The sequence below is a fragment of the Pseudomonas sp. 2FE genome (assembly GCF_005503735.1).
Taxonomy (GTDB): Bacteria; Pseudomonadota; Gammaproteobacteria; order Pseudomonadales; family Pseudomonadaceae; genus Aquipseudomonas.
The window spans coordinates 1-56,226 of sequence record NZ_SCMO01000015.1 but is presented as its reverse complement, the minus strand read 5'-3'; the positions used below and the strand labels follow the sequence as shown (position 1 = coordinate 56,226).

At 61.8% G+C, this 56,226-nt stretch carries 53 protein-coding genes, 1 tRNA gene and 1 pseudogene (1 of these 55 only partly in view); 24 read left to right on the top strand and 31 right to left on the bottom strand.

All coding sequences use genetic code 11. The annotated features are described in order from the left end of the window. The 9 genes and pseudogenes from FFS12_RS18365 to rpsU form a co-directional block, all read right to left on the bottom strand. Positions 1 to 582: the 5' end (the start) of a M10 family metallopeptidase gene (locus tag FFS12_RS18365; RefSeq protein ID WP_137888973.1), read on the bottom strand. The gene continues 1,878 nt to the left of window position 1, outside the view; 582 of the gene's 2,460 nt are visible here — the first part of the coding sequence; the start codon lies at positions 580 to 582; the stop codon falls past the left edge of the window. 824 nt (positions 583 to 1,406) lie between these two features. Beyond that, on the bottom strand, positions 1,407 to 1,571 hold the full coding sequence (locus tag FFS12_RS20325; protein ID WP_256657468.1) for a hypothetical protein: 165 nt from the start codon (positions 1,569 to 1,571) through the stop codon (positions 1,407 to 1,409). 33 nt (positions 1,572 to 1,604) lie between these two features. Then, positions 1,605 to 2,060 (bottom strand): hypothetical protein, encoded by a 456-nt coding sequence (locus FFS12_RS20320; protein WP_256657466.1) that lies wholly within the window; start codon positions 2,058 to 2,060, stop codon positions 1,605 to 1,607. A 306-nt stretch (positions 2,061 to 2,366) separates the two neighbouring features. Then, a tRNA-Ile gene (locus FFS12_RS18355) sits at positions 2,367 to 2,443 on the bottom strand. A 16-nt stretch (positions 2,444 to 2,459) separates the two neighbouring features. After that, a pseudogene (locus FFS12_RS18350) lies at positions 2,460 to 2,732 on the bottom strand (EAL domain-containing protein); the annotation flags it as partial. A gap of 74 nt (positions 2,733 to 2,806) precedes the next feature. Next, complete coding sequence (gene rpoD, locus FFS12_RS18345; RefSeq protein ID WP_137888969.1) at positions 2,807 to 4,654, bottom strand: RNA polymerase sigma factor RpoD; 1,848 nt, start codon at positions 4,652 to 4,654, stop codon at positions 2,807 to 2,809. 67 nt (positions 4,655 to 4,721) lie between these two features. Then, a complete protein-coding gene (gene dnaG / locus FFS12_RS18340) occupies positions 4,722 to 6,671 on the bottom strand; it encodes a DNA primase (RefSeq protein ID WP_137888967.1) in 1,950 nt (649 codons plus the stop codon). A gap of 45 nt (positions 6,672 to 6,716) precedes the next feature. Continuing rightward, positions 6,717 to 6,896 (bottom strand): GatB/YqeY domain-containing protein, encoded by a 180-nt coding sequence (locus FFS12_RS20315; protein WP_256657464.1) that lies wholly within the window; start codon positions 6,894 to 6,896, stop codon positions 6,717 to 6,719. Between the two features lie 332 nt (positions 6,897 to 7,228). Beyond that, on the bottom strand, positions 7,229 to 7,444 hold the full coding sequence (rpsU, locus tag FFS12_RS18330; RefSeq protein ID WP_002551877.1) for a 30S ribosomal protein S21: 216 nt from the start codon (positions 7,442 to 7,444) through the stop codon (positions 7,229 to 7,231). A gap of 199 nt (positions 7,445 to 7,643) precedes the next feature. Between rpsU and tsaD the strand changes: the two genes are divergently transcribed. Continuing rightward, complete coding sequence (gene tsaD, locus FFS12_RS18325) at positions 7,644 to 8,669, top strand: tRNA (adenosine(37)-N6)-threonylcarbamoyltransferase complex transferase subunit TsaD (RefSeq protein WP_137888965.1); 1,026 nt, start codon at positions 7,644 to 7,646, stop codon at positions 8,667 to 8,669. 51 nt (positions 8,670 to 8,720) lie between these two features. Here the strand turns inward: tsaD and plsY are convergent, their stop codons facing one another. After that, on the bottom strand, positions 8,721 to 9,290 hold the full coding sequence (gene plsY / locus FFS12_RS18320) for a glycerol-3-phosphate 1-O-acyltransferase PlsY (RefSeq protein ID WP_137888963.1): 570 nt from the start codon (positions 9,288 to 9,290) through the stop codon (positions 8,721 to 8,723). A gap of 75 nt (positions 9,291 to 9,365) precedes the next feature. Here plsY and folB point away from each other — a divergent pair, with 75 nt between their 5' ends. Both folB and folK read left to right on the top strand, forming a co-directional pair. Then, the gene (folB, locus tag FFS12_RS18315) at positions 9,366 to 9,722 is read left to right on the top strand and encodes a dihydroneopterin aldolase (RefSeq protein ID WP_137888961.1); all 357 of its coding nucleotides are present in this window, start codon (positions 9,366 to 9,368) and stop codon (positions 9,720 to 9,722) included. After that, entirely contained in the window at positions 9,713 to 10,255 is a 543-nt protein-coding gene (gene folK / locus FFS12_RS18310) for a 2-amino-4-hydroxy-6-hydroxymethyldihydropteridine diphosphokinase (RefSeq protein WP_137888959.1), read from the top strand. The genes folB and folK overlap by 10 nt, the downstream gene beginning before the upstream one ends. 68 nt (positions 10,256 to 10,323) lie before the next feature. On the opposite strand, the gene FFS12_RS18305 is transcribed toward folK, so the two are convergent. The 12 genes from FFS12_RS18305 to FFS12_RS18250 all read right to left on the bottom strand — a co-directional run bounded on the left by FFS12_RS18305 (position 10,324) and on the right by FFS12_RS18250 (position 24,800). Next, positions 10,324 to 11,553 carry a multifunctional CCA addition/repair protein gene (locus tag FFS12_RS18305; protein WP_137888957.1) on the bottom strand — a complete coding sequence of 410 codons (1,230 nt, stop codon included), beginning with the start codon at positions 11,551 to 11,553 and terminating at the stop codon, positions 10,324 to 10,326. 56 nt (positions 11,554 to 11,609) lie between these two features. Next, a complete protein-coding gene (locus tag FFS12_RS18300) occupies positions 11,610 to 12,119 on the bottom strand; it encodes a DUF4136 domain-containing protein (protein ID WP_137888955.1) in 510 nt (169 codons plus the stop codon). Positions 12,120 to 12,181: 62 nt separating this feature from the next. Beyond that, positions 12,182 to 13,747, bottom strand: a complete 1,566-nt coding sequence (locus FFS12_RS18295) for a SpoVR family protein (protein WP_137888954.1) — start codon at positions 13,745 to 13,747, stop codon at positions 12,182 to 12,184. 11 nt (positions 13,748 to 13,758) lie between these two features. Next, positions 13,759 to 15,030, bottom strand: a complete 1,272-nt coding sequence (locus FFS12_RS18290; protein ID WP_137888952.1) for a YeaH/YhbH family protein — start codon at positions 15,028 to 15,030, stop codon at positions 13,759 to 13,761. A 76-nt stretch (positions 15,031 to 15,106) separates the two neighbouring features. Continuing rightward, on the bottom strand, positions 15,107 to 17,029 hold the full coding sequence (locus FFS12_RS18285; protein ID WP_137888950.1) for a PrkA family serine protein kinase: 1,923 nt from the start codon (positions 17,027 to 17,029) through the stop codon (positions 15,107 to 15,109). A gap of 281 nt (positions 17,030 to 17,310) precedes the next feature. Continuing rightward, on the bottom strand, positions 17,311 to 17,640 hold the full coding sequence (gene glpE, locus FFS12_RS18280) for a thiosulfate sulfurtransferase GlpE (RefSeq protein WP_137888948.1): 330 nt from the start codon (positions 17,638 to 17,640) through the stop codon (positions 17,311 to 17,313). After that, positions 17,637 to 18,461, bottom strand: coding sequence for a symmetrical bis(5'-nucleosyl)-tetraphosphatase (locus FFS12_RS18275; protein ID WP_137888946.1), 825 nt, complete (start codon positions 18,459 to 18,461; stop codon positions 17,637 to 17,639). Before FFS12_RS18275 ends, glpE begins: the two co-directional genes overlap by 4 nt. Continuing rightward, positions 18,461 to 18,841, bottom strand: coding sequence for a Co2+/Mg2+ efflux protein ApaG (apaG, locus tag FFS12_RS18270; RefSeq protein ID WP_137888944.1), 381 nt, complete (start codon positions 18,839 to 18,841; stop codon positions 18,461 to 18,463). Before apaG ends, FFS12_RS18275 begins: the two co-directional genes overlap by 1 nt. Before the next feature lie 118 nt (positions 18,842 to 18,959). Continuing rightward, entirely contained in the window at positions 18,960 to 19,766 is an 807-nt protein-coding gene (rsmA, locus tag FFS12_RS18265; protein WP_137888942.1) for a 16S rRNA (adenine(1518)-N(6)/adenine(1519)-N(6))-dimethyltransferase RsmA, read from the bottom strand. A 63-nt stretch (positions 19,767 to 19,829) separates the two neighbouring features. Then, positions 19,830 to 20,816, bottom strand: coding sequence for a 4-hydroxythreonine-4-phosphate dehydrogenase PdxA (gene pdxA, locus FFS12_RS18260; RefSeq protein ID WP_137888941.1), 987 nt, complete (start codon positions 20,814 to 20,816; stop codon positions 19,830 to 19,832). Next, a complete protein-coding gene (locus FFS12_RS18255) occupies positions 20,813 to 22,105 on the bottom strand; it encodes a peptidylprolyl isomerase (protein WP_171011917.1) in 1,293 nt (430 codons plus the stop codon). The genes pdxA and FFS12_RS18255 overlap by 4 nt, the downstream gene beginning before the upstream one ends. Further along, on the bottom strand, positions 22,086 to 24,800 hold the full coding sequence (locus FFS12_RS18250; RefSeq protein ID WP_137888937.1) for an LPS-assembly protein LptD: 2,715 nt from the start codon (positions 24,798 to 24,800) through the stop codon (positions 22,086 to 22,088). Before FFS12_RS18250 ends, FFS12_RS18255 begins: the two co-directional genes overlap by 20 nt. Positions 24,801 to 24,926: 126 nt before the next feature. On the opposite strand from FFS12_RS18250, the gene FFS12_RS18245 reads away from it, so the two are divergent. From FFS12_RS18245 to trpC, 15 genes are all read left to right on the top strand, one after another. Beyond that, on the top strand, positions 24,927 to 25,952 hold the full coding sequence (locus tag FFS12_RS18245; protein WP_137888935.1) for an aminoglycoside phosphotransferase family protein: 1,026 nt from the start codon (positions 24,927 to 24,929) through the stop codon (positions 25,950 to 25,952). Continuing rightward, positions 25,949 to 26,620, top strand: coding sequence for an N-acetylmuramate alpha-1-phosphate uridylyltransferase MurU (gene murU / locus FFS12_RS18240; RefSeq protein WP_137888934.1), 672 nt, complete (start codon positions 25,949 to 25,951; stop codon positions 26,618 to 26,620). The genes FFS12_RS18245 and murU overlap by 4 nt, the downstream gene beginning before the upstream one ends. 1 nt (position 26,621) lies before the next feature. Further along, positions 26,622 to 27,389: a TerB family tellurite resistance protein gene (locus FFS12_RS18235; protein WP_137888932.1), complete on the top strand. Its 768-nt coding sequence runs from the start codon at positions 26,622 to 26,624 to the stop codon at positions 27,387 to 27,389. A 167-nt stretch (positions 27,390 to 27,556) separates the two neighbouring features. After that, entirely contained in the window at positions 27,557 to 29,947 is a 2,391-nt protein-coding gene (locus tag FFS12_RS18230; protein ID WP_137888930.1) for a PAS domain S-box protein, read from the top strand. 27 nt (positions 29,948 to 29,974) lie between these two features. Further along, positions 29,975 to 30,604 (top strand): response regulator transcription factor, encoded by a 630-nt coding sequence (locus FFS12_RS18225; RefSeq protein WP_137888928.1) that lies wholly within the window; start codon positions 29,975 to 29,977, stop codon positions 30,602 to 30,604. 333 nt (positions 30,605 to 30,937) lie between these two features. Further along, complete coding sequence (locus FFS12_RS18220) at positions 30,938 to 32,050, top strand: ABC transporter ATP-binding protein (protein ID WP_137888926.1); 1,113 nt, start codon at positions 30,938 to 30,940, stop codon at positions 32,048 to 32,050. A 61-nt stretch (positions 32,051 to 32,111) separates the two neighbouring features. Further along, a complete protein-coding gene (locus FFS12_RS18215) occupies positions 32,112 to 33,143 on the top strand; it encodes an ABC transporter substrate-binding protein (protein ID WP_137888924.1) in 1,032 nt (343 codons plus the stop codon). A 164-nt stretch (positions 33,144 to 33,307) separates the two neighbouring features. Beyond that, entirely contained in the window at positions 33,308 to 34,555 is a 1,248-nt protein-coding gene (locus tag FFS12_RS18210; protein ID WP_137888922.1) for an ABC transporter permease, read from the top strand. A gap of 25 nt (positions 34,556 to 34,580) precedes the next feature. After that, positions 34,581 to 35,408, top strand: coding sequence for an ABC transporter permease (locus tag FFS12_RS18205; RefSeq protein ID WP_137888920.1), 828 nt, complete (start codon positions 34,581 to 34,583; stop codon positions 35,406 to 35,408). A gap of 151 nt (positions 35,409 to 35,559) precedes the next feature. Next, the gene (gene rpe, locus FFS12_RS18200) at positions 35,560 to 36,234 is read left to right on the top strand and encodes a ribulose-phosphate 3-epimerase (RefSeq protein ID WP_137888918.1); all 675 of its coding nucleotides are present in this window, start codon (positions 35,560 to 35,562) and stop codon (positions 36,232 to 36,234) included. Then, positions 36,231 to 37,082: a phosphoglycolate phosphatase gene (locus FFS12_RS18195; protein WP_137888916.1), complete on the top strand. Its 852-nt coding sequence runs from the start codon at positions 36,231 to 36,233 to the stop codon at positions 37,080 to 37,082. The genes rpe and FFS12_RS18195 overlap by 4 nt, the downstream gene beginning before the upstream one ends. Before the next feature lie 153 nt (positions 37,083 to 37,235). Further along, positions 37,236 to 38,723, top strand: coding sequence for an anthranilate synthase component I (gene trpE / locus FFS12_RS18190; RefSeq protein ID WP_137888914.1), 1,488 nt, complete (start codon positions 37,236 to 37,238; stop codon positions 38,721 to 38,723). A gap of 11 nt (positions 38,724 to 38,734) precedes the next feature. After that, positions 38,735 to 39,331, top strand: coding sequence for an aminodeoxychorismate/anthranilate synthase component II (locus tag FFS12_RS18185; protein ID WP_137888912.1), 597 nt, complete (start codon positions 38,735 to 38,737; stop codon positions 39,329 to 39,331). Further along, complete coding sequence (trpD, locus tag FFS12_RS18180; RefSeq protein WP_137888910.1) at positions 39,328 to 40,374, top strand: anthranilate phosphoribosyltransferase; 1,047 nt, start codon at positions 39,328 to 39,330, stop codon at positions 40,372 to 40,374. The genes FFS12_RS18185 and trpD overlap by 4 nt, the downstream gene beginning before the upstream one ends. Beyond that, positions 40,371 to 41,207: an indole-3-glycerol phosphate synthase TrpC gene (gene trpC / locus FFS12_RS18175; RefSeq protein WP_137888908.1), complete on the top strand. Its 837-nt coding sequence runs from the start codon at positions 40,371 to 40,373 to the stop codon at positions 41,205 to 41,207. Before trpD ends, trpC begins: the two co-directional genes overlap by 4 nt. Positions 41,208 to 41,269: 62 nt before the next feature. Here trpC and crp read toward each other — a convergent pair whose 3' ends face one another. Next, complete coding sequence (crp, locus tag FFS12_RS18170) at positions 41,270 to 41,914, bottom strand: cAMP-activated global transcriptional regulator CRP (RefSeq protein WP_137820038.1); 645 nt, start codon at positions 41,912 to 41,914, stop codon at positions 41,270 to 41,272. Positions 41,915 to 42,150: 236 nt separating this feature from the next. Between crp and FFS12_RS18165 the strand changes: the two genes are divergently transcribed. Beyond that, the gene (locus tag FFS12_RS18165; RefSeq protein ID WP_137888906.1) at positions 42,151 to 42,573 is read left to right on the top strand and encodes an OsmC family protein; all 423 of its coding nucleotides are present in this window, start codon (positions 42,151 to 42,153) and stop codon (positions 42,571 to 42,573) included. A gap of 246 nt (positions 42,574 to 42,819) precedes the next feature. Then, positions 42,820 to 43,614 (top strand): adenosylmethionine decarboxylase, encoded by a 795-nt coding sequence (speD, locus tag FFS12_RS18160; protein WP_137888904.1) that lies wholly within the window; start codon positions 42,820 to 42,822, stop codon positions 43,612 to 43,614. Positions 43,615 to 43,669: 55 nt separating this feature from the next. Here the strand turns inward: speD and coq7 are convergent, their stop codons facing one another. Then, complete coding sequence (gene coq7, locus FFS12_RS18155; RefSeq protein ID WP_137888902.1) at positions 43,670 to 44,317, bottom strand: 2-polyprenyl-3-methyl-6-methoxy-1,4-benzoquinone monooxygenase; 648 nt, start codon at positions 44,315 to 44,317, stop codon at positions 43,670 to 43,672. 198 nt (positions 44,318 to 44,515) lie between these two features. Further along, a complete protein-coding gene (locus FFS12_RS18150) occupies positions 44,516 to 44,854 on the bottom strand; it encodes a histidine triad nucleotide-binding protein (protein ID WP_137888900.1) in 339 nt (112 codons plus the stop codon). 91 nt (positions 44,855 to 44,945) lie between these two features. Between FFS12_RS18150 and FFS12_RS18145 the strand changes: the two genes are divergently transcribed. Beyond that, positions 44,946 to 46,427 (top strand): AAA family ATPase, encoded by a 1,482-nt coding sequence (locus FFS12_RS18145; protein WP_137888898.1) that lies wholly within the window; start codon positions 44,946 to 44,948, stop codon positions 46,425 to 46,427. Between the two features lie 48 nt (positions 46,428 to 46,475). On the opposite strand, the gene FFS12_RS18140 is transcribed toward FFS12_RS18145, so the two are convergent. The 4 genes from FFS12_RS18140 to hemJ form a co-directional block, all read right to left on the bottom strand. Further along, positions 46,476 to 47,285, bottom strand: a complete 810-nt coding sequence (locus FFS12_RS18140) for an SDR family oxidoreductase (protein ID WP_137888896.1) — start codon at positions 47,283 to 47,285, stop codon at positions 46,476 to 46,478. A 66-nt stretch (positions 47,286 to 47,351) separates the two neighbouring features. Then, positions 47,352 to 48,464, bottom strand: a complete 1,113-nt coding sequence (locus FFS12_RS18135; protein WP_137888894.1) for a DUF805 domain-containing protein — start codon at positions 48,462 to 48,464, stop codon at positions 47,352 to 47,354. Positions 48,465 to 48,706: 242 nt separating this feature from the next. Beyond that, on the bottom strand, positions 48,707 to 49,669 hold the full coding sequence (locus FFS12_RS18130) for a nitronate monooxygenase family protein (RefSeq protein WP_137888892.1): 963 nt from the start codon (positions 49,667 to 49,669) through the stop codon (positions 48,707 to 48,709). 34 nt (positions 49,670 to 49,703) lie between these two features. After that, positions 49,704 to 50,129, bottom strand: coding sequence for a protoporphyrinogen oxidase HemJ (gene hemJ / locus FFS12_RS18125; RefSeq protein ID WP_137888890.1), 426 nt, complete (start codon positions 50,127 to 50,129; stop codon positions 49,704 to 49,706). Positions 50,130 to 50,424: 295 nt separating this feature from the next. On the opposite strand from hemJ, the gene argC reads away from it, so the two are divergent. Beyond that, complete coding sequence (gene argC / locus FFS12_RS18120; RefSeq protein ID WP_137888888.1) at positions 50,425 to 51,459, top strand: N-acetyl-gamma-glutamyl-phosphate reductase; 1,035 nt, start codon at positions 50,425 to 50,427, stop codon at positions 51,457 to 51,459. Positions 51,460 to 51,665: 206 nt separating this feature from the next. Next, a complete protein-coding gene (erpA, locus tag FFS12_RS18115) occupies positions 51,666 to 52,016 on the top strand; it encodes an iron-sulfur cluster insertion protein ErpA (RefSeq protein WP_119952572.1) in 351 nt (116 codons plus the stop codon). Between the two features lie 78 nt (positions 52,017 to 52,094). On the opposite strand, the gene FFS12_RS18110 is transcribed toward erpA, so the two are convergent. Both FFS12_RS18110 and FFS12_RS18105 read right to left on the bottom strand, forming a co-directional pair. Continuing rightward, positions 52,095 to 53,186, bottom strand: coding sequence for an anhydro-N-acetylmuramic acid kinase (locus tag FFS12_RS18110; RefSeq protein WP_137888886.1), 1,092 nt, complete (start codon positions 53,184 to 53,186; stop codon positions 52,095 to 52,097). A gap of 5 nt (positions 53,187 to 53,191) precedes the next feature. After that, the gene (locus tag FFS12_RS18105) at positions 53,192 to 54,634 is read right to left on the bottom strand and encodes a peptidoglycan DD-metalloendopeptidase family protein (protein ID WP_137889069.1); all 1,443 of its coding nucleotides are present in this window, start codon (positions 54,632 to 54,634) and stop codon (positions 53,192 to 53,194) included. Between the two features lie 210 nt (positions 54,635 to 54,844). Here FFS12_RS18105 and tyrS point away from each other — a divergent pair, with 210 nt between their 5' ends. Beyond that, a complete protein-coding gene (tyrS, locus tag FFS12_RS18100; protein ID WP_137888884.1) occupies positions 54,845 to 56,044 on the top strand; it encodes a tyrosine--tRNA ligase in 1,200 nt (399 codons plus the stop codon). The last annotated feature ends 182 nt before the right edge of the window (positions 56,045 to 56,226 follow it).

The window sequence follows — 56,226 nt, the reverse complement described above, 5'->3', positions numbered from 1 at the left end:
ATAAGGGTCGGTATAACTCATCACCGTATAGCGGACGTCGTCGTATTCCGCGGGAAGCACGGTGGAATTGCTGTCACCGTTCTCGAACGGATGCTTCAGGCCCAGGGCATGGCCGATCTCATGCACGAAGGTGAGGTAGTCGTAAGTTCCAGTCGTGGGATTGGCCTCAGAAGTCGCCGGGCCGATCCAGACATCACCGGAAGCCGGCGCGCCACTGGGGAGATAGGCCCAGGCGGCGGTGTCGGAGTCCATGCCGGCATAACCGCCAAAGCGCAGGTCGCCTACATTGGTGCTCGAGTCGGTGGTTAGCGAGAAACTGATATTCGCAACCGCGGCCCAGGCACCGAGCGCTTGGGTGACAGCCGCTTTTTGATTGCTGGTCAGCTGGTAGCTGTTCAGGTGCTCGTTGTCGAAGGAGTATTCGGTCGCGTAATACGAGCTGCTGGAGAGAAAGCTATAGGACAGCGCCGCGCTGGAGCCGAGGGCGCCGCCCCATTTGCTGCCATACACCAGGCTATCGATATGCAGATTGTTGGAAAGAGCTACTTCACTGGAGGTTGTCGATCCGTTAGGTGCTGGCATGACGTATTAATTATCCGTATTTGATGTCAGGAACACTGCATTCCCTTGTAGTTAATGACGTGCCGATTAGGGCGGAGGTTGGCTACCTCTATCCGGGCTTCGGCGCGACGGTGCTGATTGTACTTTCAATGTCTTTAAAAAAACGTGGCATATCGAACAAAGGCGAATGCTGGCGGCCTTGGTTCGGGCGTCGCTGCAACCCCGCCAGCAGATTTGAGTCGCCAGTTGAGCCGTACGTTCTTGGTACTTTCCGAGTGTGGTGATGAGCTTCGGCAGGTCGAGCGCGGTCAACAAACTGCCCGCCATGCTCTAGGCAACGGTGCGGCTCTGGCAGGTGAGCGCCGGTAGGCCTAGCCATAGCGTATCGTTGGCCGTGGTGCCGGCGTTGAAAGTGTAGGTATCCAGAAACAGATCGGCGGCGGTGTAGCGGGCCAGGTAGTCCGGCGGCGCAACGCGAACAGCAGGCGTGCAGGGTCGATGCCTTGGGGCATAGGTTGTTCTGCGTCCAAGGGGTATCGGCCAGCAACCACAGCACGCTTTCCGGCACCCGCTGCAGCATGCGTATCCAGCAGTCGAACACCGCTGCGTTGAACTTATAGTTGTTGTTGAGCGATCAGAAGACAAAGCGGTTTTCCGGCAGCCTGCACTGGGGCCGATCCGGCAGCGGCGCAACCGGGCGTTGCCGATCGCTGCTCGGGAATAGCTGTGGCAGGTACAGTGGGGTTTCGCTGTAGTAGGGCTTCTCACTCTCGGGGCCAGGAAGTGATCGGCGATGACGTAATCGCCGCAGGGCAAACCGGCCGGCCCGGGGAAGCCGAGATAGGTCATCTGCACGGGGCGGGGCGGTAAGCCGGGATATTCGGACGGGCGCCGGAAGTCAGTTCCTGTAGATCGATAGGGATGTCGATCTCCTGCTGGCGGATGCATGGGGCTGCCGTGGCATCGTCCATATCGACGATCCGCACGAAGTGGGCCAAGGTCTTCTTCACGCGTTCGCGCAGTTCCGAGCCATCTTCCCGGCTTCAGCAAAAGACGTAGACCTCGAAGCGCCCATGGTCGAGCAACTCGAACAGTTCGCCGGTGAGCAATGACACCGCATGCAGGTAAAAATCTGAGGGCAAGAAGCCGATGCGCAGTCTGTCGTGTCGATAGCCTTGGGCCGGCGCTAGCGCCGGAACCCGCACGCTGACCCGCTCTTTCATGAAGTGGGCGGCGGCCAATTGCAGCCCAGGATAGTCGCTGGCCGTCAGCAGCACCAAGGGCGAGGAAGTCCTGATCAGGTCGTCGCAGAAAAGGCCGTCGAGGGGGCTATATACCGGACATTCGCATCGCTTCTGGCGCAGGTGTTCCCAGTGCTGAATCACCTTGGGCTGGGCGGGGGCCACCTGCGGGCTGGTGCGCAACATGGCTTCGGCGGGTTGAAACTGGAGCATTTTTTCCAGCAGGCGCCCCAGGCGGTTGAGCGCGGGTAGGTGCAACTTGCAGGCTTCATCGGCGCTGACGATTTTTTATCCGGCAGCAATTGTTAGATCGCCAGGACCTCTGGCGGCTTTTGCAAACGTTCCAGGACTGGGCAAATTCTGGATTCTGCGCGATGGCGGCGAGGTAGGCGCTTTTGGCGCCTGGTATTTGCTCTAGCTGCGAGAGAGTGGCGCCTAGATTGAGCTGTGTAGGCGTGGTCGGTAGGGTGGTCAACGTAGCTGACGAGACGCAAGTCGATCAGCTGTTGCATAGGCAAGGAGCGCTGCAACTGAAAGCCAGGCAGGCTAAGTCTTTGATATATATGGTGGGCCCAGCAGGACTCGAACCTGCGACCAAGGGATTATGAGTCCCCTGCTCTAACCAACTGAGCTATAGGCCCTCAGAAAGCCGGCGGATTATAGCGGTGCCTTCTGTGGAGTGCCAACCAAACGGTATGAGCCGAGAAAATTGTTGGCGAAGAGCGCGGCTGGTAAGGGCTGGTTGACGATGAAACCTTGGGTCTGTTCGCAGTCTTCGCTGGCGAGAAATTGTTCTTGGGCTTTGGTTTCCACACCTTCGGCGATCACAGTCAGTTGCATGCTGCGCCCGAGGGCGGTGATGGCGCGGGTGATGGCGGCCTCGTGTGGGTCTTCCGGGAGGCCGTGGACGAAGGATTGGTCGATCTTCAGGGGGCGGGTGTGGGCAGGGTGCGGCTAGTGGTGCGTGGAAAGCAAAACCCCCGGCTAGGCCGGGGGTTTTGTGGTTACTCGTCGAGGAAGGAGCGCAGATGCTCGCTTCTCGTCGGGTGGCGCAGCTTGCGCAGCGCCTTGGCTTCAATTTGACGAATCCGCTCGCGGGTCACGTCGAACTGTTTACCCACTTCTTCCAGCGTGTGGTCGGTATTCATATCGATGCCGAAGCGCATGCGCAGTACCTTGGCTTCACGGGCGGTGAGCCCGGCCAGCACTTCGCGGGTCGCTTCCTTGAGGCTTTCGACCGTGGCTACGTCGATCGGTGACTGCATGGTGGAGTCTTCGATGAAGTCGCCCAGGTGGGAGTCTTCATCATCACCGATCGGGGTTTCCATGGAGATCGGCTCTTTGGCGATCTTCAATACCTTGCGGATCTTGTCTTCGGGCATTTCCATGCGCTCACCAAGCTCTTCCGGAGTCGGCTCGCGACCCATCTCCTGCAGCATCTGGCGAGAGATGCGGTTGAGCTTGTTGATCGTCTCGATCATATGTACCGGGATACGGATGGTCCGCGCCTGGTCGGCGATCGAGCGGGTGATCGCCTGACGAATCCACCAAGTGGCGTAGGTCGAGAACTTGTAACCGCGACGGTATTCGAACTTGTCCACCGCTTTCATCAGGCCGATGTTGCCTTCCTGAATCAGGTCGAGGAACTGCAGGCCGCGGTTGGTGTACTTCTTGGCGATCGAGATCACCAGACGCAAGTTCGCTTCAACCATCTCTTTCTTCGCGCGGCGGGCCTTGGCCTCACCGATCGACATGCGCCGGTTGATGTCCTTGATCTCGGCCAGCTTCAGACCGGTCTCGGCCTCAAGTGCTGCGAGCTTCTGCTGGCAACGCTGAATGTCGGACTGCAGGCGACCGATGGCCTCGGCGTATTTGCTTTTGCCTTTGGCCAGTTGCTCGGTCCAACTTTCGTCGATTTCATGGCTGGGGAACTGGCGCAGGAAGTCGGCGCGCGGCATACGGGCATCCCGTACGCAGAGTTGCATGATGGCGCGTTCCTGGGCGCGCAGACGCTCCAGGGAGTCACGTACCCGCACAACCAGGGCGTCGAACTGCTTCGGCACCAGCTTGATCGGCATAAACAGCTCGGCCAAGACCTTCAGCTCGGCAATGCCTTGCTTGCTGTCGCGACCGTGCTTTTTCAGTGCTTTCTTGGCTTGTTCCAGCTGCTCGGCTACCGCGCCGAAGCGTTGGCGTGCAACTTCCGGATCTGGGCCGCCATCGCCTTCTTCTTCGTCTTCGCTGTCGCCTTCGGCTTCTTCATCTTCGGTTTCGGCCTCGGCGGCTGCGCCGTCTTTGATGACCGGAACGGGGACTTCGGCCGGTGCGGCAATGCCATCATCCGGGTCGATATAGCCGCTGAGGACTTCGGCGAGGCGCCCACCCTCGGTGGTGACGCGGGTGTATTCGGCGAGAATGCTGTCGACAGTCCCCGGGAAATGGGCGATAGCGCCCATCACTTCGCGGATGCCTTCCTCGATGCGCTTGGCGATTTCGATTTCGCCTTCACGGGTGAGCAGCTCCACCGTGCCCATTTCGCGCATATACATGCGTACCGGGTCGGTGGTGCGACCGATATCGGTTTCTACCGCGGCCAACGCAGCCGCCGCTTCTTCAGCGGCGGCCTCGTCGGTATCGGCTTCGGCCAATAACAGGGCATCCGCATCCGGGGCGCTCTCGAATACGTTGATCCCCATGTCGTTAATCATGCGGATGATGTCTTCCACCTGTTCCGGATCGGAAATATCCTCCGGCAGGTGGTCGTTGACCTCGGCGTAAGTCAGGTAACCCTGCTCACGACCACGGCTGATCAACTCTTTGAGGCGAGACTGCTGTTGCGCTTTTCCGGACATAACACCCTATCCACTGAAGGTCTTGGCGGGCAAAAAACAAGCCGAGGATTATACCAGGGCAGGGACCTCACGCGCCAGTTGAGGTCGGGGTGAAGGGAGTAACAGTGCGGCTGAGTAGGTCGCGCAGTTGGTCTTTTTCCTCTGCGCTTAGCTCACTTTGACGGGCTTTGCTAAGTAAATGTTCCAGGCTGCGCTCGCGTTGGCGGGCTGCCAGACTAGTTATAGTGTCGAAAAACTGTTGTTCAAGGTTGTCGGCCTGAATCAGCCATTCCTTTTCTGCCAGGGCCTTAAGCAGGCGGCCTTGTTCGGTGCCATGCCAGCGGGCGATCAACTGCAATGAGCGTAGCTTGGGATTCTTCTGTAGAGCCCCAAGCAGGGCGACCAGCAGTTGCGCGTAGGTATCGTTTTCCGCGGCGAAATGGCTGGCATCTTCGACCTTACGTGCCAGTTCTGGGTGGTGCAGTAGCGTACGCAAGGCGGTCAGCGTGGGCGACTCTACCGGTGCGGCGATGCGTGGCGCCCTGGGCTGGAAGTTCGGGCGCTGGCCTTTTTTGTCCCAGGATTTTTCCCACTTCTTCTGTCCGCTGCCTTTCTGTCCGGGCTTCTTTTGCCAATTTTGTTCGGCTTGAGGGCTGTATTCCTCGTGTCCGTAGTCCGGGACTATGTCGTAGTACGCGCTCGGGTCGTAGCTTGGAGGCTCCTCGACGGGTGCGTTCTGGATCGCCTGGCCAAGTGCTTCACTGTTGAGGCCGGTAATTTCGCTGAGGCGCTGGCGCATCAGGGTGCGCAGGTTGGCACCGGGTATTTTGTCGATCAGCGGTACGGCCAGGGTGGCTAGATGAGCCTTGCCTTCCAGCGAGCGCGGGTCGGCTTCCTGGGTGAGTTGCTGGAAAAAATAGTCGGCCAGCGGCTGCGCCTGCTGATTGATGCGTGCGCGAAACGCATCGGTGCCTTCGCTGCGTACCAGGGTGTCCGGGTCTTCGCCTTCTGGAAGAAACAAAAACCGTGCGCGGCGGCCGTCCTGCAGGCTTGGTAGGGTCGATTCCAGTGCGCGCCAAGCGGCACTGCGGCCAGCCTGGTCACCGTCGAAGCAGAATAAGACGCTCGGGACTATGCGAAACAGGCGCTTGAGGTGTTCCTCGCTGGTGGCGGTGCCGAGGGTCGCGACGGCGTTACGTAAGCCTTGTTGGGCGAGGGCGATCACGTCCATATAGCCCTCGACCACCATGATCTCGTCGAGGTCACGGTTATTCTTGCGGGCTTCGAACAGGCCGTAGAGTTCCTGGCCTTTATGAAAGACCGGGGTTTCCGGCGAGTTCAGGTATTTTGGCTTGTCGTCACCCAGTACGCGGCCGCCGAAGGCAATAACACGGCCACGGCTGTCGCGGATCGGGAAGATCACGCGATCACGGAAGCGGTCGTAGCGTTTACCGCTCTCGGCGTTTTCGATCAGCAGGCCGGCGTCGATCATGGTCTTCTGCTGCAGGCTGTCGCTGCTCAAATGTTTGAGCAGGTTGTCCCAGCCGGGCGGGGCGAAGCCGAGGCCAAAGTCGCGGGCAATCTCGCCTGACAGGCCGCGGCCTTTCAGGTAGTCCACGGCGGCTTTGCGGGTTGGATGGCTTTTCAGCGCTTGCCGGTAGTAGTCGGCGGCGGCGGTCAGCAGGGGGTAGAGCGGTGAGTCGGTTGGTTGTCGTGGTTTCTGGTTGCGGCCACCTTCCTCGCGCGGCACCTCCATGCCGGCGGCTTTTGCCAGCTCCTCGACGGCCTGGGGGAAGTCCAGGTTGTCGTGATCCATGATAAAACCCAGGGCGTTACCGCCGGCGCCGCAGCCAAAGCAGTAGTAGAACTGTTTGTCTGGGCTGACGCTGAACGAGGGGGTTTTCTCTTTGTGGAACGGGCAGCAGGCGCTGAAATTCTTGCCGGTTTTCTTCAATTGAACGCGCGAGCTGACCACGTCGACGATGTCGGTGCGGTTTAGCAGGTCATCAATAAAAGTCTGGGGTATCAGCCCGGCCATGGCGTTCTCGGAATTAGGCGAGTCGCCAGCATAACTGCGGCGCAATCAGGAGGACAGACAGGCTTTCAGTTGTTGGCTGGCCAGTGCCATGTCGGCGCGGCCTTGCGCCTGGGGGCGCAATAGTGCCATCACTTTGCCCATGTCCGGCATGCCTTGGGCGCCACTGTCGACGATAGCTTGCTGGATCAGTGAGCTGATCGCGGTCTCGTCTAGTGGTTTCGGCATATAAGGCTTGAAGCACGACAATTTCGGCGGCTTCGACATCGGCGAGGTCTTTGCGGCCAGCGTCGCTGAACTGACGCAGGGAATCGCGCCGCTGTTTGATCATCTTGTCGAGGATCAGCAGGGTGCGGGCGTCATCGACCGCTATACGCTCGTCAATTTCGATACGTTTATATCGGAGATGGCGAAGCGTAACGTCATCAGTCGAGGTTTATCTTGGGCGCACATGGCGTCCTTAATGATCTCTGTGATGCGGGTCTTGAGGCTTGGTTCGGTCATGCCGGGAGCCCGGCTTTGGGCCGGGCGTGGCAAAACTGACTGCCTACGTCTGTGGATTAATACAGGCGTACGGCGCGGCGCTGTTCGCGCTGCACTTTCTTGGCGTGACGCTTAACTGCGGCTGCAGCCTTGCGCTTACGCTCGGAAGTGGGCTTCTCGTAGAACTCGCGGCTGCGAACTTCGGCCAGAACACCGGCTTTTTCACAGGAGCGTTTGAAGCGACGCAGAGCTACGTCGAAGGGTTCGTTCTCTTTAACTTTGACGGCTGGCATCCAGAGCTACCTTCATTCATTACCGGGGTAGACGTACTCGTGGCAAATGGCGCTGGAGGACGTCGGTTTTTAAGGGTTGCGGATGTTAACGCCTCATCGCCAGGAATGCAAAGCCTCTGATCGAAAACCGCTGGCCGGGGCCTGGGGGGGCGATTATTATGCGCGCCTTCGAATTTGCCCAGGCTGAAGGGACAAACCCATGCTCGTACTGGGATTAGAAACCTCTTGTGATGAAACCGGCGTCGCGCTGTATGACAGCGAGCGAGGTCTGCTGGCGGATGCCCTGTTCAGCCAGATTGATCTGCACCGCGTCTATGGCGGGGTGGTGCCGGAACTGGCCTCGCGCGACCACGTCAAGCGCATGTTGCCGCTGATCCGTCAGGTGCTGGCGGAGTCGGGCTGCGCGCCGGGCGAGATCGATGCCATTGCCTATACCGCCGGCCCCGGCCTGGTCGGTGCGCTGCTGGTCGGCGCTTCCTGTGCTCAAGCGTTGGCGTTTGCCTGGGGGATTCCGGCTTTGGGCGTGCATCACATGGAGGGGCATTTGCTGGCGCCGATGCTGGAAGAGCAGCCGCCGGAGTTTCCGTTTGTCGCTCTCTTGGTTTCCGGCGGGCATACCCAATTGGTGCTGGTGGAGGGTATCGGCCGTTATCAATTGCTCGGCGAGTCGCTGGACGATGCCGCCGGTGAGGCTTTCGATAAGACCGCCAAGTTGATCGGTCTGGGCTATCCCGGCGGGCCGGAAATTGCCCGTCTGGCGGAAAGTGGCACGCCGGGGCGTTTCGTTTTCCCGCGGCCGATGACCGACCGGCCTGGCCTGGATTTCAGCTTCAGTGGCTTGAAAACCTTTGCCTTGAACACCTGGCAGCAGTGCCGCAGCACTGGCGACGACGGCGAGCAGACCCGTTGCGACATCGCCCTGGCCTTCCAGCATGCGGTGGTGGAGACTCTGACCATCAAGTGTCGGCGAGCCCTTAAGCAAACTGGCCTCAAGCGTCTGGTGATCGCGGGTGGCGTTAGCGCCAATCAGGCACTGCGCCGGTCACTGGGAAAAATGCTTGCGGAGCTCAACGGCAAGGTCTTTTACGCACGCCCGGCATTTTGCACCGACAACGGCGCGATGATCGCCTACGCCGGTTGCCAGCGCCTGCAGGCCGGTCAGCACGAGGGGCCGAGCATCAAGGTGCAGGCGCGCTGGCCGATGGAGCAACTGCCGGCGCTCTAAGTGTAATGAGTGTGGGTTGGGCTGAGCTTGAGCCGGCTTCAGGTGGCCGATTCAGAAGTGTCGTTCACGCCCAGCGAACAGGTCGCGTAGATTGCCGCGGTGCCGCCAGACGATCAGGCCGGTCAACACGCTCATCGGTAAGAGTGCCTCTGGTTGCTGCCAAGCCAGTAACGGCAGGGTTAGCGGCGTAGCGATCAAGGCCGCCAGTGAGCTGGTGCGCGTGAGCCGGAAGGTCAGCGCCCAGGCGCCAACAGCCAGCAAGGCGGCCGGTGGGTAGAGGCCGAGCAGCATGCCGGCGGCAGTGGCCACGCCTTTGCCGCCGCGGAAGTGAAAGTACAGCGGATAGAGATGGCCGATCACGGCGGCCAGGCCGATCCAGGCTTGTTGTTGGAGATGAAAGCCCAGTAGGTGTGCGATCAAGACGGGCAGCAGGCCTTTCAGCAGATCGCCGAGCAGAGTCAGGATCGCCAGCTTTTTGCCAGCGACCCGCAGCATATTGGTCGCACCGGGATTGCCCGAGCCACTGGCGCGAGGATCCGGGCCGCCAGCCAGACGGCTGAGCAGAATGGCGAAGGACAGCGAACCGAGCAGGTAGGCGAGGATCGCCAGCAACCAAAACATGGTATCCATTCCGGGGCGGATAAGCCCCGATTCTAACGGGGCCCTGCGCCCTTGTCGTGCGGCGGAGCAGAGTGCTTGGACAGAGTGTTTATCGAAGGTCTGGAAGTCGACACCGTGATCGGTGCGTATGACTGGGAGCGTGAGATTCGCCAGTGTCTACGCTTGGACCTGAGTTTTGGCTGGGATAATCGCCCGGCAGCGGCCGGCGATGACCTGACTCAGGCGCTCGACTATGCCGCCGTGGCGGCGCGGATTCAGGCGTTTGCCGCCGAGGCGCAGTTTCTCTTGGTGGAAACCTTTGCCGAACGTCTGGCCGAGACCTTGATGCGCGAATTCAAGATTCCCGGGCTGCGTTTGAAGTTGACCAAGCCCGGCGCCGTGCCGGCGGCCAGTGGTGGGGTCGGTGTGGAGATCGAGCGCGGATGTCTCTGACCCCTATCTTGCTTGGCCTCGGTAGCAATATCGAGCGCGAGGCGCATTTGACTGCCGGTCTCGAGGCGCTGTCAGGCTTTCTGCAGGAGTTGCACTGCTCACCGGTATTCGAGAGTCAGGCGGTGGGGATCAAAAGCGGCCCCTTCTTCAACCTGGTGGTGGCCGCGCAAACCGATCTGCCGCTGATCGAGCTGGATCGGCGATTGAAGTTCATCGAGGCGGACAATGGCCGTTATGCGCCTGAGCGCAAGGGCCTGCCGCTGGATATCGACGTGCTGCTGTATGGTGAGCAGGTCGGCAATTTCGACGGTCTGGTGCTGCCGCGCGCGGAAATCCTGAAAAACGCTTTCGTGCTCTGGCCGCTGGCGCTGTTGGCGCCGCAGAGGCTGCATCCGGGAGTGGGGCAGACTTTCGCCGAGCTCTGGCAAGGGGCGCGGATCGATCAGGCTCTGTGGCCGGTGGCGTTCTGCTGGCGCGGTGCCGACTTGACGCCTGAGGCGCTGCGCTCGGCATTCCCTTCGCCTGTGTCGTAGGCTGGGTAGCGGCGTAGGCGAAACCCAGCTTGCACGCCGCCGCTGGGTTTCGCTGCGCTCTACCCAGCCTACGATGTCTGTGTTTCTTTGTAGGCCTTAAGCGCCTTGTGCCGCTCACGCTTTAACGCCGCCCCCAGCTCCGCACCTTGGAAGCCTTGCGCCAATAACGGTTGTACCGTCACCGCGCGTGCAGCCGCGGCGGCGCCGCGCAGGTAGGCGGCCTGTGGGTAGTCGCGTTGTTCCAGGCCCAGGCGACCACGGGCGTCCATCTCGCAGGCGGCGATGAACTCCTCGAAGCGCTGCGGCCGGCGATAACTGTCGAAGCTCTGCAGCAGTTCCAGCAGGGTCGCGGGCTTTAGCTCCAGGGCGCGATGGCCTTGGGTGTGATACTCGCCGACCAGCAGGGCCAGTTCCTGGCAATCGCGCGGTGCTTTGCAGCGCTCATTGACCGTGCGAATCAGGCGCAGGCCGTTGTGTTCGTGGGCGATATGCCGTGGCCACTGGCTTTCCGGTGTCAGACCTTTGCCCAGGTCATGCAGCAGGCAGGCCCAGCGCACCGTCAGTGGCTGTGCATGCGCGGCACATTGGCGCAATACGCTGAGCACATGGGCGCCGGTGTCGATTTCCGGATGATGGGCGGCCGGTTGCGGCACGCCGAACAGTGCGTCGACTTCCGGCAGCAACGCCTTGAGCGCGCCACAGTCGCGCAGCACTTCGATGAACACCTCCGGGCATGGCTCCAGCAGGGCGCGGGAAATCTCTTTCCAGCTCCGCTCGGGGGTCAGCGCCAGCAGTTCGCCAGACTCGCTGAGCTGGCGCATCAACGTCAGGGTTTCCGCTGCGACGCTAAACCCCAATGGTGCATAACGGGCGGCGAAGCGGGCGACGCGCAGCACCCGCAGCGGGTCTTCGGCGAAGGCCGGAGAGACGTGACGCAGCAGACGGGCGGCAAGGTCGCGCTGGCCGCCGTAGGGGTCGTACAACGCGCCGTGGTCGTCCTCGGCCATGGCGTTGATCGTCAGATCGCGGCGGAGCAGGTCTTCTTCCAGGGTGACCTCGGGGCTGGCGTGGAAGGTAAAGCCGCCGTAGCCGTGCCCGCTTTTGCGCTCGGTACGGGCGAGGGCGTATTCCTCGCCGCTCTGCGGGTGGAGAAATACCGGGAAATCCTCGCCAACCGGGCGAAAGCCCTGGGCTTGCATCTCTTCGGCGCTGGCGCCGACCACCAGCCAATCGATGTCGGTGACCGGGCGGCCGAGCAAGCGGTCGCGCACGGCGCCGCCGACCTTGTAAATCTGCATGGAAAACCCCCTCCGTTAGCGCGACAGCATAACCGCTGTGTCCTGAAAACGGAGGCTCAGTGGGCGACGGGGATGTGTTGCAGTAGCGCGGCTACGGCGCTTTGCAACTGTTCGGCGCTATCCCAGGCGGGGCTCAGTCCGGTGCTGGCCAGGCCTTCCCAGAGCACCTGGCCGTTCAGGTCGGTTAGCCGTAAGCGCAGGGTGCCGGTTTCATCGTGCAGGCGGTGGATGGCCTGGTAGGCGCCGAGCGGGTTGGGTGGCGGCGTGTCGACGCGAAATTCCAGCGGGGTGTCGCGCAGGGCCAGCCAGTAATACACCCGCAACTCGGGCTGCGGGCTTTCATGATAGCCGCGTTCGGCGAGGCCTTGGTGTAGCAGCGATTCGAGTTGGACGTAGTGTTCACGCAAAGGCAGCTCGCCGCTGAGCGCCTGCTCCGGCGGCAGCAATTGAAAGCTATGGCGACTCGTTAAGGCGGGCGCGGCGGCTTGCAGCACACTGATCTGGGGGATGTGGCTGGCGCAGCTGGCCAGTGCCAGGCAGAGCAGTAAAACGACAAACACACGCATGGGCGGCAGGCTCCGCGGACGATAATGGCAGGCTCGGCGGCGGCTCGCGAGCGGTCAACCGATCAAATGGGCGGGATCATCAGGTCGAGCCGTGGGTAGTCGCCTGTGCCCTCTTGCTCGGACCTGGGGGGGACATGTTGGGTATGGACGATTTGCTCGCCCTGCACGGTTTCCAAATGGATGTCGAAGCCCCACAGGCGGTGCAGGTGTTTCAGTACCTCCTCGGTGGAATCGCCCAGCGGCTTACGATCGTGCTGCTGATGCCGCAGGGTCAGTGAGCGGTCGCCGCGGCGATCGATGCTCCAGATCTGGATGTTGGGTTCGCGGTTGCCGAGGTTGTACTGGGCGGCGAGGGTTTCGCGGATGATGCGATAACCCGGTTCGTCGTGGATCGCGGAGACCAGCAGCTCGTCCTTCTGGTCGTCATCCATGATGCTGAACAGCTTCAGGTCGCGGATCACCTTGGGGGAGAGGTACTGCAGGATAAAACTCTCATCCTTGAAGCTATTCATGGCGAATTTCAGGGTCGCCAGCCAGTCGCTGCCGGCGATATCCGGGAACCAGCGTTTGTCCTCTTCGGTCGGCTCTTCGCAGATGCGGCGGATGTCGCGGTACATGGCAAAACCCAGGGTGTAGGGGTTGATGCCGGTGTAATGGGGGCTGTCGAAAGGCGGTTGGTAGATCACGCTGGTGTGCGACTGGAGGAACTCCATGATAAAGCCGTCGGTGACCAAGCCTTCGTCATACAGGTCGTTCATCAGGGTGTAGTGCCAGAAGGTCGCCCAGCCTTCGTTCATCACCTGGGTCTGGCGTTGTGGATAGAAGTATTGCGCGATCTTGCGCACGATGCGCACCACTTCGCGCTGCCAGGGCTCCAGCAACGGCGCGTGCTTCTCGAGGAAATACAGGATGTTTTCCTGGGGCTCAGCGGGGAAGCGCTTGCTGTCTTTATCGCCGCCCTTGCCGGCGCCTTTGGGGATGGTCCGCCAGAGGTCGTTGATCTGCTTTTGCAGGTGCTCCTCACGGTCTTTCTGCCGCCGCCGTTCCTCTTCGGCGGAGATCGGGTAGGGCCGCTTGTAGCGGTCCACGCCGTAGTTCATCAGGGCATGGCAAGAGTCCAGCAGGTCTTCCACGGCGTCGATGCCGTAGCGCTCTTCACACTGCATGATGTACTGCTTGGCGAACACCAGGTAGTCGATGATCGAGCTGGCGTCGGTCCAGGTGCGGAACAGGTAATTGCCCTTGAAGAAGCTGTTGTGCCCGTAGCAGGCATGCGCGACCACTAAGGCCTGCATGCACATGGTGTTCTCTTCCATCAGGTAGGCGATGCAGGGGTCGGAGTTGATCACGATCTCGTAGGCCAGGCCCATCTGCCCGCGGCTGTAGGACTTCTCGGTACTGAGGAAGTGTTTGCCGTAGGACCAGTGGTGATAGCCGAGCGGCATGCCGACGGAGGCGTAGGCATCCATCATCTGCTCGGCGGTGATCACTTCGATCTGATTCGGGTAGGTGTCTAGCGCATAGCCTTCGGCGATCCGACTGATTTCGCGGTCGTAAGCGCGAATCAGCTCGAAGGTCCATTCCGAGCCGGTGGAAAGCGGTTGGCCTTTTTTCTCACGAGCGGTCATGTCGGAAGACCTCATGTTACGAGCCGGCGCTGGAAGAGTTCGCGGAACACCGGATAGATGTCGCCGGCGGACACCAGCTGCTGCTGGGCGAAGGTGTCGGCGAAGGTCTCGCTGACCTGTTCGTACTCGAACCACAGCGCCTGGTGTTCGCGCGGGGTGATCTCGACGTAGGTGAAGTACTGCACGAACGGCATGATTTGCTTGAGCAGGATGTCACGGCAAATAGGCGAATCGTCATTCCAGTTGTCGCCATCCGAGGCCTGGGCGGCGTAGATGTTCCATTCGTTGACCGGATAGCGCGCGGCCATGACTTCCTGCATCAGCTTGAGGGCGCTGGAGACTATGGTGCCGCCGGTTTCCCGGGAGTAGAAGAACTCCTCCTCATCGACCTCGCGGGCGCTGGTGTGGTGGCGGATAAACACCACCTCGATCTTCTCGTAGTTCCGTTTGAGGAACAGGTACAAGAGGATGAAGAAACGCTTGGCGATGTCCTTGGTGGACTGGGTCATGGAGCCGGAGACGTCCATCAGGCAGAACATTACCGCCTTGGAGCTGGGATTCGGTTGCTTGACCAGCAGGTTGTATTTGAGGTCGAAGGTGTCGAGGAAGGGCACCTTTTTGATGCGCGCGCGCAGGCGAATGATTTCGGCCTCGGTGCGTTGAATGTCGTCGAAGTTGTCGGGTTCTTCGCATTTAAGCCGTTCCAGCTCGAGCTCTGCGAGATGCAGTTTAATGCGGCTGCTGCCGGACAGCGCGATGCGTCGGGCATGGGCCGCTCTCAGGGTGCGGATGATATTGATCCGCGAGGGATTGCCTTCATTGCTGATCCCCGCGCGCACCGTTTTGAAGGTGTCGCTGCCGGCCAGGTGGCGTTTCACCAGGTTGGGTAGTTCCAGATCCTCGAACATAAAGTCGAGAAACTCCTCCTGAGTGATCTGGAAGACGAACTCGTCCATACCCTCGCCAGTGTTGCTGGCCTTGCCGGCGCCTTTGCCTGCGCCACCGCCTGCTGGGCGCGGGATGCGCTCGCCGGCGGTGAACTCCTTGTTGCCAGGATGGACGATGGTCTGCTTACCGCCCCGACCGTGATGAAACAGCGGCTCATCGATATCGCGACCGGGAATGCTGATCTGTTCGCCGTGCTCCATGTCGGTGATGGAGCGGCGGCCGACGGCTTCTTCCACCGCCTTCTTGATGTGATCACGATAACGCCGCAGGAAGCGCTGGCGGTTCACCGTGCTCTTGTTCTTGCCGTTCAGGCGGCGGTCGATCACATAGCTCATGGGCGCTCCTTAGAGCCTGCGGCCGTGACTGGGCGCAGGCTCTGCGGCAACAACGACCGGCCAGGCCGGTGGCGGGTTACTGCGACTTTCTGACCCGCAGATACCACTCGGACAGCAGCCGTACCTGCTTGTCGGTGTAGCCGCGCTCGACCATGCGGGAGACAAAGTCGTTGTGTTTCTGTTGATCCTCCTTGCTCGCCTTGGCGTTGAAGCTGATGACCGGCAACAGATCCTCGGTGTTGGAGAACATCTTCTTCTCGATCACCACGCGCAGCTTCTCGTAGCTGAGCCAGGTCGGGTTCTTGCCGTTGTTGTTGGCGCGGGCACGCAGCACGAAGTTGACGATTTCGTTGCGGAAATCCTTCGGGTTGCTGATCCCTGCGGGTTTTTCGATCTTCTCCAACTCCTCGTTGAGGGCCACGCGATTGAGAATTTCGCCGGTTTCCGGGTCGCGGTATTCCTGGTCCTGAATCCAGAAGTCGGCGTACAGCACGTAGCGATCGAAGATGTTCTGCCCGTACTCGCTGTAAGACTCGAGGTAGGTGGTCTGGATCTCCTTGCCGATGAACTCGATATAACGCGGCGCCAGGTATTCCTTGATGTAGCGCAGGTAGCGTTCGCGGATCTCGGCGGGGAATTGCTCCTGCTCGATCTGTTGTTCCAGCACATACAACAGGTGCACCGGATTCGCGGCGATTTCGTGCGGGTCGAAGTTGAACACCTTGGAGAGGATCTTGAAGGCGAAGCGGGTCGACAGGCCGTTCATGCCTTCGTCGACGCCGGCGCTGTCGCGATATTCCTGGATCGACTTGGCCTTGGGGTCGGTGTCCTTGAGGTTTTCGCCGTCGTAGACGCGCATCTTCGAGTAGACGTTGGAGTTGTCCGGCTCCTTCAGCCGCGACAGCACCGAGAACTGCGCCAGCATCTTCAGGGTGTCTGGGGCGCAATGGGCCTTGGCCAGGGAGCTATTGGTCAGCAGCTTGTCGTAAATCTTGATCTCGTCGCTGACGCGCAGGCAGTAGGGCACCTTGACGATGTAGATCCGATCGATAAAGGCTTCGTTGTTCTTGTTGTTGCGGAAGCTATGCCATTCCGACTCGTTGGAGTGGGCCAGCAGGATGCCGCTGAACGGCAGGCCGCCGAGGCCCTCGGTGCTGTTGTAGTTGCCTTCCTGGGTGGCTGTCAGCAACGGGTGCAGCACCTTGATCGGTGCCTTGAACATCTCGACGAATTCCATCAGGCCCTGGTTGGAGCGGCACAGGGCGCCGGAGTAGTTGTAGGCGTCGGCGTCGTTCTGCGGGAAGTCTTCCAGCTTGCGGATGTCGACCTTGCCGACCAGGGCGGAGATGTCCTGGTTGTTCTCGTCGCCCGGTTCGGTCTTGGCGATGGCGATCTGATTAAGGATCGAGGGGTAGAGTTTGACTACGCGGAATTGGCTGATGTCGCCACCGAACTCGGTCAGGCGCTTGGTCGCCCAAGGCGAGATGACGGTGCTCAGGTAGCGCCGCGGAATGCCGAAGTCTTCTTCGAGAATCGCGCCGTCCTCGGCGGTATTGAACAGCCCCAACGGCGACTCGAAGACCGGTGAGCCCTTGATCGCGTAGAAGGGCACCTTCTCCATCAGTTGCTTGAGTTTTTCCGCGAGTGAGGATTTGCCGCCACCGACGGGGCCAAGCAGATAGAGGATCTGCTTCTTCTCTTCCAGGCCTTGGGCGGCATGGCGGAAGAAGGAGACGATCTGGTCGATGCACTCTTCCATGCCATGGAAGTCGGCAAAGGCCGGGTAGCGGCGGATCACCTTGTTGGAGAAGATTCGCGATAGTCGGGAGTTGTGGGAGGTATCGAGGAACTCCGGTTCGCCAATGGCTAGCAGGAGGCGTTCAGCCGCGGAGGCATAGGCGCTGCGGTCTTGCTTGCACAGTTCGAGGTATTCCTGAAGGGAATACTCCTCCTGGCGGGTTGCTTCGAAACGCTGTTGGAAGTGGCTGAAAATACTCATGACGTCACCTCGCTTGATGCTCGGAGCCGGCGCGGGATCGGTCGTGCGGGTGCTGGCACTCCGCCGACGAGTCGGCGGATGAGAATCCCCCAGAACACCTAAAAGGTCACTGCCGATAGCCCGGAAGCCGGTGTGCCGGCTCTCCCCTATTTTGGATGGCCTGAGCTAAGAGTAGTTCGGAATCGGCAAGGTCAAGGATCACGAAACGATAACAAGAGATTACCGTTCGTCAGAGCAGGGCGGCAGCCCAGGAATGGCGCGGGTCGCCATCCAGAAAATTTTTATTCGGCCTGCCCGGTGGCCGTCTCGGCCGGGAAGGTCGCGCGCCATAGCTCGAAGCCGCCATCCAGGCTGTACACCTCGGAGAAGCCCTGGTTGACCAGATAAGCTGCGGCGCTCTGGCTGGAGTTGCCGTGGTAGCAGGTGACGATCAGCGGTTTGTCGAGATCGGCCTTGGCGATGAAGTCGTGTAGCGAGTGGTTGTCCAGATGCCGTGAGCCGCTGATATGGCCGAGGGCAAAGCTCTGTGGGTCGCGGATATCGACCACCACTGCACCTTGTTCGCGCAGGGCGTGGGCCTGTTCCGGGGGGATGCGTTTGAACTCACTCATGGACGGTTCTCCGTGCAGTCGCAGCGCTGGCGCTCGCCGCTATCGACATTCAATAAAGTCATGGCCCCGCCCCACACGCAACCGGTGTCCAGGGCAAACAGACCAGGCTCGTTGCACTGGCCTTCCAGGGCGGCCCAGTGGCCGAAGATCAGCTTCTGCCCGCGGGTTTTGCGGTCGGCGTAGCTGTACCAGGGGGCATAGCCGGGCGGCGCGCTCCCGAGTCCTTCTTTGCTCTTCAGGTCTAGTGTGCCGTCGGCTTTGCAAAAACGCATGCGGGTGAAGTAATTGGTGATCACCCGCAGGCGCGTCACGCCCTGGAGATCCTTGTCCCACTTGGTTGGCTCGTTGCCATACATGCCGTCGAGGAACAGTGGCAGACGGGCATCGTCGAGCAGGGCCTCTTCGACTTCGGCGGCATATTTGAGGGCCTTCTTCAGTGTCCACTGCGGCGGGATACCAGCATGTACCAGCGCGATGTCGCGCTCGGCGTCGTAGTGCAGCAGCTTCTGCCGTCGCAGCCAGTCGAGCAGGTCGTCGCGATCCGGTGCCTCAAGGATCTCGCGCAGGGTGTCGGCTTTCTTCAGCCGCTCGATATTGTGCGCCACCGCTAGCAGGTGCAGGTCGTGATTGCCCAGCACGCAAACCAGAGAGTCGCGCATGGCGTAGAGAAAGCGCAGGGTTTCCAGTGACTGCGGGCCGCGATTGACCAGGTCGCCGACCAGCCACAGGCGGTCTTTGCTGGGATCGAAGGCGACGCGTTGCAGCAGGCATTGCAGGGGTTCCAGACAGCCTTGCAGATCGCCGATGGCATACAGCGTCATCAGTGCAGGGCCCCAGGTACGGCCAGGCGGAACGGCGCGATGATCGCGTCGAAGCGTTTACCGTCATCGGCGAGCATCTGGTAACTGCCCTGCATATTGCCGACGCTGGTGCCCATGACCGTGCCGCTGCTGTAAGTATGACTCTGGCCCGGCTCGATCAGCGGTTGCTGGCCAACCACGCCAGGGCCACGGACTTCCTGCACGCGGCCATCACCGTCGGTAATCAGCCAGTGGCGCGACAGCAGCTTGGCCGGTAGTTGGCCATTGTTGTGGATGGTCACGGTATAGGCGAAAGCAAAGCGGTTCTGCTCCGGCTGCGACTGCTCCGGCAGAAAGCGGGTGACGACGCTGACGTCGACCTGGTAACGGGGATCGGACATGCGAATGGCTCTGATGGCGGAACAGCCGGGAGTCGAGTTTAGTGCGCGGCCTGAAAAATAACTGTTCAATTTTGCCGAGTGAAGGCTTGAACGTATTTCCCGAGCCGCGCCGCAGGGCCTACTCGGCGCTCGTCTGCTCGCACAGTTTGTCCGCCAGGCGGACAAAAGCGGCCAGATCCAGTTGCTCGGGGCGCAGGCTGCCATCGACATTGGCGGCTTCGATCGCGTCGCTGCTGAGTAGGGCCTTCAGCGTATTGCGCAGCGTTTTACGGCGCTGATTAAACGCCTCGCGGACCACGCGTTCGAGTTGCCGATGGTCTTTCGCCGGGTGCGGCAGGGTTTCATGCGGCACCAGGCGAACGATGGCCGAGTCGACCTTGGGCGCGGGCTTGAAGGCGCCAGAGCCGACATTGAACAGATGCTCCACCTGGCAGTGGTACTGCACCATGATCGACAGGCGGCCCCAGTCGCCGCCACCGGGCGTCGCCGCCAGGCGTTCGACCACTTCCTTCTGCAGCATAAAGTGCATGTCGCGGATCAGCGAAGCATGCTCCAGCAGATGGAAAATCAACGGCGTGGAGATGTTGTAGGGCAGGTTGCCAACCACGCGCAGGCTGTGCGGCGCGGGATTCAGGCTGGCGAAGTCGAACTTCAACGCATCGCCCTGGTGCAGCGTGAAGTTGGGGTTGGCATCGAATTTATGCTTGAGCAGTGGAATCAAGTCCAGGTCCAGCTCGACGACGTCCAGGTGTGCGCCGCTGGCGAGCAGGCCTTCCGTCAGGGCGCCCTGGCCTGGGCCGATCTCGAGTAAGCGCTCGGCTGGGCGGGCATAGATGGCGCGCAAGATGCGGTGAATCACCCCGGCATCATGCAAAAAATTCTGGCCGAAGCGCTTACGGGCGCGGTGTTGGTAGTGCTCAGTCATATAGGCTCTGTTGACGTTTAATGGCGAACCGCGTTGTGAAACTCGCCGGAAATAAAGACCAGCCTAGCGGCTCTCGGCCATCTGGTAGGCGGTTTCCAGCGCGACCTGCAGGCTGCCGGTGTCGATCTTGCCGCTAGCGGCGAGATCCAGTGCGGTGCCGTGATCGACCGAGGTACGGATGATCGGCAGGCCCAGGGTCACATTAACGGCGGCGCCAAAGCCTTTGTACTTCAGCACCGGCAGGCCCTGATCGTGGTACATCGCCAGCACTGCGTCGCAGTGCTCCAGATATTTGGGGGTGAAAAGGGTGTCGGCCGGCAGCGGGCCAATCAGGTTCAGGCCGTCGCTGCGCAGACGTTCCAGCGTGGGTTCGATGACGTCGATCTCTTCGCGGCCGAGATGACCACCTTCGCCGGCATGCGGATTCAGGCCGCAGACCAGGATACGTGGCGCGGCGATGCCGAACTTGCTGACCAGATCGGCGTGCAGGATGCGGGTGACCCGCTCCAGGCGTTCGGCGGTAATGGCCGCGGCCACCTCTTTGAGTGGCAGATGGGTGGTCACCAGGGCTACGCGCAGGCCGCGGGTAGCCAAGAGCATCACCACCTGTGCGCTGTGGGTGAGCTCGGCGAGAAACTCGGTGTGACCGGAGAAGGCGATCCCCGCCTCGTTGATCACGCCTTTGTGCACCGGGGCGGTGATCATCCCGGCGAAGTCCCCGTTTACACAGCCTTGGCCGGCCCGGGTCAGGGTTTCCAACACATAGGCGGCGTTTGCCGGGTCTAGCTGGCCGGGGACCACTGCTGCGCGCAAGGGCGTATCCCAGACGTACAGACAGCCGGCCGCTGCCGGTGCATCCGGCCAGGCGCTCGGCGTGACCGCCAGTAAGCGTACGCTCAGCGCCAGTTGCGCGGCCCGCTCGACGAGCAGGTCACGGCTGGCAATCGCGATCAGGGGGTGGGGCTGGGCGTGCTGGGCGATTAGCAGGCATAGGTCGGGACCGATACCGGCCGGCTCGCCAGGCGTTAGAGCGAAGCGCCGTGGAGTCACAGCTTGGTTTCTACATAGGCCTCGTCGCGGATTTGGCGCAACCAGGCTTGCAGCTCTTCGTCGTATTTGCGGTTGCGTAGCACATTCAAGGCCTGCTGTTCGCGGAACTCTGCGCTGCTATCCGTGGCGCGGCGCCCCATGACCTGCAGCACGTGCCAGCCATAGGGGCTCTTGAACGGTTTGGACAGTTCGCCACTGGCGGTATGCGCCATCACCTGGCGAAACTCCGGAACCAGGGAGTTCGGGTCGATCCAGTTGAGATCGCCGCCATTCAACGCGGAGCCCGGGTCTTCCGAGAAGTTCTTGGCCAGTTCGGCAAAATCTTCGCCGGCCAGAATGCGCTCATAGAGGCGCTCGGCCAGGCGCTGGGTCTCCGCTTCGCTGCGGATTTCGCTCGGTTTGATCAGGATGTGCCGGACATGCACTTCGTCGCGCACCTGGGAGCCGCCACCGCGCTTTTCCAGCAGCTTGAGCATGATAAAACCGCCGGGAGTGCGCATCGGCTCGGTCACTTCACCGACGGACAGGGCACGGATCATGCTGTCGAACGGCGGTGGCATCTGTGCGGCTTTGCGCCAGCCCATTTCACCGCCTTCGAGGGCGGTTTCACTGGCGGAACGGGCGATTGCCAGCTGCGCAAAATCGGCGCCTTGCTGCAGTTGCTGATAGAGCTCTCTGGCTTGCCGGTCGGCGGCCTGAATGGTCTCTGGCGACGAGCTTTCCGGAACTGGAATGAGAATGTTGGCCAGGCGGAACTCTTCCGAAAGCTGCATTTTGCCCAGGTCGGAGGCGAGGAAGTTCTGCACTTCCTGGTCGGTCACTTGAATGCGCTCGGCCACCCGCCGTTGCCGTACGCGGCTGATGACCATTTCCCGGCGCACCTGATCGCGGGCATCGTCGTAGGACAGGCCATCCTGGGCCAGCGCCGCGCGGAACTGTTCAACGCTCAGGTTATTGCGCTGGGCGATCGTGCCGATCGCCTGGTTCAGTTCTTCGTCGGTGATGCGGATGCCTGAGCGATCACCGATTTGTAGCTGGATGTTCTCGATGATCAGCCGCTCTAGCACTTGCTGGCTCAGCACATGTTCCGGCGGCAGGGCGGCGCCGCGCTTGGCGATGGTTTGTTGCACCTCGCGCAGACGGCTATCCAACTGGCTCTGCATGATGACATCGGTATCGACGATGGCCACGACGCGGTTGATGGATTGCACTTCGGCCTGCGCCGCGGTACCCAGAAACACTGCGCCCAGCAACAGCGGGCGCAGACAATCAGAAAGCTTGGTCTTCACGTTCACGGTAACCTTGAATGCCTTGGTCGAGGAAACCCTCAACCTTATTGCCGACGACGCCACCGAGGCCCTTCAGCACGATTTGCAGGAAGATCCCGCGGTCGCCTTTCTCTTCGTTACGAGTGAGGTTGAACTCATCGTACTCGACCCAGTAACGGTTGATCAGGCGCAGCTTCCAGCAGCAGCTGTCGTATTCGAAGCCACCGAAGGCCTCGAGCGTACGGCTCTGGTTGTAGTCGAACTGCCAGCGGGCAATCGCGCTCCACTGCGGGACGACTGGCCAGATGACCGAGAAGTCGGACTGGTCAATCTTGAACTCCTCACCGCCGAACTCGAACTCACCGGTGTTCGGGTTGAAGCGCCTGGTGTCGTTACGGTAGCGGTAGCCGGCGTTGACGATCTTGCCTGGCTCGGCTTCCGGCTGGTAATGGAACATCAGGTTGCCCGAGCGGGTTTCGCCCTGGTCGGGATCCCAGTTGTAGTCGGAGGACAGGCGCCAGTCGCGGTTGAAGCGATATTGACCGGTCAGGGCGTACGGCGAGGTGGAGGCAGTCTCTTTCTCGTCGATACCCGGCAGCTGCACGCGGCGGTCTTCGAAGTAGAAGATCTGGCCGACGGCGACGCGGGCACGCTCGAAGCCGTTCGGCTCGATAAAGCGGCTGGCGGTGCCGAGCGACAGCTGGTTCGCGTCACCGATGCGATCCTTGCCGGAGAAACGGTTCTCACGGAACAAGGAGGCATAACTGAAGGTGGTTTCGCTGGTGTCGAAGACCGGGATGTCCGACTGATCGCGGAACGGCACATTCAGGTAGTACAGGCGCGGTTCCAGCGTCTGGCGGAAGCCCTTGCCGAAGAACGTGGTATCGCGGTCGAAATACAGGCCGCTATCCAGGCTGTACAGCGGAACACCACGATCCTGGCTGCTCTCGAAGCTCTGGCCGGCGGCGGTTAGGTCGTTTTTACCCTGCTGATCCAGATCCAGGCTGTAATCGGTGTAGAGGTACTTGACCCCCGGCTTGACGAAGCCCCAGTTCCAGTTCAGCGGCAGGCCGACGCCTGGCTCGACATGGGCGCGGTCGCCGTTGGTCCGTGTCAGTCCCCGTAGGTTGCTGTCCGGGCTTGCCGTGCCGGCGAAGACATATTCATCCAGGTTACGGTCGAAGCGGACGAACTCGGTGCCGTAGGTAAAGTTCAAACCACCGGGCTGGAACGGCAGGGCACCATCGAAGGTGACCTGTGGCAGTCGATCATAGGGCGTGACGTCCGTCACCGTAGCCAACTCATAGGCATGCGCATTGAGTCGTGCGACATAGCTGTCGCCGCGGTAGGTCAGGCTGCCTTGCTGGTCGACGAAGGTCTGGTTGCTGACATCCAGGTCGGTTTCCAGATCCTGGAAGTAGTACGGATCGCTGATTTTGGTGTAGTCGACTTCGGCCAGCAGGCGCGAGTCCAGACCACCCTTGTGTTGCCAGTTATAGAGGTAGCGCTGGTCTGCGAACTTTGGCTGGTCCTTGCGCTCGTCTTCCTGGTCATCCAGGTAGGCTGCGCCCAGTTGCCCCTCGCTGCTTTTGGTCAGGTAGCGGAACTCACCTTCCAGCAGCAGGCCGCGCTCGCTCATGTAGCGCGGATAGAGGGTGGCGTCGTAGTTCGGCGCCAGGTTGAAGTAGTAAGGCGTGACCAGCATGAAGCCGGTGTCGCTGGACGTGCCGATGCTCGGCGGCAGGAAGCCTGATTGGCGCCGGTCGTCGATCGGGAAATAGATGTACGGCGTGTAAAAGACTGGAATGTCCTTCACCCGCAGGGTCACGTTGGTGGCCGTGCCGAAGCCGGTGGCCGGGTTCAACGTGATGTTGTTGCCTTTCAGGTTCCACGCGTTGCTGCCCGGTTCGCAGCGAGTGTAGGTGCCATCCTTGAGACGAATGATGGCGTCTTCCTGGCGTTTGGCGTACAGCGCGTTGCCGCGAACACTGGCCTTGTGGAGCACGTATTCGGCGTTATCGATCTTGGCTTCGCCATTGTCGAGCTGCAGTTCGGCGTGATCGCCGACGACCAGGGCACCGTTATCGCGCAGCTTGATGTTGCCGTTCAGTTCGCCGCGGTTCTCGGCTTGGTGCAGGCTGGCCTCGTCGGCTTCGACTTGCATGCTGCCTTGGCGCAGCACCACATCGCCGGCCAGGGTGGCGACTTGCTGTTCTTGCTCGTAGCGCGAGGCCTTGGCCGAGACGAACATCGGCGCTTCATCGAGCGGCGTCTGGTCGTTCATCCCGGGGCGGGTCGGCTCGATATAGGCGCCGGCACAGTAAGGTCCGGTCTCGGCCAGCTGGGCGGCGCTGAGCTTGTCGCGGGGCACCCAGTCCAGATGGCTGAAGTCGGCGCTACGTGTCGCCAGGCCTTTGCCCTCACTCTCGGTAACCAGCTGAGGGGGTTGCCCTTCGGTGGCGGCGCCTGTGCTGCTCGGCTTTTCTGCGACGGTGCCAACCGTCGAGCTCACCGCGCCAGTGCTATGCACGGGACGTGGTGGGAGCGCGGCGGCATCCGCCTTCGGGGTACAGGCCCAGCCGCCAGATGCGGACACCTTGCAGTCAAACTGCTCGGCGGCGACCACATATTGGGTGGCAACGGATTGCAAGGCCAATAGACTGCCGGTAACCAGCAGTGGGAATTTTTTACGAAACGCGGGGTATTTTACTGCCATCTTGTAGTCCGGGCTTCCTGCGCGCCATCGGCCCGCTAGGACCGCACGCCTCTCGATGGGCTGAAAAAGATGCTGGATAATAAAGCATGACCCGCACAACGGCTAGCGCCGTCGGAGACCCTTGTAATGCTTGATGAAGATGTACGCCTGCAACAGCTGACTGGCTGGCTCGACCAGCATTTACCGGCACTGTTTACCGCCAAGGGCTGGGGTGTCGTGCCACCCTCGACGCTGACGCCGGCCAGTAGTGATGCGAGCTTTCGGCGTTACTTTCGCTGGGAGGGGGCGGGCCGCAGTTTGATCGTGATGGATGCCCCGCCGCCGCAGGAAGATTGTCGCCCCTTCGTCAAGGTTGCCGGTTTACTGGCCGAGGCGCAGGTCAACGTGCCGCAGATCTTGGCTGCGGATCTGCAGCGGGGCTTTCTGTTGCTCTCCGATCTGGGCCGGCAGACCTACCTCGAGGTGATCAACCCGGATAACGCCGAGGCCTTGTTCGCCGGTGCGTTGCAGGCGTTGTTGGCGTTCCAGCAACTGCCACTGGATGCGCAACTGCCGAGCTATGACGAGGCCTTGCTGCGCCGCGAGTTGCAGCTGTTTCCAGATTGGTATCTGCGGCGCCAACTCGGGGTCGAGCTGAGTGGCGAGCAACTGGCGGCCTGGCAGCGGGTCTGCGTGCTGTTGATCGACAGCGCCTTGGCCCAGCCGCAAGTGCTGGTGCACCGTGACTATATGCCGCGCAACCTGATGGACAGTGAGCCTAAGCCGGGAGTGTTGGATTTCCAGGATGCGGTCTACGGCCCGGTCACCTATGACGTCACCTGCCTGTTCAAGGACGCCTTCCTCAGCTGGCCGGAAGCGCAGGTGCGCAGCTGGTTGGCGGGTTATTGGCAGCTGGCGGGTGAGGCCGGCATTCCTGTGCAGCCCGAGCTGGAGGACTTCCTGCGGGCCAGTGATTTGATGGGGGTGCAGCGTCACCTCAAGGTCATCGGCATCTTCGCGCGCATCTGCCACCGTGACGGCAAACCTAAGTACCTCGGCGATGTGCCGCGCTTCTTCCGTTATATCGACGCAGTGTTGGCGCGTCGGCCTGAGTTGGCCGAACTCGGTGAACTCCTGGCCAGCCTGCCGCAGGCCGAGGTCGCTCCGGCATGAGGGCGATGATCCTCGCCGCCGGCAAAGGCGAGCGCATGCGGCCCTTGACCCTGCACACGCCGAAGCCCTTGGTGCCGGTGGCCGGCGTGCCGTTGATCGAATATCATCTGCGGGCGTTGGCGGCGGCGGGCTTTCGCGAGGTGGTGATCAACCACGCCTGGCTCGGCCAGCAGATCGAGGACCACCTGGGCGATGGCGCACGCTTTGGGCTGCACATCTGTTACTCCGCCGAAGGTGAGCCGTTGGAGACCGGCGGGGGGATCTTCCGGGCCTTGTCGCTGCTCGGCGATGCGCCGTTTCTGGTGGTCAACGGCGATATCTGGACCGATTACGGCTTTGCCACGCTGCAGCGACCCCTAAGCGGCTTGGCCCATCTGGTGCTGGTGGATAACCCGGCGCATCACGCCCGCGGCGACTTCTGCCTGGCGGATGGCCGGGTCGGCGATGGCCAGGACGGTGCGCCGAGCCTGACCTACAGCGGGATCGCGGTGCTCGATCCGGCGCTGTTTGCCGACTGCCAGGCGGGCGCCTTCAAGCTGGCGCCCTTGCTGCGTCAGGCGATGGCCGCGGGCCAAGTCAGCGGTGAGCGGTTCGGCGGGCGCTGGGTGGATGTCGGTACCCACGAGCGGCTGGCGCACGTCGAGCGTTTGCTCGCGGTGGCGGGCTGAGATGCTTTGGCCGGCCACGCTGCTCGGTGCGGCTGCGGGCCTGGCGTTGGCCAGCATCCCCGGCGCGCTGCTCGGCACCCTGCTCGGGCAGGTGTTGGATCGCCGTATGGGCTTGCAGAGTTGGGTGAGCCTGCGTGAGCGCTTAGGCGCGGCGCCCATGCCGAGCGATGAGGAACTGCTGTTTGTGTTGCTCGGGCGTTTGGCCAAGAGCGAAGGGCAGGTGCTGGAAGCCCATATCCAACTGGCGCGCGCCGAGATGCGCCGGCTGCAACTGGATGACGCGGGGCAGCGGCGGGCCATCGAAGCCTTCAGCCGTGGCAAGGCCGGGCGGGAGGGCTTGCGCCTGCCCTTACGCCAACTGCGCAACCATGAAGGCCGGGTCGAAGAGCTGCTGCGAGCCTGCTGGCGGATGGCCTGGGCCGATGGGCGGGTGACCGCGGGTGAGCGCGGGCTGATTCTGCTGTGGGGCAAGTGGCTGGGTTGGCGCAGCGACCGGGTTGCCGCACTGGGCGGTGAATATGAGCCGCAGAAGGGATCGTTGTTGCAGAGTGCGGCGGCCTATCAGAACGCCTTGCGCTTGCTCGACGTGACTGCCGACAGCGAACCCGCCGCGATCAAGCGGGCTTACCGGCGGCTATTGAGCCGGCACCATCCGGACAAACTGCTCGGCGCCGGAGCCGATCCCGCGCGGGTACGCGAGGCTACGGAGAAAACCCGTGAGCTGCACGGCGCTTACGGCTTGATCCGTGAGCGCCGCGGTTTTCGCTAGCTGCCCGGCGCGGTAGTGGGTGCAGCGGAACAGTCCAGACCGGGAGCTATGGCGGCAACCTAATAGCTTGCTGGCTCTTGGTCAGGCCGCGCCTTCGCCGGATCTGGGTGGGCTGGAGTAAGGTATGGCGGTTGTCCTTTTCTAACCGACCTGGGGCTGTGCGCTGGATGATTCGTTTGCTGACCCTTTGCCTCCTGACCTGTTGGCTGTTGCTGCCAACGCCGGCCCTCAGCGCGGCAGCGGCAGCGGTGGCGTTGCCGCTGAATGAGCAGCAACGCGCCTGGTTGACGGAGCATCGGCAGTTGCGCGTCGGGGTGGTCTTGCAGGCGCCTTATGCGCAATTCGATCGGCGCCTGCAGCAGCTCTCCGGGGCCAATGTCGAGCTGATGAATTGGCTGGCGGCGGCGCTGCAGGTCGAGCTGGTCTGGCAGCAGTATGCCGATCAGGCCGCGCTGGAAGCCGCGGTGCGGGCCAGGCAAGTCGACCTGGCCCCGGGCCTGAGCCAGACCCCGGCCGGGCTCAGGCTGTGGTTGTATTCCGACCCCTATATGCGCGTGCCGCAGTTGCTCGTGGGCGCGCGCAATGGCGGCGCGGCGGTCGATCTGGAACAGCTCGGTGCGCAAGATCCGGTCGCCGTGCGCATGCCCAGTGCGGTGGCGGACTACCTGCGCGGCACCTACATCAACCTCAACCTGCAAGCGGCGACCAGCGAGCGCCAGGCGCTGCAGAACCTGCTCGGCCAGCAGGTCAGATATGCGGTGATCGATGAGGCGCAGCTCAGTCGCTTATCCCGCGAGAGCGAATTCGCCGAGCTCGCCGTGGTCGGTGATATCGGCTTGCCGCAACTGCTGCGTATCGCCTCGCGGCGCGACTGGCCGGAGCTGTCCGGGATCATCGATAGCGCGCTGCGGACGATCTCCCCCAAGCAGCTGGATCAACTGCACGGGCGCTGGTTGCAGCTCAAGTACCCACGGCTCGCCGAGTCGCCGGGCTTCTGGCAGAACCTCGGCTTGCTGCTCGCGGTGTTGCTGCTGGCGGCACTGGCCTGCCTGTTCTGGTTGCGTCGCCAACTGCATACGCTGGAGCGCAGTTTGCTGGCTGCGCGGCACGCTATCGAATTGCGCGAGGCGGCGGAAGAAGCGCTGCGCCTGACCCAGTTCTCCATCGACCAAAGCACAGTCGGCATTCTCTGGGTCAACTGGGACAGCCACGTGCGCTACGCCAACCGTGCGGCGGAGCAGATGCTCGGTTATGTGCCGGGGGGCGTGGTCGATCGGCCGTTGATCGAATTCGAGCCGAGCCTGCATATGGATCGCTGGCTGGCGCTGTGGAAGCGTGCGCGTTCGAGCGAGGAGGGGCCCTTGAGTTTCGAGACCAATTGCCGCCGCGCCGACGGCAGTGCGCTGCCGGCCGATGTGTCGCTGAGCTTCCTGCGTTTTCGCCAGGCCGAGTACCTGGTGGTGTACCTCACCGACGTCACCGAGCGGCGGCGAGCCCTGGCCGCCCTGCAGGAAAGTGAAGCACGCCTGCAAGGCATCGCCGCCAACGTGCCGGGCCTGGTGTTCCGCCTGGAGCGCTCGCAACCCGATGCGGCGGTGGACTTTGCCTTTATCAGCGAAGGCAGCGAAAGCCTGGTCGGCTATTCCGCCAGCACGCTGCTGGCCGCCGACCGCGGCCTGCGCAGCCTGGTGCATGTGGACGATAAAGCCAGTTATCACCGCAGCCAGGATCAGGCGCTCGCCAGCGACAGTGATTGGCATTGGCAGGGCCGCATCCTGACCCGCGAGGGTGAGCAGCGCTGGGCGGATATCAAGGCGATTGCCCGGCATCTGCAGGATGGTTTGGTGGTCTGGGACGGCATCGTCTGGGACATCAGCGAGAACAAGCGCATCGAGCTGGAACTGGCCGAGTCGCGCGCGCAACTGCGCGAGTTGTCGGCGCACCTGGAGAGCGTGCGCGAAGAGGAAAAAGCCCGCATCGCCCGTGAAGTGCATGATGAGCTGGGCCAAGTGTTGACCGTGCTCAAGCTGGAAACCTCGATGTGCGAGCTGGCCTATGCCGAGCTTGACCCGGGCTTGCAGGAACGCCTGAACAGCATGAAGCGCTTGATCGCCAATCTGTTCCAACTGGTGCGCGATGTGGCCACCGCCCTGCGTCCGCCGATCCTCGACGCGGGCATCGGCTCGGCGATCGAATGGCAGGCCCAGCGCTTCGAGGCGCGCACGCAGATTCCCTGCCTGGTGCAGGTGCCGGAGAACTTGCCGGCGCTGGCGGACGCCAAGGCCATCGGCCTGTTTCGCATCCTCCAGGAGGCGCTGACCAACGTCATGCGGCATGCGCAGGCGCATACTGTCGAACTGCGCCTGGCACTGGAAGAGGGTGCGTTGTGCCTGACGGTCAGCGACGATGGCTGCGGTTTCGTCGTCGCCCCGGGCCGCTCCAGCTCCTTCGGCCTGGTCGGCATGCGTGAGCGCGTGCTGATGCTCGGTGGCAGCTTGACGCTCGACAGTCGGCTCGGCGAAGGCACCACCTTGAGCGTGCGCATCCCATTGGATTGACAGGCCCCAGCCTAAGGAGACACCTGCGTGATTCGTGTTCTGGTTGCCGAAGATCACACCATCGTCCGTGAGGGCATCAAGCAACTGATCGGCCTGGCCAAAGACCTCAGCGTGGTCGGCGAAGCCAGTAATGGCGAGCAGTTGCTGGAAATCCTGCGGCAGGTCGAGTGCGAGGTGGTGCTGTTGGATATCTCCATGCCCGGTGTCAACGGCTTGGAGGCGATTCCACGGATTCGCGCCTTGCACCATGCGCCGGCGATCCTGGTGTTGTCGATGCACGATGAGGCGCAGATGGCCGCGCGGGCCTTGAAGGTCGGGGCGGCGGGTTACGCGACCAAGGACAGCGACCCGGCGTTGCTGCTCACGGCGATTCGCAAGGTGGCCGCCGGCGGCCGCTATATCGACCCGGAGCTGGCCGACCGGATGGTCTTCGAAGTCGGCCTGACCGATTCACGGCCGTTGCATGCGCGGCTGTCCGAGCGCGAGTTCTCGGTGTTCGAGCGCCTGGTCCAGGGTGCCAACGTCAACGATATCGCCCAGCAACTGGCGCTCAGCAACAAGACCATCAGCACCCACAAGGCACGCTTGATGCAAAAGCTGAATGCCGGCTCGGTGGCGGATCTGGTGCGCTATGCCCTGGAGCATAAGCTGGTCTGATGCGGTAGGGCGTATTCGCGCAGCAGTACGCCAGGTCATGCCACGCAACGCCAGGCGGCGGACTGTTCGCTGCGCTCTGGAGTCCGCCCTACGGCATTCCCCGGCGCATCTTCAGCAGCGACATATCCATTTGCGACCCCCATTGCGCGGCGACAGGCCCAGCTCGCCGTCGCCGCCCGCCGGTCCATGCCTGTTCGCGCCGTGCGTGTAGGGCAATCCCTACCCACAGTCGTCCACTGTTCTTATAGCAATCTCTCATACCCCCCGATTTGCGCTGTCTGCAGGCTTCTCTAGTCTTTAACCACGACATACAAAAAAATCAAAGGTGTGGTTATGGTCGAGACGCAAGCGAACGATGTGCTGGTCAGCTTCCGTGGCGTACAGAAGAGCTACGACGGCGAGAACCTCATCGTCAAAGACCTCAACCTGGATATTCGCAAAGGCGAATTCCTCACCCTGCTCGGGCCGTCCGGCTCCGGCAAAACCACCAGCCTGATGATGCTGGCCGGTTTCGAGACGCCCACCGCCGGGGAAATTCTCCTCGCCGGGCGCTCGATTAACAACGTCCCGCCGCACAAGCGCGACATCGGCATGGTCTTTCAGAACTACGCCTTGTTCCCGCACATGACCGTGGCGGAGAACCTGGCGTTTCCGCTGTCGGTGCGTGGCCTGAGCAAGACCGACATCAGCGAGCGGGTCAAGCGCGCGCTGTCGATGGTGCAGCTCGACAGCTTTCGCAACCGCTATCCCGGCCAGCTCTCCGGCGGCCAGCAGCAGCGCGTGGCGCTGGCCCGTGCACTGGTGTTCGAGCCGCAACTGGTGCTGATGGATGAGCCGCTTGGCGCGCTGGACAAACAGCTGCGCGAGCACATGCAGATGGAAATCAAACACCTGCACAAGCGCCTCGGCGTGACCGTGGTCTACGTCACCCACGACCAGGGCGAAGCGCTGACCATGTCCGACCGGGTGGCGGTATTCCATCAGGGCGAGATCCAGCAGATCGCCGCGCCGCGCACCCTGTATGAAGAGCCGAAGAACACCTTCGTCGCCAACTTCATCGGCGAGAACAACCGCATCAATGGGCGCCTGCTCAGCCACACGGGTGAGCGCTGCGTGGTCGAGCTGGCGCGCGGCGAGAAGGTCGAGGCACTGGCGGTCAACGTCGGTCAGACCGGCGAGCCGGTGACCCTGTCGATCCGCCCGGAACGGGTGCTGTTGAACGGCTCCAGCGAGGCCTGCACGAATCGCTTCTCCGGTCGGGTGGAGGAATTCATCTACCTGGGCGACCACGTGCGTGTGCGTCTGGAGGTGTGTGGCAAGGCCGACTTCTTCGTCAAACAACCGATTGCCGAGCTGGATCCGGCCCTCGCGGTGGGTGACGTGGTGCCGCTCGGCTGGCACGTCGAGCACGTCCGCGCGCTCGACCCGTTATTGGAAGCTCACTGATCGACCCCGCGCTTTACCAACCCTGCATTCTTTACCAACCTGAACTGTGGAGAAAACAACAATGAATAAATCTCTCAAACTCACCGCCCTGGCTCTCGGGCTGGCTTGCGCCGCTCAGGCCATGGCGGCCGACCTGACCGTCATCTCCTTTGGCGGGGCGAACAAGAACGCCCAGGTCAAAGCGTTTTACGCACCCTGGGAGGCGGCCGGCAACGGCAAAATCATCGCCGGTGAATACAACGGCGAGATGGCCAAGGTGAAAGCCATGGTCGACACCAAGAGCGTGTCCTGGAATCTGGTCGAAGTGGAGTCGCCGGAGTTGGCCCGTGGCTGTGACGAGGGTATGTTCGAAGAGCTCGACCCGGCCCAGTTCGGTAATCCCGCAGACTTCGTGCCGGGGGCCATCCAACCTTGCGGCGTGGGCTTCTTCGTCTGGTCTACGGTGCTCGCCTACAACGCCGACAAGCTGCAAAGCGCGCCGACCAGTTGGGCGGATTTCTGGGATACCGAGAAATTCCCCGGCAAGCGTGGCCTGCGTAAAGGCGCCAAGTACACCCTGGAATTCGCCTTGATGGCCGATGGCGTGGCGCCGAAGGACGTCTACAGCGTGCTGGCGACCAAAGAGGGCGTCGACCGCGCGTTCAAGAAGCTCGATCAGCTGAAACCGAGCATTCAGTGGTGGGAAGCCGGCGCCCAGCCGCCGCAGTACCTGGCTTCCGGTGACGTGGTGATGAGCTCGGCCTACAACGGCCGCATCGCTGCCGTACAGAAGGAAAGCAACCTGAAGGTGGTGTGGAACGGCGGCATCTATGACTTCGACGCCTGGGCCATCCCGAAAGGCGCGAAGAACTCGGCCGAAGCACAGAAGTTCATCGCCTTCTCGGTTAAGCCCGAGCAACAGAAGATCTATTCGGAAAACATCGCCTACGGCCCGGCGAACAAGCAGGCCGTGCCGCTGCTGGATAAGTCGCTGTTGAAAGACATGCCGACCACCCCGGAAAACATCGAGAACCAGGTGGCCATGAACGTCACCTTCTGGGCCGACTACGGCGAGCAACTGGAGCAGCGCTTCAACTCCTGGGCGGCCAAGTAGGTCGGGTCGCGTAGCCGGAGCAATGCCGGCTACGCGACCGCAGTATCGTCACTCCCGCGCAGGCGGGAGCCCAGAAAACTCGAGAACTGGGTCCCCGCCTACGCGGGGACGACGAGTAGATTTTATTTCTGGTGGCTCAGGCCACCCGTTTTCCGGAGTTCGCTATGGCCATCGCAGTGCCCTTGACCGAGGTCGCCGGCCCCACCCTGAAACAACGTCTGGCGCGTGCCGAGCGGCTGAACCGTTTGAAGGCCCAGGCGCTGATTCTGCCGCTGGTGCTGTTTCTGCTGCTGATCTTTCTGGTGCCGATTGTCGCGCTGCTCTACAAGAGCGTCGGTAACAGCGAAGTGGTTGGCACGCTGCCACGCACCCTCGAGGCGGTCGCCAGTTGGGATGGCAAGGCCTTGCCTGGCGAACCGGCCTACCAGGCGCTGAGCCTGGACCTGGCCGAGGCGCGGAAGAATCAGACCCTGGGCGATCTGTCCAAGCGTCTGAATATGGAATTGGCCGGTTACCGCAGCCTGATGGCGAAAACCGCCCGGGCGCTACCGTTCAAAACCGAGCCGGCCTCTTATAAAGAGGCGCTGCAAGCTCTCGATGAGCGTTGGGGCGACCCTGCCTATTGGCAGGCGATCAGCCGCAACACCCGCAGCGTCACCCCGTTTTATCTGCTGGCGGCGGTCGATCATCGCATCGACGACCTCGGCGAGCTGGCAGCGGCCACGCCGGATCAGGCGATTTACCTGGATATTTTCGCCCGCACCTTCTGGATGGGCCTGGTGATCACCGCCATCTGCCTGGTGCTGGCCTATCCGCTGGCCTATCTGCTGGCCAACCTGCCGTCACGCCAGAGCAACCTGTTGATGATCCTGGTGCTGCTGCCGTTCTGGACCTCGATTCTGGTGCGGGTGGCCGCCTGGATCGTGCTCTTGCAATCGGGCGGTTTGATCAATGGCGCGTTGCTCGGCCTGGGGCTGATCGACAAGCCACTGGAGCTGGTGTTCAACCGTACCGGGGTGTACATCTCGATGGTGCACATCATGCTGCCGTTCATGATCCTGCCGATCTACAGCGTGATGAAGGGCATCTCGCCGACCTATATGCGGGCGGCGATTTCCCTCGGCTGCCATCCGTTCGCCAGCTTCTGGCGGGTGTACTTCCCGCAGACCTTGGCCGGTGTCGGCGCCGGTTGCCTGCTGGTGTTCATCCTGGCGATTGGTTACTACATCACCCCGGCGCTGCTCGGCAGCCCGACCGACCAGATGGTCAGCTACTTCGTCGCGTTCTACACCAACACCAGCATCAACTGGGGCATGGCCACGGCCCTCGGCGGCCTGCTGCTCTTCGCCACCCTGGTGCTCTACGTGGTTTACAGCTGGCTGGTGGGCGCGAGCCGCCTGCGCCTGAGCTAAGCCGTCTGTTTAAGGAGAAGTCGAAATGCTCAGTCCTTACCTGTCCCCCATCGAGCGCGTCTGGTTCTACACGCTGCGCATCCTCTGCGGCCTGGTGCTGTTGTTCCTGATCTTGCCGGTGCTGGTGATAGTGCCGCTGTCGTTCAACTCCGGGAGTTTCCTGGTCTATCCGCTGCAGGGCTTCTCGCTGCACTGGTACCAGGACTTCTTCGCCTCGGCCGAATGGATGCGCTCGTTGAAGAACAGCATGATCGTCGCCCCGGCGGCGACCGTGCTGGCGATGGTCTTCGGCACCCTGGCGGCGATCGGCCTGACCCGCGGTGAGTTTCGCGGCAAGGCGCTGGTGATGAGCCTGGTGATTTCGCCGATGGTGGTGCCGGTGGTGATAGTCGGTGTGGCCAGCTACCTGTTCTTCGCGCCGCTGGGGTTGGGCAACAGCTATATATCGCTGATTCTGGTGCATGCCGTGCTCGGCGTACCGTTCGTGATCATCACCGTGTCGGCCACCTTGCAGGGTTTCAACTACAACCTGGTGCGCGCGGCGGCCAGCCTCGGCGCCGCGCCGCTGACGGCGTTCTTCCAGGTGACCTTGCCGCTGATCGCTCCCGGGGTGATCTCTGGGGCGCTGTTCGCTTTCGCCACCTCGTTCGACGAGGTGGTGGTGACGCTGTTCCTCGCCGGCCCCGAGCAAGCCACCTTGCCGCGGCAGATGTTCAGCGGTATCCGCGAGAACCTCAGCCCGACCATCGCCGCGGCGGCGACCTTGCTGATCGGCTTCTCCGTGGTGCTGTTGCTGACCCTGGAGTGGCTGCGTGGGCGTAGCGAGCAGCTGCGTATCGCGCCGCCCGAGTGACGCCTGAGTCCGCCGTTGTAGGGGCTGGTCTGCGACTGTGAAGGCGGGCCTGCGAGCAAAGTTGCCGGCCCGCCACTGACACATGACAACCGCCTGATCGACCGACTCAGGCTACAATGCGCGCCACTGTGATTTCGCTCTGAGGTGCGCCATGCAGCCCTTCGCTATTGCTCCGTCGATTCTCTCCGCCGACTTCGCCCGCCTGGGTGAGGAGGTCGACAACGTCCTCGCCGCCGGCGCCGACATCGTCCATTTCGATGTGATGGACAACCACTACGTGCCCAACCTGACCATCGGCCCGATGGTCTGCACGGCACTGCGCAAGTACGGCATCACCGCGCCGATCGATGTGCACCTGATGGTTTCGCCGGTCGACCGCATCATCGGCGACTTCATCGAGGCCGGTGCCAGCTACATCACCTTCCATCCCGAAGCCAGCGGCCATATCGATCGTTCGCTGCAGTTGATCAAGGACGGCGGTTGCAAGGCCGGCCTGGTGTTCAATCCGGCCACCTCGCTGGAAAGCCTGAGGTACGTGATGGACAAGGTCGACATGATCCTGTTGATGAGCGTCAACCCTGGCTTCGGCGGGCAGAAGTTCATTCCCGGCACCCTCGATAAACTGCGCGAAGCGCGAGCGCTGATCGAGGCCTCCGGGCGTGAGATTCGCCTGGAAATCGACGGCGGGGTGAATGTGCAGAACATCCGCGAAATCGCCGCCGCCGGTGCCGACACCTTTGTCGCCGGCTCCGCCATCTTCAATACGCCGGACTACGCCGCAGTGATCCAGCAAATGCGTGAAGAACTGGCGCGCGCGCGCGGATGAGTGGTTTCCATCGGTTGCTCCCCGGTCGCCTGCCGCGGCTGGTGATGTTCGACCTGGACGGCACCTTGGTCGACTCGGCGCCGGATCTGGCGGCGGCTATCGATCAGATGCTGCTGACCCTCGGCCGGCCGGCCGCGGGTATCGAGCGGGTGCGCAACTGGGTCGGCAATGGCGCGCGGGTGCTGGTGCGGCGCGCCCTGGCCGGCGATCTGCAGCATGGGGCAGTGGGCGAAGCCGAGACCGAGCAAGCCCTGGCCGTGTTTATGGAGGCTTATGCCGACAGCCATGGCCTGACCCTGCTCTATCCTGGCGTGCGCGAAACGCTGAAGTGGCTGAAGCAGCAGGGCGTCGAAATGGCGCTGATCACCAACAAGCCGGAGCGTTTCGTCGCGCCGCTGCTGGATGAAATGCGCATCGGTCGCTATTTCCGTTGGATCATCGGCGGCGATACCCTGCCGCAACAGAAGCCCGACCCGACGGCACTGCTGCAGGTGATGAAAATGGCCGAAGTCAATGCGCAAGATGCACTGTTTATCGGTGACTCGCGCAGCGACGTGCTGGCCGCCAAAGCCGCCGGCGTGTCCTGCGTGGCCATGAGTTACGGTTATAACCACGGCCGGCCGATTGCCGAAGAGTCGCCGGCGCTAGTGATCGATGATCTGCGCGAGCTGCTGCCTGGTTGCTTCGAGCCAGCCGCTGCGCTAACGTTGCCCGACACTACTCAATCCCCCCGCCCAAGAGATTCCATCGTGGTGGTCACCCGCAAACACTGGTTCGTGAAGTCAGGGTTCATACAGTCAGGGATGAAAATCCTCAAGGCCTTGGCCCGTTGGCGTTGGCGCGCCTGATTCGATCCTGGCCGGTTCGCCGGCGCGTTTGCCTATCCGACCTAAACCTAATCTAAGATCGTCGCGAGCGCAGGTCAGGCAAGGCGAAACGCCGCCTCACCAAGCGCAGCAGATATTAGATAGGCTTTTACCCTCAAGCCACGAGGCTGATTCATGACCCGCGAAGAATTCCTGCGTTTAGCCGCTGCCGGCTATAACCGTATCCCGCTTGCCTGCGAAACCCTGGCCGACTTCGACACCCCGCTGTCGATCTACCTGAAGCTGGCCGACCAACCCAACTCCTATCTGCTCGAGTCCGTCCAGGGCGGGGAGAAATGGGGGCGTTACTCGATCATCGGCCTGCCGTGCCGCACCGTGCTGCGCGTGCATGAGCAGCAGATCAGCGTGAGCCAGGATGGCGTCGAGATCGAGCGGCTGGAAGCGGAAGACCCGCTGGCCTTCGTCGAGCAGTTCAAGGCGCGCTACCGGGTGCCGAGCATCCCGGGGCTGCCGCGCTTCAACGGTGGCCTGGTCGGCTATTTCGGCTACGACTGCGTGCGCTATGTGGAGAAGCGTCTGGGCAAGTGCCCGAACCCCGATCCGCTGGGCAATCCCGACATCCTCTTGATGGTCTCCGACGCGGTGGTGGTGTTCGACAACCTGGCCGGCAAGATGCACGCGATAGTGCTGGCCGACCCGGCCGAGGCCAACGCCTACGAAAATGGCCGGGCGCGTCTGGAAGAGTTGCTGGAAAAGCTCCGTCAGCCGATCACGCCCCGGCGTGGTCTGGACTTCACCCAGGAATCGGGCGCCGAGCCGCTGTTCCGCTCCAGCTTCACCCGTGAGGACTACGAACGCTCGGTGGGCACCATCAAGGAATACATCCTCGCCGGCGACTGCATGCAGGTGGTGCCGTCGCAGCGCATGTCCATCGACTTCAAGGCGGCGCCGATCGATCTCTACCGGGCGCTGCGCTGCTTCAACCCGACGCCCTATATGTACTTCTTCAACTTCGGCGACTTCCACGTGGTGGGCAGCTCGCCGGAAGTGCTGGTACGGGTCGAGGACAACCTGGTCACCGTCCGCCCGATCGCCGGCACCCGTCCACGCGGCGCCAGCGAAGAGGCCGATTTGGCGCTGGAACACGACCTGCTGTCCGATGCCAAGGAACTCGCCGAGCACCTGATGCTGATCGACTTGGGTCGCAACGATGTCGGCCGGGTGGCCAAGACCGGCTCGGTGAAGGTCACCGAGAAAATGGTCATCGAACGTTATTCCAACGTCATGCACATCGTCTCCAACGTCACCGGCCAGCTGAAGAGCGAGCTGAGCGCGATGGATGCGTTACGGGCGATTCTGCCGGCGGGCACCTTGTCCGGCGCGCCGAAGATCCGCGCGATGGAAATCATCGATGAGCTGGAACCGGTCAAGCGTGGGGTCTACGGCGGTGCCGTGGGCTATCTGGCGTGGAACGGCAATATGGACACCGCGATTGCGATCCGCACCGCGGTGATTAAAAACGGCGAGCTGCATGTGCAGGCCGGCGGCGGCATAGTCGCCGACTCGGTGCCGGCGCTGGAGTGGGAAGAGACACTGAATAAACGTCGCGCGATGTTTCGCGCCGTGACTTTAGCCGAACAACCCACCAAGACCGACGCCTGAGGAGCCCAGCCATGCTGCTAATGATCGATAACTACGACTCTTTCACCTACAACGTCGTGCAGTACCTCGGCGAGCTGGGTGCCGAGGTAAAAGTCATCCGCAACGACGAACTGACGGTGGCGCAAATCGAAGCGCTGAACCCCGAGCGTATCGTGGTCTCGCCTGGCCCTTGCACGCCGACCGAAGCCGGCGTGTCGCTGGCGGTGATCGAGCACTTCGCCGGCAAGCTGCCGATCCTTGGCGTTTGCCTGGGCCATCAAAGCATCGGCCAGGCCTTTGGCGGCGATGTGGTGCGGGCGCGCCAGGTGATGCACGGCAAGACCAGCCCGGTTGTTCACGAAAACCAGGGCGTGTTCAGCGGACTGAACAACCCGCTGACGGTGACCCGCTACCACTCCTTGATAGTCAAGCGTGAAACCCTGCCGGACTGCCTGGAAGTGACCGCCTGGACTCAACGGGAAGATGGCTCGGTGGACGAGATCATGGGCCTGCGGCATAAAACCTGGAACATCGAGGGTGTGCAGTTCCATCCGGAATCTATCCTTACCGAACAAGGCCACGAACTCTTTACCAACTTCCTCAAACAACACGGAGGCGTGCGCGGATGAACATCAAGGAAGCCCTCAACCGGATCGTCAGCCAGCTCGACCTGAGTACCGAGGAAATGCAGGACGTCATGCGCGAAATCATGACCGGGCAGTGCACCGACGCGCAGATCGGTGCCTTCCTGATGGGCATGCGCATGAAGAGCGAGACCATCGACGAAATCGCCGGGGCCGCCCAGGTCATGCGCGAGCTGGCCGCGCCGGTGCAGATCAACGCCGAACGCTTGGTCGACACCTGCGGCACCGGTGGCGACGGCATGAATATCTTCAACGTCTCCACGGCGGCGGCTTTCGTGGTCGCGGCGGCGGGCGGCACCGTGGCCAAACATGGCAACCGCGCGGTGTCCGGCAAGAGCGGCAGTGCCGACTTGCTCGAGGCCGCCGGGGTTTACCTGAACCTCAGCCCCAAGCAGGTGGCCCGTTGTGTCGAGACGGTGGGTGTGGGCTTCATGTTCGCGCCGGCCCATCACGGCGCGATGAAGCATGCGATCGGCCCGCGCCGCGAGCTGGGCTTGCGGACCCTGTTCAACATGCTCGGGCCTATGACCAACCCGGCAGCGGTGAAGCATCAGGTGATCGGCGTATTCAGCCAGGCGCTGTGCCGGCCGATGGCCGAAGTGCTGCAACGTCTGGGCAGCGAGCATGTGCTGGTCGTGCATGCGCAGGATGGGCTCGACGAGATCAGCCTGGCGGCGCCCACCTTCGTAGCGGAACTGAACAAGGGGGTGCTCAGCGAATACTGCATCCAGCCGGAAGACTTCGACATCAAGAGCCAGAGTCTGATCGGCTTGACGGTGGATACGCCGCAAGCGTCGCTGGAGTTGATCCGCGATGCCCTCGGCCGACGCAAGACCGAGAACGGTCAGAAAGCCGCCGAGATGATCGTCCTCAATGCCGGCGCCGCACTCTATGCCGCGGACCACGCCAGCAGCCTGAAGGAAGGCATGCACCTGGCTCACGATGCGCTGCACACGGGGCTGGCCCGCGAAAAACTGGAAGAGCTGGTGTCCTTGACCGCGGTGTTCCGCCAGGAGAATGAAGCGTGAGCCTGCCCACCATCCTCGAAAAAATCCTCGCGCGCAAAGCCGAGGAAGTGGCTGCTCGGCGCACGCTGGTCAGTCTGGCGGAGCTCGAGCGCGAAGCGCGAGCGGCCGATGCGCCGCGCGGTTTTGCCAAGGCGCTGCTGGCCTGCGCCAAGCGCAAAGAGCCCGCGGTGATTGCCGAGATCAAGAAGGCCTCGCCGAGCAAGGGCGTGCTGCGTGAACACTTCGTGCCGGCAGAGATCGCTAAAAGTTACGAGGCCGGCGGCGCAGCCTGTCTGTCGGTGTTGACCGACGTGGACTTCTTCCAGGGCGACGATCGCTATCTGCAGGAGGCGCGTGCAGCCTGCAGCCTGCCGGTGATCCGCAAGGATTTCATGCTCGATCCCTATCAAATCGTCGAGGCGCGTGCCCTTGGAGCCGATTGCGTGCTGTTGATCGTCTCGGCGCTGGACGATGCGCGGATGGCGGAACTGGCTGCGGTGGCGAAAGATTTTGGCCTGGATGTGTTGGTCGAGGTGCACGATGGCGATGAACTGGAGCGGGCGCTAAAGACCCTCGACACGCCGCTGATTGGCATCAACAACCGCAATCTACATACCTTCGAGGTCAACCTGGAAACCACCCTCGATCTGCTGCCGCGGATTCCTCGTGAGCGTTTGGTGGTGACCGAAAGCGGGATCATGAACCGTGCGGATGTCGAATTGATGGAAATCAGTGAGGTCTACGGTTTCCTGGTCGGCGAGGCCTTTATGCGCGCGGATAACCCCGGCGCCGAGCTGCAGCGCTTGTTCTTCCCCGAGCGCCACCGCGTGCTGACCAGCCCTGACGTCGATTGAGGGGGGTTAAACCTCACCGATAAACAAGGCCGGCATTCAGCCGGCCTTTTGGTTTCTGCGCTTCAGCGCGTGCCGAACACCACCATGGTCTTGCCTTTGACGTGGACCAGCCCTTGTTCTTCCAGGGCCTTGAGCACGCGACCGACCATTTCTCGCGAGCAACCGACGATACGGCCGATTTCCTGGCGAGTGATCTTGATCTGCATGCCATCCGGATGGGTCATGGCATCCGGCTGTTTGCACAGATCCAGCAGGGTGCGGGCGACGCGCCCGGTGACGTCGAGGAAGGCCAGGTCGCCGACCTTGCGCGTGGTGTTGCGCAGGCGTTCGGCCATCTGACTGCCGAGGGCGTAGAGGATGTCCGGATCCTGTTGGGTCAGCTCGCGAAACTTGGCGTAGCTCAGTTCGGCCACTTCGCATTCGGTCTTCGCGCGCACCCAGGCACTGCGTTCTTTTTCGCTGCCGTCTTTTTCAAACAAGCCCATCTCGCCGAAGAAGTCCCCGGCGTTGAGGTAGGCGATGATCATCTCGCGGCCATCGTCATCTTCGATCAGGATGGTGACCGAGCCTTTGACGATGAAAAACAGGGTTTCACAGCGATCGCCGGCATAGATGATGGTGCTTTTGGCGGTGTAGCGACGGCGGTGACAGTGGGCGAGAAGCTTGTCGAGGTTTTTTATTTTCGGTGTAAGTGTTATCGCTACCATGACCTAGCCCCGAGAAAATAAAAGTAAGCCTTTGTCTAGCAGGCACTTTCTTATAAGTTATCCGGCCCAGAGTGTGCCAGTAATCCGGCGCCAGCTTAACAGACACTCATGGCCGCTGAGCGGTTTTGCGACGTAACTAACATCTGCGCTATGACTATCAGACGCTCTGCTGTGACTAAGTCCGTCTATAGCGCTGTGCTAAGCTGGCCGCTCTTTTTAACAGCGGAGTCGTGGCAATGAAAGCACGCATTCAGTGGGCTGGCGAAGCCCTGTTTCTCGGTGAGTCCGGCAGCGGTCATGCCGTGGTGATGGATGGCCCGCCGGAGAACGGTGGACGCAATCTCGGCGTGCGCCCGATGGAAATGCTGCTGATCGGCCTGGGTGGCTGCACTAACTTCGATGTGGTCAGCATCCTGAAGAAATCCCGCCAAGCGGTGGAAAGCTGTGAGGCCTTTCTCGAGGCCGAACGCGCCAGCGAAGAGCCGAAGGTCTTCACCAAGATCCACGTGCATTTCGTGGTCAAGGGCCGTGGCCTGAAAGAGGCGCAGGTGAAGCGCGCGGTTGAATTGTCGGCGGAGAAGTACTGCTCGGCGTCGATCATGCTCGGTCGTGGTGGAGTAGAGATCACCCACGATTACGAGATCATCGAACTCGCTTGAGTCGCCACTCGGCGGCCGACATCCGAGCATCACAAAAGTGGTGCACACTCTGGCAGCAGGTTGCCGACCTCTGCATAATGGCGCCCCTTTTTCAGGGGCGCTGGTTTTCCAATCAGGGCCTCGCACAAACAACCAAAATCGCCATCGCGAAGAGGTGTTAACCGTCCTACGCAGACGCGTCGTTCGCATCTGACGGGCATGCTCGATCACGCGGCAATGCCGCATAGCTAAAGAGAGTTACCTACGGTGAAAAGCAAACTCAAGCTCCACGGGTTCAACAACCTGACGAAGACCTTGAGCTTCAACATCTATGACATCTGCTACGCGGAAACGCCGGAAGACCAGCAGGCCTACGTCCAGTACATCAATGAAGAGTACGACGCCGCGCGCCTGACGCAGATTCTCACCGATGTTGTCGACATTATCGGCGCCAATATCCTCAATATCGCCCGCCAGGATTACGACCCGCAAGGCGCCAGCGTGACCATTCTGATCTCCGAGCAGCCGGTCACCCCGACCGACAGCCAGATCGAGGAGTCACCAGGCCCGCTGCCGGAAACCATTCTGGCGCACCTGGATAAAAGCCATATCACCGTGCACACCTACCCGGAGATCCATCCGGTGGACGGCATCGCGACCTTCCGGGTGGATATCGACGTGTCCACCTGCGGGGTGATCTCGCCGCTGAAGGCGCTGAACTACCTGATCCACCAGTTCGATTCGGACATAGTCACGGTCGACTATCGGGTGCGTGGTTTCACTCGCGACGTGGAAGGCCAGAAGCATTTCATCGATCACGAGATCAACTCGATCCAGAACTACCTGTCCGAGGACACGCAGGCGGCCTATCAAATGACCGACGTCAACGTGTACCAGGAGAACCTGTTCCATACCAAGATGCTGCTCAAGGAGTTCGAACTGGATAACTACCTGTTCGGCGACGCCACGCAGAATCTTTCCAGCGCGCAACGTGAGCTGGTGGCCACTCGGGTCAAGCACGAAATGCTGGAGATCTTCTCCGCGCGCAATATGCCGCGTTAATCTCTGAGAGCATGAAGAAGGGCGCCGATTGGCGCCCTTCTTCGTTGTGCCGGGATCAGATCCGGTAGGTGCTTGTGGTCATGACCTTGGACAGCAGGCTCATGCCGAACTTGAGCGGCGCCGGGAAACGGAAGCCGCCGGCCTCGAGTGCGCTGGCGGCGTGTTGCGCTTCATCGCTGCGCATCTGTTCGAGAATGGCGCGGGATTTTTCATCCTCGATCGGCAACTGGGTCAGATGCTCGTCCAGGTGTTTGCACACCTGATCTTCAGTCGCGGCGACAAAGCCCAGGCTGACTCGGTCGCTGATCAGGCCGGCCACAGCGCCGACGCCAAAGGACAGGCCATAGAACAACGGGTTGAGCACGCTCGGGTGGCTGCCCAACTGGCGGATGCGCTGCTCGCACCAGGCCAGGTGATCCACTTCTTCATCGGCCGCATGTTCCATGGCGGTGCGCACTTGCGGCAGCTTGGCGGTCAGCGCCTGGCCTTGATAGAGCGCCTGGGCGCAGACCTCGCCGGTATGGTTGATGCGCATCAGCCCGGCGACATGCCGAGCGTCTTCGGCATTCAGCTCGGCTTCGGGCTGCACCAGCGCCGGTGACGGACGGTAGGGCTGGCCGCTGAAGGGCAGCAGCGTGCGCAGCGCCGCATCGGCTTGCAGCAACAGACGGTCAACGGCAGAGTAGTGGCGTTCGGTAGCCATAAAGGCGCCTCCGGAAGAATCTACGCGGGCAGTTTACTCCAATCCCCTGGAGCGGTCGCGACCGGGGTAGCTCGTGCAGCGCCCGCAAGCCCGGGGTGTAGCCCTTATGCTGTGGCTGCTTGAGGTTGCGCCGGCCTTATTAGGCGAAGGCCGGCAGCGATAGCAGTGTTGTGAGTGAGGGGGTTAAAACTCGCCGCATCAGCCCGGCGGCCAGTGCATCTGGCGCTGACCGAGCACATGCATATGAATGTGGTAAACGGTTTGCCCGCCTTGCGCGTTGCAGTTCATTACCACCCGAAAGCCGGCGTCGCAGCCCAGTTCCTTGGTCAGGCGCTGGGCGGTGAAGAGCATATGCCCGGCCAGCGCTTTATCGTCTTCGCCCAGGTCATTGAGGGTGGCGATATGGCGTTTCGGGACCACCAGGAAATGCACGGGGGCCTGTGGGCCGATATCGTGGAAGGCGAACACCTGGTCATCTTCATAAAGCTTGCGCGCGGGAATATCCCCGGCGACGATCTTGCAGAACAGACAGTCCACGGACGGCTCTCCGGCTTGCGATAAGAAGCCCCGAGTTTAACGGTGCACGGTAAGCCCGGCCAGCCTTAGCCGGTATTCACAAGGAGTAGGTGTGAAGAACGATATTCATGATCTGGGCTTGGTGCTCGACTCCAAGGTCAAGCTGGTGGTAATCGAGTCCTGGGATGAGCTGCGAGTGCTGGAGACGCTCACCAGTCTGGCGGTCAAGCGTGGTCTCGGCCTGTATACCTGGACGGTGACCGAGGGCCTGCAGCGCCTGGGGTTCGGTGCTGAGCAGCAGGGCGAGCAGCCGACCAGCGAGCCGGAAGCGGCGCTCAAGCTGATCAAGCACGACCCGCAACCGAACCTCTATGTGCTCTGCGACCTGCATCCGTTTCTCGCGGATAACCCCAAGCTGGTGCGCCTGCTCAAGGAAATCGCCATGGCCGAGGCGCCGCACAAGCCAACCCTGGTGCTGGTCTCGCATGCGCTGAAATTGCCGGCGGAAGTACAGCGCTATGCCGCGCGTTTCACCCTGGCATTGCCCGCGGAAGAGGCGTTGCTGGCGATTGTGCGTGAGGAGGCGACGCGTTGGAGCGAGCGCAATCGCGGCACACGGGTGCGCACCGACAACCGCACGCTGCAGCAGGTGGTGAAAAACCTGCGCGGCATGAGCCATGCGGAGGCACGGGCCTTGGCGCGCGGGGTGATTTGCGACGATGGCGCGATCACCCAGGAAGATTTGCCGGAGTTGAACAAGACCAAGTTCCAGTTGCTCGATCTGGAAGGTGTGCTCAGTTTCGAGTACGACACCGCGCGCTTCGCCGAGGTCGGCGGGCTGGGCAACCTCAAGCGCTGGCTGGCCGAGCGGCAAGGCATCTTCCTTGAGGGCAAGGGCGCCGATCTGCCCAAAGGCATGCTGCTGGTGGGGGTGCAGGGCGGCGGTAAAAGTCTGGCGGCGAAAGCGGTGGCCGGGCTGTGGGGCTTGCCGTTGCTGCGCTTGGATTTCGCCTGTCTGTACAACAAGTTCTTTGGCGAGACCGAGCGCAATCTGCGTGAAGCCCTCAAGCTGGCCGAGCAGATGGCGCCTTGCGTGTTGTGGATGGACGAAGTGGAGAAGGGCCTGGCCAGCGGCGAGCAGGATGGCGGCGTCAGTCAGCGGGTGCTCGGCACGTTGTTGACCTGGATGGCCGAGCGCAAGGCGCCGGTGTTTATGGTGGCGACCGCGAATGCCATCGACCGGCTGCCGCCGGAGTTGGTGCGTAAGGGGCGTTTCGATGAGCTGTTCTTCGTCGACTTGCCGGATGCGACGGTGCGGGCGGAGATTTTCCGCATCCATCTGGCGCGTCGTGAGCTGGAACCGACGGGCTTTGATCTGGCGCAGCTGGCCGCAGCCAGCGACGGTTTCTCCGGGGCGGAAATCGAGCAGGTGGTGGTCAGCGCCTTGTATGCCGGGCAAGCCCAGCAGCAAACGGTGGAACAGAGCTTGCTGCTGCAGAACATCAAGAGCACCGCGCCGCTGTCGGTGGTGATGGCGGAGGATTTGGCGCAGCTACGGGCGTGGGCGAGTGGACGTACAGTAAACGCGGGCTGAGAGGTTGTCGGGTATTCGTAGGCTGGGTAGAGCATAGCGAAACCCAGCCTACGGATGAAGCCGCGATGCTCCGCGGCCGACAAAAGGCTTATTGATCGCCGCGGTGATCTTGCGCACCAGCCAGCGCGGTGCCAGGCGCGGGCTGAACGCCAGCAGTCGGTTGCGCCAGCCGGGAATAATGATCGCGCGATTTCTCTCCAGCGCTTTGACGGTAAGCAGTGCGAGCTCTTCGGCGCCCATCATTAGTTTGCTGCCTTCGAGCCTGCTGGCATCCATCTGCGCGTTGCGGAAGAAGGCGGTGCGGGTGGGCCCGGGGCAGAGTACCGAGACCTTAATGCCGCGACTCTGCAACTCTTCACGCAAGCCTTCGGAGAAGTGCAGTACATAGGCCTTGCTGGCGCAGTAGTTGCTCATCCAGGCACCGGGCTGGAAGCCGGCGACCGCCGCAACGTTGAGGATCTGCCCGCCGCCCTGCAGCGCCATGGCATTGCCCAGGGCATGGCAGAGGCGGCTCAGGGCCAGGATGTTTACCTCGATCAACTGCCGTTCACGGCCCCAATCCTGTTCCAGGAAGGGGCCGGATGTGCCGCCCCCGGCATTGTTCACCAGCAAGTCGATCTGCCGCTCACCCTGTTCCAGTTCGTGCAGCAGGCCGGAGAGCTGCATCGGCTCGCCTAGATCGCACACGCGGAATAACACCTCAACGCCAAACCTTTGAGTCAACTCGCAGGCAATGCTTTCCAGGGCGTCGCGCTGCCGGGCCACCAGAATCAAACTGCGGCCGCGCCGGGCCAGCGCTTCGGCCAGGGCCAGGCCGATGCCACTGGAGGCGCCGGTAATCAGGGCGTAACGGGGCATGCAAGTTCTCCGTGACCGAACCGGCCTTGGTTAGCTCCGGTCGTGTCGGGTTGCCAGAAGCGGCGGTTACTCTGCGCTGGAGTCGCTTGCAGCACCGGCCGCTTCGGCATCGGTTGCAGCAGCTGGCGCGGCGGGCTCGGCCGCATCGCTGTAATCGCTGTAGTCCTCGACGGCGTCGGTGGGCGATTCGCTGTAGCTGCTGGGCAGACCGAGTTCGCCGCCCAACTCGCTGAACATGCCAATGCCGCCGACAAAAACTGCAATCAGCAGCGCCAGGATCGGCACCAGCCAGAGTGCGGCCAGCACTTTAACCGCCGTGCTGTTCGCCGGCTGCGGTGGGCCGAAGCGGTTGGCGCCCATGCTGCCGGGCACCACCAGCAGCAACAGGGAGAACACACCACCGATAATCGGCACGATGCTGAGCAGCAAGAGCCAGCCCGACCAACCTATGTCGTGCAGGCGCTGCACACTCATCTGCACCGCGACCACGATCATGCCGATGGTGACTGCCGCGATCAGCACGCCACCGATGATCTGCGACATGGCAAAGCCCATGGCGGCGATGGCGAACAGGGCGACAGCGCCCACGGACAGCAGCAGATACCAGGCCAAGTAGCGCAGGCGGCCGATCCGGCCATCGGTAGTGAAGACATTGAGTTCGCCGAACTCCGGCAACACCTCACCCACCTGGGCTTGCGGCGTGGCATACGGCGAAGGGGCGGCAGCGCTGGCGGCAGGGACGGTTGGGCTAGTCGGTGCAGTGGCAGTTTCGGCCAGTTGCGCCTGGCGGGCGAGGTATTTCTCGATGACTATGCCGCAGGCCGCGCAGTCAACGGACTTGGGCTGCTCATGGCCGCATTTGGGGCAGATCATGCTGCTGCTCGGCGTGCCTTCCGGCTCGCTGGTGCGCTGGTCGTCGGTTTCCACCAGGCTCAGGCTGGCGGCAAGATCGGGCTCCTTGCGCACTTTTGCCCCGGCACTCTGCAGCGCGGCCAGATACTTATCCGCCTCGCTCGCCGTCAGATCGCGCTTGAGGGCCACGGCGTTGCCAGAAAATAGCCCGTCAATCTTGGCTCGGTCGCTCTTGAACAGGCGGGCGAGGTTGTCTTTGACGGTGTCGAGTGTCACCGCGGGCATTAGTTCGCCAGTGAAGACGATCTTGAATCGGGCATCGGTCATGCGGGCTTCCTTGTCAGCGAGAGAGAAGGTCGGGCACAGCGTAATAGGCGCGCAGGTCACGAGACAAGCGGCCTGCGGCAGAAAATCAACCGATGCTTTAGCCAATGCTCCGCGGCAACCAGCGACCGACCAGCCGTTTATGGCGCAATAGACGCAGTTCGCTGAAGTCGTCGAGCAAGCCTTCCGCCAGTTGCGGGCGCAGCGGCCACCCTATAAGCAGTAGGCGCGCTGGCGACGTCGGCTTATCGCGGCCAGCGCTGGCCGAGCTGAATGGAGCGGGCCTGGGCGGCGCGGTATTCGGCATCGAGACGGCTCACCAGCGCCTCCACTGTGGGTAAGTCGCGGATATTGCCGACCCCTTGCCCGGCCGACCACACGGTTTTCCAGGCTTTGGCTTCGTCGCTGATCGGCTTGAGCTTCTCGCCGTAGTTGACCTCGCCCTTGTCCTGCAGGCGCGCCAGGTCGAAACCGGCCTGTTCCAGACTCTGGCGCATGAAGCTGGCCGGCACCCCGGACACGGCAGGGGTGTGCACGATATCGGCGGCTCTAGCGTCGAGGATCATCTGCTTGTAGGCCAGTGAAGCGTCGTTTTCCTGGGTGGCGATAAAGCGCGTGCCGAGGTAGGCCAGGTCGGCACCGAGCAGCTGGGCGGCGAGGATTTCGTGGCCGTGATTCAGGCAGCCGGCGAGCAGCAGGGTCTTGTCGAAGAACTGGCGGATCTCGGCGATCAGCGCGAACGGGCTCCAGGTGCCGGCATGCCCACCGGCGCCGGCAGCCACCGCGATCAAACCGTCGACTCCGGCCTCGGCAGCCTTCTCGGCATGCCGACGGGTGGTGACGTCATGAAATACCAGGCCGCCGTAGCTATGCACGGCATCCACGACTTCCTTCACCGCGCCGAGGCTGGTGATCACTATCGGTACTTGGTGTTCGACGCAGATGGCCAGGTCGGCCTGTAGACGCGGATTGCTCTGATGGACGATCAGGTTGACCGCATAGGGCGCAGACTCCGCCTGCAGTCCGGCTTCGATCTCTTCCAGCCAGGCCTTGAAGCCGCTGCTCTCACGCTGGTTCAGCGCCGGAAAGCTGCCGACTATGCCGGTTTGGCAACAGGCGAGTACCAGCTGCGGGTTGGAGACCAGAAACATCGGCGCGGCGACCACCGGTAAACGTAGGCGTTGGTCGAGCAGGGCGGGCAGGGACATGGCGTTACCTCATGCGGCTATTAGGTCGGCAGGCTCAGAACGGCCGCACTATCACCAGAATCACGATGGCGAGCAGCAACAGCACCGGTGCTTCGTTGAACCAGCGATAGAACACATGGCTGCGGCCTTGCTCGCCCCGCGCGAAGCGTTTGAGCATGGCGCCGCAGACGTGGTGATAGCCGATCAGCAGCAGCACCAGAGTCAGCTTGGCATGCAGCCAGCCCTGGCTCAGAAAACTCGGGTTGAGCAGCAGCAGCCAGATGCCGAAGACCACCGTGGCGAGCATCGACGGCAGCATGATGCCGCGGTAGAGCTTGCGTTCCATCACGCAGAAACGCTCGCGGCTGGTGCTGTCCTCGCTCATGGCGTGGTAAACGAACAAACGGGGTAAGTAGAACAAACCGGCGAACCAGCAGACCATGGCGATGATGTGCAGGGCCTTGAGCCATAGGTAGAGCATTGCGCGATTCCCAACTGAAAGTGCCCCGATAGTAGTGGCTGTTATGCCCGTACGTCACCCCGGGAGTCTGTCGGGTTTGGGGCGTCGAAAGCGAAAAGTGGCCCCAGCGAGGGCAGTTTTTGCCGGCTTTGCCGGCTCATATCCCGCTATGGGACAAAAAGACGGCGGAAAATGAACCGCTGCGGCCGATTTGCAGCCGACGACTCCCAAGCCCGACAGACTCCTAAAGGTTGGCCCATGGCCGATGCGGCCTTATCATCGGCATCTTTCCAATGATTCGTTGAAGGGGCGCGTTATGGTCAAGGTCGGTATCGTCGGCGGCACGGGCTACACCGGGGTAGAGCTGTTGCGCCTGTTGGCCCAGCATCCGCAGGCTGAGGTGGTGGTGATTACCTCGCGCTCCGAGGCCGGGATGAAGGTCGATGAGATGTACCCGAACCTGCGCGGCCACTACGATTCGCTGGCCTTCAGTGTGCCGGATACGCAAACCCTGGCCGCTTGCGATGTGGTGTTCTTCGCCACGCCGCATGGCGTCGCCCATGCGCTGGCCGGCGAGTTGCTGGCCGCCGGCATCAAGGTGATCGACTTGTCCGCCGACTTCCGTCTGCAAGATGCCGAGGAGTGGGCCAAATGGTACGGCCAGCCGCACGGCGCGCCAGAGTTGCTGGCGGAAGCGGTCTACGGTCTACCGGAAGTCAATCGTGAGCAGATCAAGCAGGCGCGCTTGATCGCCGTGCCAGGCTGCTACCCGACCGCGACCCAGTTGGGTTTCCTGCCGTTGCTGGAGGCCGGTCTGGCCGACACCTCGCGGCTGATTGCCGACTGCAAGTCCGGTATCAGTGGCGCCGGTCGTGGCGCAAGCGTGGGGTCGCTGTACAGTGAGACGTCTGAGAGCTTCAAGGCTTACGCGGTGAAGGGTCATCGCCATCTGCCGGAAATCAGCCAGGGCCTGCGTCGCGCGGCCGGTGGCGAGGTGGGGCTGACTTTTGTACCGCACCTGACGCCGATGATCCGTGGCATCCACTCCACGCTGTACGCCACGGTGGCCGACAAGTCTGTCGATCTCCAGCAACTCTTCGAGCAGCGCTACGCCAAGGAGCCTTTCGTCGATGTGATGCCGGCCGGCAGCCATCCTGAGACCCGTAGCGTGCGTGGTGCCAACGTCTGCCGGATTGCGGTGCACCGGCCACAGGGTGGCGATCTGGTGGTGGTGCTGTCGGTGATCGATAACCTGGTCAAGGGCGCTTCCGGGCAAGCCGTGCAGAACATGAACATCCTCTTTGGCCTGGATGAGCGCCTCGGCCTGTCCCACGCCGCATTGCTGCCTTGATCCCCGGCGCATGTCGCGCGAGCCTTATGGCTAGCGCGACATGGTGGCTGAGTGACGAGCGTGCAGTCTTTTCGGTGGTTCGGCGTGAGTCATTGGGGTTGCCGGTCGGCGCTTGAGCCGCACAATAGTTGACCGTTTTTCTAGGGGAGGCGGATAATGCAGCGTCCCAACGTACTGTGACGGCTTAAAGCCGGGAGATAGGCAGCATGAGCGTCGAATCCTTCACACCCACTCCCTTGCAATTCACGCAGGGCGCGGCGAGCAAGGTCAAGAACCTTGTCGATGAAGAAGGCAATCCACGTCTGAAATTGCGGGTGTTCGTCACGGGCGGTGGTTGCTCGGGTTTCCAGTACGGCTTCACCTTCGATGAAGAAGTGGCCGATGATGACACCATAGTCGAGCGCGAAGGCGTGAGTTTGGTGGTCGACCCGATGAGCTTCCAGTACCTGGCGGGCGCCGAGGTGGACTACCAGGAAGGTCTGGAAGGTTCGCGTTTCGTGATCAAGAATCCGAACGCGACCACCACCTGCGGTTGCGGGTCATCCTTCTCGATTTAAGCACTTGGCTGTACGGCATGACGCCGCGCCTTAGGTGCGGCGTTGTCGTTTCTGCCTGTTGGAAAGCTGGCAGGCAAGTCAGGCAGGATAAATCGCGCCAAGCACGCGCAGCCCGCTCGCCCCGGTGACGCTCGGGCGGTTGGCCGGAATGCCTTCCAGGCAGCAATGCGCGAGCCAGGCGAACGCCATGGCTTCCACCCAGTCCGGCGGTACGCCGTAGTCGGCGGTACTGCTGACCTTGCAGGCCGGCAACAGATGAGCCAGGCGCGCCATCAACGCGCCGTTATGTGCGCCGCCGCCGCACACTAGTAGCTGTTCGGTGTCTTTCTGTGCGGCTTTCAGGGCGTCGGTGATGCTGTGTGCCGTCATCTCCAGCAGGGTCGCCTGTACATCCTCGAGCGCAAAGGCTGGCAGGTTCGCCAGATGCCGATCCAGCCAGCCTTGGTTGAACAGCTCGCGACCGGTACTTTTCGGGCCCTGGGTCTGGAAGAACGGATCGCTGAGCAACGCCTGTAGCAATAACGGCGCTACCTGGCCACTGGCCGCCCAGGCACCGTCGCGGTCGAAGCTCTGGCCCTGCTGGCGCTGAATCCAGGCATCCAGCAGCACATTGCCTGGCCCGCAGTCGAAGCCGCGTACCGGCTGGTCGGGTTCGAGCAGGCTGAGATTGCTGAAACCGCCGATATTGAGAACGGCCCGTCGGCTGCGACCGTCATCGAACAGCGCTTGATGGAAGGCCGGCACCAAGGGGGCGCCTTGGCCGCCGGCTGCCACGTCGCGGCGGCGGAAGTCACTAACCACGCTGATGCCCGTCAGCTCGGCAAGGAGCGCCGGGTTGCCGATCTGGATGCTGAAGCCGCGCGCCGGCTCATGGCGCACGGTCTGGCCGTGGCTGCCAATGGCGCGAATATCGCTGGGTTGCAGGCCCGCTTGGTGAAGTAGTGTCTCGATGCCTTGCGCGGCCAGCTCTACCCACTGCTGCTCGGCGATGGCAGCGCGCGCCAGTTCATCCGGGCCCGATACACATAAGGCGAGCAGCTCGGCGCGCAGCTCGGTTGGCATGGGTAGGTAATGGGTCGCGAGCAGGGTCGGGTGGTCGTTCTGCTCGAGTAGGGCAATGTCCAGGCCGTCCAAGCTGGTTCCGGACATTACCCCTAAATAGCTCGGCATCCTGTTTAGCGCTTGTTCAGGGCCAGCATGGTGGCTTTTTCCTGATCCATGCGCGCCATCATTGGTTTGCTCATTTGCAGGAAGCGCTGTTTCTCTGCGCGCGAGATCGGGTCAGCCATGGCCACTTTCTGGCCCAGCGGATCTACGTGTACACCCTTGACCTGGAATTCGTAGTGCAGGTGCGGCCCGGTGGATAGACCAGTGGTGCCGATGTAGCCGATGACCTGTCCTTGCTTGACGCTCACCCCGGTGCGGACGCCTTTGGCAAAACCCTGCATGTGCCCGTAAAGGGTGCGATAGCTATTGCCGTGCTGGATGATCACGGCATTGCCGTAGCCACCACGGCGGCCGGCGAGCAGTACTTTGCCATCGCCCGCAGCTTTGATTGGCGTGCCGCGCGGCGCAGCGTAGTCGACACCTTTGTGGGCGCGAATCTTGTTCAGGATCGGGTGGCGCCGGCCCATGGAAAAGCGCGAGCTGATGCGGGCGAAATCCACAGGGGTGCGGATAAAGGCCTTGCGCATGCTATTGCCATCGGCGGTGTAGTAACTGGTTGAGCCTTGTTTGTTGGTGTAACGCACGGCGCTGAAGGGCTTGCCGCGGTTAACAAAGCGTGCGGCGAGGATACTGCCGGTGCCGACCTGCTTACCGTTGATGACCTTTTCTTCGTAGATCACCTCAAACTCGTCGCCTTCGCGAATATCTTGGGCGAAGTCGATGTCGTAGCCAAATACGTTGGCCAAATCCATAGTCAGGTTATGTGACATGCCGGCGCGTTTGGCCGAAACAAACAGTGAGCTGTCGATCACGCCGTGAGCGTAGGCGGCGCGCACGGCAGGCTTGGTCAGTTCGCGCTTGAAGGCAAAACCTTTATCGGTCTTGGCTAGGCTGATGCTTTCTAGGTCGCTCAGTTTGCTCTGCAGGCTTTCTAACTGGCCCTCTGGGGTGAGCTTCATCTCCAACACTTGGCCTACTTTGAGCTGGCCAAATTGCTTGGCGTCTTTGCTGCTATTGAGGACTTCATGCAGATCTGAGGCGGACAAGCCGGCTTTAGCGAAAACCGTGGACAAGGTATCGCCATTGGCAACAGTCATCGTCTTGTGGCGTGGGTCGCTTGGAGGGGTACCGCGAGCGCTTAGGTTTGATGCTTTGTTCTTCTTGTTCGTGTCTTGTCCGGCGCTGTTTTGGTTATCGCTGGAGCCTTCAATCGTGGCAAATGGCGAGGGGCTCTCATCTGCGGCTATGGCGTCTGCTCGGAGATCGTCTTTCTCTTGCACAAGCTGCTCGGAGCCGTTGCCGAACTCCAGACCGAGGTAAGTCTTCTTTGCCTCTACTTCGCGCGATGGGAACACCAATAAGGCCAAGCTAAGCAGCGCCGCGACCCCGCTGGCCGCCAGTATGTGGCTTTTAGGGTACGGCGGAGGCGCTTTGGGGGTTGTCTGGGGCATAGGGTGATTTTGACTTTGAAAAGATGAATAGGAGATGAAGAAAATGATGAATATGAAATAACTGTATAAAATATAACCAAAACCCGCAGGAGGCAAGCTTGGGGGCTTGGCAGTCGTCAGTTGGGGTGCGACGGTGGGGCAAAACTTGTAATTAGTGCCTGATCTTGTATGGTTGGTTCCCTTTGATTTTTAGGTGGTAACGGGTCTGTTATGAAGTCGGTTGAAGAGCAGCTGGCGCTGATCAAGCGTGGCGCGGAAGAGGTTTTGCTCGAGTCTGAGCTGATCGAAAAACTAAAGCGCGGCCAGCCGCTTCGCATTAAGGCCGGTTTCGATCCGACCGCTCCGGATCTGCATCTGGGTCATACCGTGCTTATTAATAAGCTGCGGCAGTTCCAGGAGCTGGGGCATCAGGTGATTTTCCTGATCGGCGACTTCACCGGCATGATTGGTGATCCGAGCGGTAAAAGCGCCACGCGTCCACCACTGACCCGCGAGCAGGTGCTGGACAACGCGGAGACCTATAAGGCGCAAGTCTTCAAGATTCTTGACCCGGCCAAGACAGAGGTGGCGTTCAACTCCACCTGGATGGACCAGCTGACGCCTGCGGATTTCATCCGCCTGGCATCGCAGTACACCGTGGCGCGCATGCTTGAGCGTGATGATTTTAGTAAGCGCTACTCGACCAATCAGTCGATTGCCATCCATGAGTTTCTCTATCCTTTAGTGCAAGGGTACGACTCGGTCGCCTTGCGTGCAGATGTCGAGCTGGGCGGGACGGATCAGAAGTTCAATCTGCTAATGGGGCGCGAGCTGCAGCGTTCTTATGGTCAGGATGCTCAGGTCATTCTCACCATGCCGCTGCTCGAGGGCTTGGATGGGGTGAAGAAGATGTCCAAGTCGCTGGGTAACTATGTCGGTATCCAGGAGGCGCCGGGCGTCATGTACAGCAAGCTGGTCTCTATTCCCGATGCTTTGATGTGGCGTTACTTTGAGCTGCTCAGCTTCCGCTCTATGGCGGAAATTGAGGAGTTCAAGACGAGTGTTGAGCGAGGTGCCAACCCGCGAGACATTAAGATCAAGCTGGCTGAAGAGATCGTCGCGCGCTTCCATGGCGAAGAGGCGGCGGCTGGTGCGCATCGTTCGGCGGGTAACCGGATGAAGGATGGCGAGTTGCCGGAAGATATGCCGGAGGTCGAGTTGGTGTCTGCTGAGGATCTGCCGATTGCGTCCCTCCTTAATAAGGCGGGCTTGGTGAAGAATGCCGCTGGTGCGCGCGATCTGCTCGGTTCGGGTGGCGTGCGCATAGATGGCGAGGTGGTGGATCGCGCCTTTACCTTTAAGCGGGGTTCGGTTCACGTCTGCCAGGCCGGCAAGAAGGCTTTTGCACGAGTTACGCTGAAAGCCGAATAAAGTGACAATAAGTGCTTGACGGTGAATTTGCTGGGCCTATAATGCGCACCACTTCCGGCGCAGACCTCCCGGAAAACTTCTTAGATAACAAGAAGTTAGCTTTAAAAGAGGGGTTGCAAAGCAGCGAAAGCTGTGTAGAATGCGCCGGGCTGACAAGGTGGTGGTTGAGTCTTGTGAGTTGG

What these genes read in the sequence shown, in the direction of transcription:
- FFS12_RS18305 (WP_137888957.1), bottom strand. Translation starts at nt 11,553, where the DNA reads ATGCAGATTTACAAGGTCGGCGGCGCCGTGCGCGACCGCTTGCTCGGC.
- argC (WP_137888888.1), top strand. Translation starts at nt 50,425, where the DNA reads ATGGTCAAGGTCGGTATCGTCGGCGGCACGGGCTACACCGGGGTAGAG.
- FFS12_RS18275 (WP_137888946.1), bottom strand. Translation starts at nt 18,461, where the DNA reads ATGACGCTGTATGCCATCGGCGATCTGCAAGGCTGTCTGGAACCCCTG.
- rpoD (WP_137888969.1), bottom strand. Translation starts at nt 4,654, where the DNA reads ATGTCCGGAAAAGCGCAACAGCAGTCTCGCCTCAAAGAGTTGATCAGC.
- plsY (WP_137888963.1), bottom strand. Translation starts at nt 9,290, where the DNA reads ATGTTTTGGTTGCTGGCGATCCTCGCCTACCTGCTCGGTTCGCTGTCC.
- FFS12_RS18230 (WP_137888930.1), top strand. Translation starts at nt 27,557, where the DNA reads ATGATTCGTTTGCTGACCCTTTGCCTCCTGACCTGTTGGCTGTTGCTG.
- FFS12_RS18220 (WP_137888926.1), top strand. Translation starts at nt 30,938, where the DNA reads ATGGTCGAGACGCAAGCGAACGATGTGCTGGTCAGCTTCCGTGGCGTA.
- coq7 (WP_137888902.1), bottom strand. Translation starts at nt 44,317, where the DNA reads ATGGCTACCGAACGCCACTACTCTGCCGTTGACCGTCTGTTGCTGCAA.
- dnaG (WP_137888967.1), bottom strand. Translation starts at nt 6,671, where the DNA reads ATGGCCGGGCTGATACCCCAGACTTTTATTGATGACCTGCTAAACCGC.
- FFS12_RS18140 (WP_137888896.1), bottom strand. Translation starts at nt 47,285, where the DNA reads ATGCCCCGTTACGCCCTGATTACCGGCGCCTCCAGTGGCATCGGCCTG.
- FFS12_RS18245 (WP_137888935.1), top strand. Translation starts at nt 24,927, where the DNA reads ATGCTTGATGAAGATGTACGCCTGCAACAGCTGACTGGCTGGCTCGAC.
- FFS12_RS18130 (WP_137888892.1), bottom strand. Translation starts at nt 49,669, where the DNA reads ATGTCCCTGCCCGCCCTGCTCGACCAACGCCTACGTTTACCGGTGGTC.
- FFS12_RS18195 (WP_137888916.1), top strand. Translation starts at nt 36,231, where the DNA reads ATGAGTGGTTTCCATCGGTTGCTCCCCGGTCGCCTGCCGCGGCTGGTG.
- trpD (WP_137888910.1), top strand. Translation starts at nt 39,328, where the DNA reads ATGAACATCAAGGAAGCCCTCAACCGGATCGTCAGCCAGCTCGACCTG.
- FFS12_RS18295 (WP_137888954.1), bottom strand. Translation starts at nt 13,747, where the DNA reads ATGACCGCTCGTGAGAAAAAAGGCCAACCGCTTTCCACCGGCTCGGAA.
- folK (WP_137888959.1), top strand. Translation starts at nt 9,713, where the DNA reads ATGTCTCTGACCCCTATCTTGCTTGGCCTCGGTAGCAATATCGAGCGC.
- tyrS (WP_137888884.1), top strand. Translation starts at nt 54,845, where the DNA reads ATGAAGTCGGTTGAAGAGCAGCTGGCGCTGATCAAGCGTGGCGCGGAA.
- FFS12_RS18210 (WP_137888922.1), top strand. Translation starts at nt 33,308, where the DNA reads ATGGCCATCGCAGTGCCCTTGACCGAGGTCGCCGGCCCCACCCTGAAA.
- tsaD (WP_137888965.1), top strand. Translation starts at nt 7,644, where the DNA reads ATGCTCGTACTGGGATTAGAAACCTCTTGTGATGAAACCGGCGTCGCG.
- murU (WP_137888934.1), top strand. Translation starts at nt 25,949, where the DNA reads ATGAGGGCGATGATCCTCGCCGCCGGCAAAGGCGAGCGCATGCGGCCC.
- hemJ (WP_137888890.1), bottom strand. Translation starts at nt 50,129, where the DNA reads ATGCTCTACCTATGGCTCAAGGCCCTGCACATCATCGCCATGGTCTGC.
- FFS12_RS18300 (WP_137888955.1), bottom strand. Translation starts at nt 12,119, where the DNA reads ATGCGTGTGTTTGTCGTTTTACTGCTCTGCCTGGCACTGGCCAGCTGC.
- FFS12_RS20315 (WP_256657464.1), bottom strand. Translation starts at nt 6,896, where the DNA reads ATGCCGAAACCACTAGACGAGACCGCGATCAGCTCACTGATCCAGCAA.
- rpe (WP_137888918.1), top strand. Translation starts at nt 35,560, where the DNA reads ATGCAGCCCTTCGCTATTGCTCCGTCGATTCTCTCCGCCGACTTCGCC.
- trpE (WP_137888914.1), top strand. Translation starts at nt 37,236, where the DNA reads ATGACCCGCGAAGAATTCCTGCGTTTAGCCGCTGCCGGCTATAACCGT.
- FFS12_RS18165 (WP_137888906.1), top strand. Translation starts at nt 42,151, where the DNA reads ATGAAAGCACGCATTCAGTGGGCTGGCGAAGCCCTGTTTCTCGGTGAG.
- rpsU (WP_002551877.1), bottom strand. Translation starts at nt 7,444, where the DNA reads ATGCCAGCCGTCAAAGTTAAAGAGAACGAACCCTTCGACGTAGCTCTG.
- FFS12_RS18215 (WP_137888924.1), top strand. Translation starts at nt 32,112, where the DNA reads ATGAATAAATCTCTCAAACTCACCGCCCTGGCTCTCGGGCTGGCTTGC.
- FFS12_RS18110 (WP_137888886.1), bottom strand. Translation starts at nt 53,186, where the DNA reads ATGCCGAGCTATTTAGGGGTAATGTCCGGAACCAGCTTGGACGGCCTG.
- erpA (WP_119952572.1), top strand. Translation starts at nt 51,666, where the DNA reads ATGAGCGTCGAATCCTTCACACCCACTCCCTTGCAATTCACGCAGGGC.
- crp (WP_137820038.1), bottom strand. Translation starts at nt 41,914, where the DNA reads ATGGTAGCGATAACACTTACACCGAAAATAAAAAACCTCGACAAGCTT.
- apaG (WP_137888944.1), bottom strand. Translation starts at nt 18,841, where the DNA reads ATGTCCGATCCCCGTTACCAGGTCGACGTCAGCGTCGTCACCCGCTTT.
- FFS12_RS18105 (WP_137889069.1), bottom strand. Translation starts at nt 54,634, where the DNA reads ATGCCCCAGACAACCCCCAAAGCGCCTCCGCCGTACCCTAAAAGCCAC.
- FFS12_RS18135 (WP_137888894.1), bottom strand. Translation starts at nt 48,464, where the DNA reads ATGACCGATGCCCGATTCAAGATCGTCTTCACTGGCGAACTAATGCCC.
- FFS12_RS18250 (WP_137888937.1), bottom strand. Translation starts at nt 24,800, where the DNA reads ATGGCAGTAAAATACCCCGCGTTTCGTAAAAAATTCCCACTGCTGGTT.
- FFS12_RS18290 (WP_137888952.1), bottom strand. Translation starts at nt 15,030, where the DNA reads ATGAGCTATGTGATCGACCGCCGCCTGAACGGCAAGAACAAGAGCACG.
- FFS12_RS18285 (WP_137888950.1), bottom strand. Translation starts at nt 17,029, where the DNA reads ATGAGTATTTTCAGCCACTTCCAACAGCGTTTCGAAGCAACCCGCCAG.
- FFS12_RS18205 (WP_137888920.1), top strand. Translation starts at nt 34,581, where the DNA reads ATGCTCAGTCCTTACCTGTCCCCCATCGAGCGCGTCTGGTTCTACACG.
- rsmA (WP_137888942.1), bottom strand. Translation starts at nt 19,766, where the DNA reads ATGACTGAGCACTACCAACACCGCGCCCGTAAGCGCTTCGGCCAGAAT.
- glpE (WP_137888948.1), bottom strand. Translation starts at nt 17,640, where the DNA reads ATGAGTGAGTTCAAACGCATCCCCCCGGAACAGGCCCACGCCCTGCGC.
- FFS12_RS18235 (WP_137888932.1), top strand. Translation starts at nt 26,622, where the DNA reads ATGCTTTGGCCGGCCACGCTGCTCGGTGCGGCTGCGGGCCTGGCGTTG.
- FFS12_RS18185 (WP_137888912.1), top strand. Translation starts at nt 38,735, where the DNA reads ATGCTGCTAATGATCGATAACTACGACTCTTTCACCTACAACGTCGTG.